Annotated in this window: 47 protein-coding genes (1 of these 47 running past the window's edge); 28 read left to right on the plus strand and 19 right to left on the minus strand. The window is 72.8% G+C overall.

From position 1 onward, the window contains the following. The first annotated feature begins 616 nt into the window (after positions 1-616). The 5 genes from ACZ6ZT_RS22160 (at position 617) to ACZ6ZT_RS22180 (ending at position 8,802) form a co-directional block, all read left to right on the plus strand. Positions 617-4,798 (plus strand): Pls/PosA family non-ribosomal peptide synthetase, encoded by a 4,182-nt coding sequence (locus tag ACZ6ZT_RS22160; RefSeq protein ID WP_469721450.1) that lies wholly within the window; start codon positions 617-619, stop codon positions 4,796-4,798. Positions 4,799-4,832: 34 nt separating this feature from the next. Beyond that, entirely contained in the window at positions 4,833-6,209 is a 1,377-nt protein-coding gene (locus ACZ6ZT_RS22165) for a M1 family metallopeptidase (protein ID WP_469721451.1), read from the plus strand. 227 nt (positions 6,210-6,436) lie between these two features. Beyond that, complete coding sequence (locus ACZ6ZT_RS22170) at positions 6,437-7,444, plus strand: alpha/beta hydrolase (protein WP_469721577.1); 1,008 nt, start codon at positions 6,437-6,439, stop codon at positions 7,442-7,444. A 64-nt stretch (positions 7,445-7,508) separates the two neighbouring features. After that, a complete protein-coding gene (locus tag ACZ6ZT_RS22175; protein ID WP_469721452.1) occupies positions 7,509-7,946 on the plus strand; it encodes a DUF7144 family membrane protein in 438 nt (145 codons plus the stop codon). A 64-nt stretch (positions 7,947-8,010) separates the two neighbouring features. Continuing rightward, entirely contained in the window at positions 8,011-8,802 is a 792-nt protein-coding gene (locus ACZ6ZT_RS22180; RefSeq protein ID WP_469721454.1) for an FAD-dependent monooxygenase, read from the plus strand. 173 nt (positions 8,803-8,975) lie between these two features. Here ACZ6ZT_RS22180 and ACZ6ZT_RS22185 read toward each other — a convergent pair whose 3' ends face one another. From ACZ6ZT_RS22185 to ACZ6ZT_RS22200, 4 genes are all read right to left on the minus strand, one after another. Then, entirely contained in the window at positions 8,976-9,761 is a 786-nt protein-coding gene (locus ACZ6ZT_RS22185; RefSeq protein WP_469721456.1) for a hypothetical protein, read from the minus strand. Positions 9,762-10,045: 284 nt separating this feature from the next. Further along, positions 10,046-10,657, minus strand: coding sequence for a hypothetical protein (locus ACZ6ZT_RS22190; protein WP_469721457.1), 612 nt, complete (start codon positions 10,655-10,657; stop codon positions 10,046-10,048). A gap of 127 nt (positions 10,658-10,784) precedes the next feature. Then, positions 10,785-11,312, minus strand: a complete 528-nt coding sequence (locus tag ACZ6ZT_RS22195; RefSeq protein ID WP_469721459.1) for an SMI1/KNR4 family protein — start codon at positions 11,310-11,312, stop codon at positions 10,785-10,787. Positions 11,313-11,489: 177 nt separating this feature from the next. Then, positions 11,490-12,647 (minus strand): magnesium and cobalt transport protein CorA, encoded by a 1,158-nt coding sequence (locus ACZ6ZT_RS22200; RefSeq protein ID WP_469721461.1) that lies wholly within the window; start codon positions 12,645-12,647, stop codon positions 11,490-11,492. Positions 12,648-12,792: 145 nt separating this feature from the next. Here ACZ6ZT_RS22200 and ACZ6ZT_RS22205 point away from each other — a divergent pair, with 145 nt between their 5' ends. Together ACZ6ZT_RS22205 and ACZ6ZT_RS22210 are read left to right on the plus strand one after the other, a co-directional pair. Continuing rightward, the gene (locus ACZ6ZT_RS22205; RefSeq protein ID WP_469721462.1) at positions 12,793-13,899 is read left to right on the plus strand and encodes a winged helix DNA-binding domain-containing protein; all 1,107 of its coding nucleotides are present in this window, start codon (positions 12,793-12,795) and stop codon (positions 13,897-13,899) included. 45 nt (positions 13,900-13,944) lie between these two features. Further along, a complete protein-coding gene (locus ACZ6ZT_RS22210) occupies positions 13,945-15,636 on the plus strand; it encodes an AMP-binding protein (RefSeq protein ID WP_469721464.1) in 1,692 nt (563 codons plus the stop codon). Positions 15,637-15,688: 52 nt separating this feature from the next. On the opposite strand, the gene ACZ6ZT_RS22215 is transcribed toward ACZ6ZT_RS22210, so the two are convergent. Then, entirely contained in the window at positions 15,689-16,177 is a 489-nt protein-coding gene (locus ACZ6ZT_RS22215; protein WP_469721466.1) for a glutathione peroxidase, read from the minus strand. 47 nt (positions 16,178-16,224) lie between these two features. Beyond that, entirely contained in the window at positions 16,225-17,049 is an 825-nt protein-coding gene (locus ACZ6ZT_RS22220) for a hypothetical protein (protein WP_469721468.1), read from the minus strand. Positions 17,050-17,297: 248 nt separating this feature from the next. On the opposite strand from ACZ6ZT_RS22220, the gene gcl reads away from it, so the two are divergent. Next, complete coding sequence (gene gcl / locus ACZ6ZT_RS22225; RefSeq protein ID WP_469721470.1) at positions 17,298-19,085, plus strand: glyoxylate carboligase; 1,788 nt, start codon at positions 17,298-17,300, stop codon at positions 19,083-19,085. An 889-nt stretch (positions 19,086-19,974) separates the two neighbouring features. Here the strand turns inward: gcl and ACZ6ZT_RS22230 are convergent. From ACZ6ZT_RS22230 to ACZ6ZT_RS22240, 3 genes are all read right to left on the minus strand, one after another. Then, positions 19,975-21,432, minus strand: a complete 1,458-nt coding sequence (locus tag ACZ6ZT_RS22230) for a catalase (protein WP_469721472.1) — start codon at positions 21,430-21,432, stop codon at positions 19,975-19,977. 250 nt (positions 21,433-21,682) lie between these two features. Further along, positions 21,683-22,573 carry a 2-hydroxy-3-oxopropionate reductase gene (locus tag ACZ6ZT_RS22235; protein ID WP_469721473.1) on the minus strand — a complete coding sequence of 297 codons (891 nt, stop codon included), beginning with the start codon at positions 22,571-22,573 and terminating at the stop codon, positions 21,683-21,685. Positions 22,574-22,648: 75 nt separating this feature from the next. Next, positions 22,649-23,482: a TIM barrel protein gene (locus tag ACZ6ZT_RS22240; RefSeq protein ID WP_469721475.1), complete on the minus strand. Its 834-nt coding sequence runs from the start codon at positions 23,480-23,482 to the stop codon at positions 22,649-22,651. Between the two features lie 126 nt (positions 23,483-23,608). On the opposite strand from ACZ6ZT_RS22240, the gene ACZ6ZT_RS22245 reads away from it, so the two are divergent. From ACZ6ZT_RS22245 to ACZ6ZT_RS22275, 7 genes are all read left to right on the plus strand, one after another. Beyond that, positions 23,609-23,860, plus strand: coding sequence for a thiamine-binding protein (locus ACZ6ZT_RS22245; RefSeq protein WP_469721477.1), 252 nt, complete (start codon positions 23,609-23,611; stop codon positions 23,858-23,860). Continuing rightward, positions 23,857-24,246: a helix-turn-helix domain-containing protein gene (locus ACZ6ZT_RS22250; RefSeq protein WP_469721479.1), complete on the plus strand. Its 390-nt coding sequence runs from the start codon at positions 23,857-23,859 to the stop codon at positions 24,244-24,246. The genes ACZ6ZT_RS22245 and ACZ6ZT_RS22250 overlap by 4 nt, the downstream gene beginning before the upstream one ends. Before the next feature lie 147 nt (positions 24,247-24,393). Continuing rightward, on the plus strand, positions 24,394-24,909 hold the full coding sequence (gene uraD / locus ACZ6ZT_RS22255) for a 2-oxo-4-hydroxy-4-carboxy-5-ureidoimidazoline decarboxylase (RefSeq protein WP_469721480.1): 516 nt from the start codon (positions 24,394-24,396) through the stop codon (positions 24,907-24,909). A 2-nt stretch (positions 24,910-24,911) separates the two neighbouring features. Further along, positions 24,912-25,301, plus strand: coding sequence for a hydroxyisourate hydrolase (gene uraH / locus ACZ6ZT_RS22260; RefSeq protein WP_469721482.1), 390 nt, complete (start codon positions 24,912-24,914; stop codon positions 25,299-25,301). Between the two features lie 2 nt (positions 25,302-25,303). Continuing rightward, positions 25,304-26,227: a factor-independent urate hydroxylase gene (gene pucL, locus ACZ6ZT_RS22265; RefSeq protein ID WP_469721484.1), complete on the plus strand. Its 924-nt coding sequence runs from the start codon at positions 25,304-25,306 to the stop codon at positions 26,225-26,227. Positions 26,228-26,418: 191 nt separating this feature from the next. Then, on the plus strand, positions 26,419-27,822 hold the full coding sequence (locus ACZ6ZT_RS22270; protein ID WP_469721485.1) for an 8-oxoguanine deaminase: 1,404 nt from the start codon (positions 26,419-26,421) through the stop codon (positions 27,820-27,822). Between the two features lie 359 nt (positions 27,823-28,181). Continuing rightward, positions 28,182-29,588 carry a nucleobase:cation symporter-2 family protein gene (locus ACZ6ZT_RS22275; protein ID WP_469721486.1) on the plus strand — a complete coding sequence of 469 codons (1,407 nt, stop codon included), beginning with the start codon at positions 28,182-28,184 and terminating at the stop codon, positions 29,586-29,588. 181 nt (positions 29,589-29,769) lie between these two features. On the opposite strand, the gene ACZ6ZT_RS22280 is transcribed toward ACZ6ZT_RS22275, so the two are convergent. Continuing rightward, positions 29,770-30,825, minus strand: coding sequence for an Lrp/AsnC family transcriptional regulator (locus ACZ6ZT_RS22280; protein WP_469721487.1), 1,056 nt, complete (start codon positions 30,823-30,825; stop codon positions 29,770-29,772). Positions 30,826-30,986: 161 nt separating this feature from the next. Here ACZ6ZT_RS22280 and ACZ6ZT_RS22285 point away from each other — a divergent pair, with 161 nt between their 5' ends. Both ACZ6ZT_RS22285 and ACZ6ZT_RS22290 read left to right on the plus strand, forming a co-directional pair. Further along, positions 30,987-32,948, plus strand: coding sequence for an ATP-binding protein (locus ACZ6ZT_RS22285; RefSeq protein ID WP_469721488.1), 1,962 nt, complete (start codon positions 30,987-30,989; stop codon positions 32,946-32,948). Between the two features lie 135 nt (positions 32,949-33,083). Continuing rightward, on the plus strand, positions 33,084-34,166 hold the full coding sequence (locus tag ACZ6ZT_RS22290) for a saccharopine dehydrogenase (protein ID WP_469721490.1): 1,083 nt from the start codon (positions 33,084-33,086) through the stop codon (positions 34,164-34,166). A gap of 21 nt (positions 34,167-34,187) precedes the next feature. On the opposite strand, the gene ACZ6ZT_RS22295 is transcribed toward ACZ6ZT_RS22290, so the two are convergent. From ACZ6ZT_RS22295 to ACZ6ZT_RS22310, 4 genes are all read right to left on the minus strand, one after another. Next, positions 34,188-35,384 carry a GDSL-type esterase/lipase family protein gene (locus tag ACZ6ZT_RS22295; RefSeq protein ID WP_469721491.1) on the minus strand — a complete coding sequence of 399 codons (1,197 nt, stop codon included), beginning with the start codon at positions 35,382-35,384 and terminating at the stop codon, positions 34,188-34,190. Positions 35,385-35,654: 270 nt separating this feature from the next. After that, entirely contained in the window at positions 35,655-37,274 is a 1,620-nt protein-coding gene (gene aceB, locus ACZ6ZT_RS22300) for a malate synthase A (protein WP_469721493.1), read from the minus strand. Positions 37,275-37,547: 273 nt separating this feature from the next. Continuing rightward, complete coding sequence (locus ACZ6ZT_RS22305; RefSeq protein ID WP_469721495.1) at positions 37,548-38,162, minus strand: nucleotidyltransferase family protein; 615 nt, start codon at positions 38,160-38,162, stop codon at positions 37,548-37,550. Beyond that, positions 38,159-38,398, minus strand: coding sequence for a hypothetical protein (locus ACZ6ZT_RS22310; protein WP_469721497.1), 240 nt, complete (start codon positions 38,396-38,398; stop codon positions 38,159-38,161). Before ACZ6ZT_RS22310 ends, ACZ6ZT_RS22305 begins: the two co-directional genes overlap by 4 nt. 86 nt (positions 38,399-38,484) lie before the next feature. Here ACZ6ZT_RS22310 and yczR point away from each other — a divergent pair, with 86 nt between their 5' ends. Then, a complete protein-coding gene (gene yczR, locus ACZ6ZT_RS22315; protein WP_469721498.1) occupies positions 38,485-39,972 on the plus strand; it encodes a MocR-like transcription factor YczR in 1,488 nt (495 codons plus the stop codon). Between the two features lie 18 nt (positions 39,973-39,990). On the opposite strand, the gene ACZ6ZT_RS22320 is transcribed toward yczR, so the two are convergent. Together ACZ6ZT_RS22320 and ACZ6ZT_RS22325 are read right to left on the minus strand one after the other, a co-directional pair. Then, positions 39,991-40,620, minus strand: coding sequence for a response regulator (locus tag ACZ6ZT_RS22320; protein ID WP_469721500.1), 630 nt, complete (start codon positions 40,618-40,620; stop codon positions 39,991-39,993). Continuing rightward, a complete protein-coding gene (locus ACZ6ZT_RS22325; protein ID WP_469721501.1) occupies positions 40,617-41,849 on the minus strand; it encodes a sensor histidine kinase in 1,233 nt (410 codons plus the stop codon). Before ACZ6ZT_RS22325 ends, ACZ6ZT_RS22320 begins: the two co-directional genes overlap by 4 nt. A gap of 134 nt (positions 41,850-41,983) precedes the next feature. Here ACZ6ZT_RS22325 and ACZ6ZT_RS22330 point away from each other — a divergent pair, with 134 nt between their 5' ends. Then, positions 41,984-43,078, plus strand: a complete 1,095-nt coding sequence (locus tag ACZ6ZT_RS22330) for an ABC transporter permease (RefSeq protein ID WP_469721502.1) — start codon at positions 41,984-41,986, stop codon at positions 43,076-43,078. Beyond that, entirely contained in the window at positions 43,075-43,767 is a 693-nt protein-coding gene (locus tag ACZ6ZT_RS22335; protein WP_469721504.1) for an ABC transporter ATP-binding protein, read from the plus strand. Before ACZ6ZT_RS22330 ends, ACZ6ZT_RS22335 begins: the two co-directional genes overlap by 4 nt. A gap of 306 nt (positions 43,768-44,073) precedes the next feature. On the opposite strand, the gene ACZ6ZT_RS22340 is transcribed toward ACZ6ZT_RS22335, so the two are convergent. Both ACZ6ZT_RS22340 and ACZ6ZT_RS22345 read right to left on the minus strand, forming a co-directional pair. Then, positions 44,074-45,762: a hypothetical protein gene (locus tag ACZ6ZT_RS22340; protein WP_469721505.1), complete on the minus strand. Its 1,689-nt coding sequence runs from the start codon at positions 45,760-45,762 to the stop codon at positions 44,074-44,076. A gap of 99 nt (positions 45,763-45,861) precedes the next feature. Continuing rightward, positions 45,862-46,665, minus strand: a complete 804-nt coding sequence (locus tag ACZ6ZT_RS22345; RefSeq protein WP_469721507.1) for an IclR family transcriptional regulator — start codon at positions 46,663-46,665, stop codon at positions 45,862-45,864. 326 nt (positions 46,666-46,991) lie between these two features. On the opposite strand from ACZ6ZT_RS22345, the gene allB reads away from it, so the two are divergent. The 4 genes from allB to ACZ6ZT_RS22365 all read left to right on the plus strand — a co-directional run bounded on the left by allB (position 46,992) and on the right by ACZ6ZT_RS22365 (position 51,451). Then, positions 46,992-48,335: an allantoinase AllB gene (allB, locus tag ACZ6ZT_RS22350; RefSeq protein ID WP_469721509.1), complete on the plus strand. Its 1,344-nt coding sequence runs from the start codon at positions 46,992-46,994 to the stop codon at positions 48,333-48,335. Between the two features lie 3 nt (positions 48,336-48,338). Further along, positions 48,339-49,451, plus strand: coding sequence for an allantoicase (alc, locus tag ACZ6ZT_RS22355; RefSeq protein WP_469721511.1), 1,113 nt, complete (start codon positions 48,339-48,341; stop codon positions 49,449-49,451). A 273-nt stretch (positions 49,452-49,724) separates the two neighbouring features. After that, entirely contained in the window at positions 49,725-50,342 is a 618-nt protein-coding gene (locus ACZ6ZT_RS22360) for a dihydrofolate reductase family protein (RefSeq protein ID WP_469721512.1), read from the plus strand. A 161-nt stretch (positions 50,343-50,503) separates the two neighbouring features. Continuing rightward, positions 50,504-51,451, plus strand: coding sequence for a DMT family transporter (locus ACZ6ZT_RS22365; RefSeq protein ID WP_469721514.1), 948 nt, complete (start codon positions 50,504-50,506; stop codon positions 51,449-51,451). On the opposite strand, the gene ACZ6ZT_RS22370 is transcribed toward ACZ6ZT_RS22365, so the two are convergent. Beyond that, the gene (locus ACZ6ZT_RS22370; RefSeq protein WP_469721515.1) at positions 51,439-52,491 is read right to left on the minus strand and encodes a Gfo/Idh/MocA family protein; all 1,053 of its coding nucleotides are present in this window, start codon (positions 52,489-52,491) and stop codon (positions 51,439-51,441) included. The two genes, ACZ6ZT_RS22365 and ACZ6ZT_RS22370, sit on opposite strands and share 13 nt — an antisense overlap. 184 nt (positions 52,492-52,675) lie before the next feature. On the opposite strand from ACZ6ZT_RS22370, the gene ACZ6ZT_RS22375 reads away from it, so the two are divergent. The 4 genes in view from ACZ6ZT_RS22375 to ACZ6ZT_RS22390 are tightly spaced (each overlapping or abutting the next) and all read left to right on the plus strand, a layout consistent with a single transcriptional unit that may run on beyond the window. Continuing rightward, on the plus strand, positions 52,676-53,686 hold the full coding sequence (locus ACZ6ZT_RS22375; protein WP_469721516.1) for a sugar ABC transporter substrate-binding protein: 1,011 nt from the start codon (positions 52,676-52,678) through the stop codon (positions 53,684-53,686). Next, positions 53,683-54,717, plus strand: a complete 1,035-nt coding sequence (locus tag ACZ6ZT_RS22380; protein ID WP_469721517.1) for an ABC transporter permease — start codon at positions 53,683-53,685, stop codon at positions 54,715-54,717. The genes ACZ6ZT_RS22375 and ACZ6ZT_RS22380 overlap by 4 nt, the downstream gene beginning before the upstream one ends. After that, entirely contained in the window at positions 54,684-55,619 is a 936-nt protein-coding gene (locus ACZ6ZT_RS22385; RefSeq protein WP_469721518.1) for an ATP-binding cassette domain-containing protein, read from the plus strand. Before ACZ6ZT_RS22380 ends, ACZ6ZT_RS22385 begins: the two co-directional genes overlap by 34 nt. After that, on the plus strand, positions 55,616-56,773 hold the 5' portion of the coding sequence (locus ACZ6ZT_RS22390) for an ROK family glucokinase (protein ID WP_469721519.1). The gene runs 30 nt beyond the window's last position; the window shows 1,158 of its 1,188 coding nt (coding positions 1-1,158); it begins with the start codon at positions 55,616-55,618; the stop codon falls past the right edge of the window. Before ACZ6ZT_RS22385 ends, ACZ6ZT_RS22390 begins: the two co-directional genes overlap by 4 nt.

Consider the following 56,773-nt stretch of genomic DNA (forward strand, 5'->3'; position numbering starts at 1 on the left):
CCGGGCGGTATCGCGCATGGTCCGCGTCTGGCCGGGGCCCGGATCGGGCGCGGTCCGTGCCTGGCCCGGACCCGGTCCCGGCCTTGGCCCCGGCCAGGCCTTGGGGGTCCCGGCTCCGGGCCGATGCCATCACCGAGGGGGGCGACGTCGCCCGCGCCACGGTCGAGGAGCCTGCCGGGCGGTATCGCGCATGGTCCGCGTCTGGCCGGGGCCCGGATCGGGCGCGGTCCGCGCCCGGCCCGGCCCGGCCCAGCCCAGCGCTGGTCCTTGCCCAGCCCTGGTGCCTGCCCGGCCCTGGTGCCTGCCCTGCCCTGCCCGGCTCTGCTCTGGCCCTGGTCCTGGCCCCGCCTAGCCTGACCCCGGTCTTGGGCCGCCTGGCCTGGCCCCGGCCCGGTCCCGGCGTTGCCCGGCCCGGGCCGGGGTCGGGCGTTGGGCTGCGTGGGCGGTGGGGCGTGGCGGTCGTGCCTTTCCCGGCCAGGCGGCGGCCTTCGACGGGAAAGTTCTCGACGTCGCACTAGACTGGCGGGTTGTCCGTAGCTGGACTGGAACAACCCGGGCACTCCCGGGCTCCGCCGGCGCGGCCCGGGACGCTTCCCGGAACGAGACGCGAGGGCCCATGGCAGCCACACCAGAGCGCGGCGAGACCACCCTGCCGGACGACGGGAGCCCGTACGAGGAGAGCGGCAAGTCCGCCCTGTTCCGTGCCGGACCCGCCGCCCCGGCACGCACCCTCGTCGACGTCCTGGAGGCCTCCGTACGGGACCACCCCGACGAACCCGCTCTCGACGACGGCACCGAGCAGCTGACCTACCGGGCCCTCGCCGTCGAGGTCGAGCGCAGGCGCCGTGCCCTCGCCGCCGCCGGAGTCGGACTCGGCGACCGGGTCGGCGTCCGCGTCCCCTCCGGCACCAACGAGCTGTACACCGGCATCCTGGCCGTCCTCGCCGCCGGAGCCGCGTACGTACCCGTCGACGCCGAGGACCCCGACGAACGCGCCGACCTCGTCTTCGCCGAGGCGGGCGTCCGGGCGATCCTGGGCGCCGCCGGCCGCATCGAGGCCATGCCCACCACCGGCCCCGGCCCCGGCATCGGCACCGACGCCACCGCCCCGGAGGCCCGCTCCGACGCCCACGTCCCCGACCCCACCGGCGCGGGCCGCGGTACGGGTGCCTCCGGCATTGGGCCCCGTACGGATGCCACGGGCTCCCGGACCGGCGTCCTCGCTGGCGTCCGTACCGCTGCCCCCGGCCAGGGGCCCCGCACCGACGCCCGCGCCCCCGACGCCTTCGGCTCGGCGTCCCGTACGCACGCCACCGGATCCCGGGTCGGCGTCCTCGCCCCCGCCGGCCAGGCGGCCCGGCCAGGGCCCGAGCACGACGCGTGGGTCATCTTCACCTCCGGCTCCACCGGCAAGCCGAAGGGCGTCGCCGTCAGCCACCGCAGCGCCGCCGCGTTCGTCGACGCCGAGGCCGCCCTCTTCCTCGCCGACGCAGACGAGCCCATCGGCCCCGGCGACCGCGTCATGGCCGGGCTCTCCGTCGCCTTCGACGCCTCCTGCGAGGAGATGTGGCTCGCCTGGCGGCACGGCGCCTGCCTGGTCCCCGTACCCCGCTCCCAGGTCCGCAGCGGCGCCGACCTCGGCCCCTGGCTGGCCGAGCAGGAGATCACCGTCGTCTCCACCGTGCCCACCCTCGCCGCCCTCTGGGAGCCCGAAGCGCTCAACGAGGTCCGGCTGCTGATCTTCGGCGGCGAGGCCTGCCCGCCCGAGCTGACCCAGCGCCTGGTCACCGAGGGCCGCGAGGTCTGGAACACGTACGGGCCCACCGAGGCCACCGTCGTCGCCTGCGCCTCGCTCCTGACCGGCGAGGAACCCATCCGCATCGGCCTGCCCCTCAACGGCTGGGAACTCGCCGTCGTCGACGAGTCCGGCGAACCGGTCCCGATGGGCGGCAGCGGCCAGCTCGTCATCGGCGGCGTCGGCCTCGCCCGCTACCTCGACCCCGCCAAGGACGCCGAGAAGTACGCCCCCCTGGAAACCCTCGGCTGGGACCGCGCCTACCGCAGCGGCGACCTCGTCCGCGCCGAACCCGAGGGACTGGTCTTCCTCGGCCGCGGCGACGAACAGATCAAGCTCGGCGGCCGCCGCATCGAGCTCGGCGAGGTCGACTCCGCCCTCCAGGCCCTGCCCGGCGTCGCCAGCGCCGCAGCCGCCGTCCGCACCGCGCGCGGCGGCAACCAGCTCCTCGTCGGCTACCTCGTCACCCAGGACGGCTGGGACCACGCCGCCGCCGTCGAGCGCCTGCGCGCCGAACTGCCCGCCGCCCTCGTCCCGCTCCTCGCCCCCGTCGACGAACTGCCCACCCGCACCTCCGGCAAGGTCGACCGCGACGCCCTGCCCTGGCCGCTGACCGGACTGGAGCCCACCGGCCCCACCGAACAGCTCTACGGCACCGAGGCCTGGCTCGCCGAGCAGTGGAGCGAGGTCCTCGGCGTCGCCGTCACCACCGCCGCCGACGACTTCTTCGCCATCGGCGGCAACAGCCTCGCCGCCGCCCAGCTCACCACCCGCCTGCGCACCCGCTACCCCCGCGCCGCCGTCCTCGACATCTACCAGCAGCCGACCCTGCGCAAGCTGGCCCGGCGACTGGAGAAGTCCGTCCAGGACGACGGCGCCGCCCGCACCGTCACCCCCGTCCGGCTCCGCTCCCAGCTGGCGCAGTGCCTGCTGCTGCTTCCGCTCTTCACCCTCGTCGGACTGCGCTGGACCGTGCCCCTGCTGGCCCTCGGCAACGTCCTGCACCTCCTCGGCCCCTACCCGTGGGCGCCCACCGCCCCCTGGTGGCTCGTCGTCGCCGCCGCAGCCCTGCTCTTCAGCCCGCCCGGCCGCCTCGCCATCGCCGCCGGCGGCGCCCGCCTGCTGCTGCGCGGGGTCACCGCGGGCCGCCACCCGCGCGGCGGCAGCGTCCACCTGCGGCTGTGGACCGCCGAACGCCTCGCCGAGTGCGCCGGCGCCACCTCCCTCACCGGCTCCTGGCTGGAGCGCTACGCCCGCGCCCTGGGGGCCAGGATCGGCCCCGAGGTCGACCTGCACTCCCTGCCCCCCGTCACCGGCATGCTCAAACTGGGCCGCGGCTGCGCCGTCGAGTCCGAGGTGGACCTCTCCGGGCACTGGCTGGACGGCGACCGGCTCGTGATCGGCCCCGTCAAGGTCGGCGCGGGCGCCGTCGTCGGCACCCGCAGCCTGCTCTTCCCCGGCGCCCGCGTCGGCAAGCGCGCCGAGGTCGCCCCCGGCTCCGCCGTCGCCGGACAGGTCCCCACCGGGCAGCGCTGGGCCGGGGCCCCCGCCGTCAAACTCGGCAAGGCCAAGCGCAACTGGCCCAAGGAGCGCCCGCCGCGCCCGCTGCGCTGGCGGGCCGTGTACGGGGCCGCCGGCTTCGGGCTGAACGTCCTGCCCGTCCTCGCCGCCGCGCCCGCCCTCCTCGTGGCCACCCGTTTCGTCCCCGCCGACGCCGGGCTCGGCGCCGCCCTGAGCGGGGCGCTGCTCGCCGTGGTCCCCGCCGCGCTCGCGTTCGGGTGTGCGTACGCCCTGCTCCTGCTGGTCTCCGTACGCCTGCTCAGCCTCGGGCTGCGCACCGGGCTCCACCCCACCCACAGCCGGATCGGCGTCCAGGCCTGGACCGTCACCCAGCTGATGGACCTGGCCCGCGAAACCCTCTTCCCGCTGTACGCCGGGCTGATCACCCCCGTATGGCTGCGGCTGCTCGGCATGAAGATCGGCCGCCGCGCCGAGGTGTCCACCGTCCTCGCCCTGCCCAGCCTCACCACCGTCGGCGAGGGTGCCTTCCTCGCCGACGACACCCTGACCGCCCCGTACGAACTGGGCGGCGGCTGGATGCGCATCGGCCACTCCGAGATCGGCCGCCGGGCCTTCCTCGGCAACTCCGGCATGACCGCGCCCGGCCGCTCCGTACCGGACGACGGGCTGGTCGGCGTCCTGTCCGCCACCCCGAAGAAGGCCAAGAAGGGCAGCTCGTACCTGGGCCTGCCGCCGGTGAAGCTGCCGCGCTCCACCGCCGACTCCGACCAGAGCCGCACCTACGACCCGCCCGCCCACCTGCTGTGGGCGCGCGGCCTGGTGGAACTGTGCCGCCTCGTGCCCGTGTTCTGCTCGGCGGCGCTCGCCGTCCTGACCGGCGCCGCGCTCTGCGCCCTGGCCACCGGAAGGGGCGTGGGGCTCGGGATCTGGGGCGCGGCCCTGCTGTCCGGGATCGTCCTGCTCGCCGCCGGAATCCTCGCCTGCGCCGTCTCCGCCGCCGCGAAATGGCTCCTGGTCGGCCGCCACCGCACGGGCGAGCACCCGCTGTGGAGCGGTTTCGTGTGGCGCAATGAACTGGCCGACACCTTCGTCGAGGTCCTCGCCGTACCGTGGCTGGCCGGATCCGTCCCCGGTACGCCCCTGATGTCGCTGTGGCTGCGCTCCCTCGGCGCCCGCATCGGGCGTGGCGTGTGGTGCGAGAGCTACTGGCTGCCCGAGACCGACCTGGTCACCCTGGGCAGCGGGGTCAGCATCAACCGGGGGTGCGTCCTGCAGACCCACCTCTTCCACGACCGGATCTTGAGGACGGATACTGTGGTCCTCCGCGAGGGCGCCACCCTGGGCCCGGGCGGCATCGTCCTGCCCGGGAGCACGGTCGGGGCCCGCAGCACACTGGGTCCCGCCTCCCTCGTGATGGCCGGGGAATCCGTCCCCGCCGACACCCGCTGGCTGGGCAATCCGATCGAGTCGTGGCGGTCCTGAGCGGCCGGGCACAGCGCAGGGAGCAGACACGGCCATGAACGGCAGCGGCCAGAAGACAACGGCATCGGACCCGTACTTTCCGGCCAACGGCGACCCCCGTTACCGTGTGCACCGGTACGAACTCGCCCTGGACTACCGTCCCGCCCCCAACCGGCTCGCCGGGACGGCCCGGCTCAGCGCCATCGCCGGCCGGGCCCCGCTCACCGAGTTCGCCCTCAACCTCGCCGAGTTCCGGGTCGGCCGGGTCCTGGTGAACGGCCGCGCCCCGCACTACGCCCACCGCGGCGGCAAGCTCCGCATCAAGCCCGCCAAGCCGCTTCCCGCGGGCGCCGCCTTCACCGTCGAGGTGCACTGGGCGGGCAACCCCAAGCCGGTGAACAGCCCGTGGGGCGGCATCGGCTGGGAGGAGCTCACCGACGGCGCGCTCGTCGCGAGCCAGCCCGTCGGCGCGCCGTCCTGGTACCCCTGCAACGACCGGCCCGCCGACAAGGCCTCGTACCAGATCTCCGTCAACACCCCCTCCGCGTACACCGTGGTGGCCGGCGGCCGCCTGCTGACCCGTACGACCAGGGCCTCCACCACCACCTGGGTCTACGAGCAGCCCGCACCGACCTCCAGCTACCTGGTCGGCCTCTCCATCGGCCTGTACCAGACGGTGCTGCTCGGCGACCCCGGCCTCGACGGCGTCCCGCAGAGCGCCCACGTCCCCGCGCACCTGCTGCCCCGCTTCTCCCGGGACTTCGCCCGCCAGCCCGCCATGATGCGGCTCTTTGAGGACCTCTTCGGGCCCTACCCCTTCGGCGAGTACGCGGTCGTCGTCGCCGACGAGGAACTCGACGTCCCGGTCGAGGCGCAGGGCCTCTCGCTGTTCGGCGCCAACCACGTGGACGGCGTACGGGGTTCCGAGCGGCTCATCGCGCACGAACTCGCCCACCAGTGGTTCGGCAACAGCGTCACCATCGCCGACTGGCGGCACATCTGGCTGAACGAGGGTTTCGCCAAGTACGCGGAATGGCTCTGGTCGGAGCGCTCCGGCGGCCGCACCGCCCACGACCTGGCCACCGCCGCCCACCGGCTGCTGGCCGGGCAGCCGCAGGACCTGCGGCTGGCCGACCCGGGGCGCAAGCTCATGTTCGACGACCGCCTCTACCAGCGCGGCGGGCTCACCGTGCACGCCCTGCGCTGCGCCCTCGGCGACGGCGCCTTCTTCCGCATGCTCCGCGACTGGGCCTCCGCCCACCGCCACGGGGTGGTCACCACCGCCGCCTTCGCCGCCCACGCGGGCCGCTACGCCATCGAGCCGCTGGACGACCTCCTCACCGCCTGGCTGCACACCCCGGCCCTGCCGCCCTTGCCCGCACCCCCGGCGCCGCCGGCCCGCCCGCCGTACCCCCCGGCGCCGGGGGCGTGAACGCGGACCGGCCCGCGCCGCGGGTGGGTCCCGGGGCGGTGGTGGAGCGGCCCGAGCCGCCGCCGGCCGCCGGCCCGGCCGCCGTACCCGCCGGAGCCGGGCGCGTGAGCACGGACCGGGTTGCGCCGTCCGTGGCCCCCGGGCCGGCTGCGGACCGGCCCGAGCCACCCGTGGACCCCGAGGCGACCGTGGAGCGGCCCCCGCCTTCCCTGACCCCCAGGCCGGCCGTGGAGCGGCCCGCGCCGCCCCTGGACCGCGAGCTGGCTCTCGTACTGGACGCGTCGCGGCGGCGGCCTAGGGAGCCGGTCACGCCGGAGAACCTGGCCGCCGTGCAAGAGCGGGACGCGGCGGCCCGGCCCAGGCCGACGGCTGCCGAACTGCGCGCGGGCGGGCTCTTCGAGGTGGCCGAGCACCGCGTGCCGGGACCGCCGGGCGCGCCGGACGTCACGCTGGTGAGCGCCCGGCCGGCCGGGCTCGCCGGTCCGCTGCCGCTGCTGTACTACCTGCACGGCGGCGCGATGATCCTGGGCAACGCGTGGTCGGTGCTGCCGCGGATCCTGCGCGAATGGGCCCTCCCGCTCGGACTCGCCGTCGTCTCGGCCGAGTACCGGCTGGCGCCGCGCACCCGTTACCCCGGCCCGCTGGAGGACTGCTACGCGGGCCTGGTCTGGACGGCCGCGCACGCCGCCGAGCTCGGCGCCGACGCGGAGCGCATCGTCCTCGGCGGCAAGAGCGCGGGCGGCGGCCTCGCGGCGGCCCTCGCCCTGCTGACCCGCGACCGGGGCGGTCCCGTACCGCTGGGGCAGCTCCTGCTGTCCCCGATGCTGGACGACCGCGGCGCCACCTTCTCCAGCCACCAGATGAGCGGCCTCGACCGCTGGGACCTCACCTCCCACACCACCGCCTGGGAGGCCCTGCTCGGCGACCGGCGGGGCGCCCCGGACCTCCCGCCGTACGCCGCCCCCGCCCGCGCCACGGACCTCTCGGGGCTCCCGCCGGCCTACATCGAGGCCGGCTCGGCCGAGATGTTCCGGGACGAGGCGGTGGCGTACGCGAACACCCTCTGGCGCTCCGGCGGCCAGGCGGAACTCCACGTCTGGCCCGGCGCCTGCCACGGCTTCGACAGCCTGGCCCCCGACTCCGCCCTCACCGCCTCCGCCCGCACCGCCCGCACGACCTGGCTCACCCGCCTCCTGGCCCCCGGATGCCGAGGGGAAGTCCCCGTGCCAGGCTGAAAACGGGGTACTCCGCCGACCCGGGCGTGCCGGGTTCCGGCTCCGTGAGGCAGGGAGAACCGACATGGCCCATGACGCCAGCAACCTCCACGACACCCCGCACCCCTGGCGCGCGCCCACCTCCGGCACCACCGACCTGGCAGCCGCCCTGATGATCTTCGGTGGCGCGATGGCCGTCTTCGAGGGGATCTCGGCCATCGCCACGGACAACGTGTTCCTCGCCACCCGCCACTACGTGTTCGAGTTCAGCCTGACGGGCTGGGGCTGGATCCACCTGGTCATCGGCGTCCTGCTCATCGGCGCCGCCATCGCCGTCCTGCGCGGCGCTCTCTGGGCCCGCCTCTTCGGCGTCACGATCGCCGGCCTGGGCGCGATCGCCAACTTCCTGTGGCTCCCGTACTACCCCCTGTGGGCCCTCATCCTGATCTTCCTCAACACCGTCGTCATCTGGGCCCTGTGCACAGGCATGCACCGCGAGGCCGCCGCACCCCGCCCGTCCTGACCGTTCCGTTCTGAACTCCCGCCTCCCTCCCTACACTTGGGGGCTTCCCCTCTCAGGGAGGCCGGTGCATGCCCACCACACCCGACTACGACGTCGTGATCAGCGGGGCGGCATACCCGCCCTGGAGCAGGCGGGAGCGGTGCGCAACGCCGCCCGCTGGTACACCCGCTGGGCCTGGATCGAGCCGAAGGCGGCACCGGGCGGCCCGCCGTTGCCGTACGCGTACAACGTCCGCCGCAGCACGCTCGACCCGCTGATCAGGTCCCACGCGGCGCGGACCCCGGGCGTCGACGTGCTCCTCGGCCACAAGGTGACGGGCCTGCCCCGGGAAGCGGGGCGGACGGTGGGGGTGCGTACGTCCACGCCCCACGGCGAGCGGGAACTCCGGGCCCGCCTGGTGGTCGGCGCCGACGGCAAGGACTCGACGGTGGCGAAGCTCGCCGGGGTCCCCGTCCGCCACTACGCCAACGCCCGCTTCGGCTACCTCGCCCACTTCCGCGACCTGCCGCTGCACGGCGGAATCGGCCAGACCTGGTTCCTGGAACCCGACATGGCGTACGCCTTCCCGAACGACGGTGGCGTCACGGTGCTCGCGGTGCTCCCCTCCAAGGAACGGCTGCCGGCCTTCCGGAAGGACCTGGAGGGCAGCTTCCACGCCTTCGTGCGCGCCCTGCCCGAAGCCCCGCCCATCGACTCCGCCGAACGCATCTCGAAGATCACCGGCGCCCTCGACTACCCCCTGCACACCCGCAAGCCGACCGCCCCGGGCCTCGCCCTCATCGGCGACGCCGCCCTCACCGGCGACCCCCTGTGGGGCGTCGGCTGCGGCTGGGCCCTGCAATTGGCTCGGGGATGACCTCTCGGAGCGCATCGATCGCGGCCTGCCGGTCGGGGGCTTGTTGGCAGATGGCGGTCAGGTCCTTGGCCACCCTCGCGATGACCAGTTCCCCGATCGGAGTGATCTGGCCGTTCCGTGTGGCGAGAGTGTCTGGAGGGAACGCGTCGAGATCGATGCTGGTGCCGGCCACTTCACTCCTCGGGCCCGTCGGGATTATCGCAGCACAAAGCGAAGGTTCGTGTGGCGCCGTTGACGCAACCGCAGGATGAGCTGGGCTCGGCTGGTGCCACAGAAGTTGCTGCGACTGCGCTGACCAGTTCCTTTGCGCTTGCGGCACGCTGAATATGTTTCAAGCTGTCGAAGGTCATTCCCTGCAGATTGCGGCCAATGCTCACGAACAATGCGCCGCAGTGGAGGGCTCTGTACCAGCGGGGGTAGTAATTGAGGTTGGCCAGGCGGAGGAGTTCCGAACCTTCCGAGGAGATGAGCATTTCGCCGGACTCGAAGTGGGCGGTCAGTCCTGGTGTGTGCTCGGTCTCGTCGATCGCCTGAGCGTCCTCGCTGTCCTCGCGATCGATCCACTCCGGGTAGGCGAACCCGAACCCGGCGAACCCGGCGAGTAGATTGTCGTGGACCTCCCCAGTGCGTGTGATCTTGTAGCCTCCGTAGGTATCCAAGATGAGGGCGGGAACAGCTCCTCTTTCGCCGACCATCAGGGCACACTCGACCTCGAAATACACCCGGTTCTCGTCCGGTGCGCGGTCCGTGGTGTAGATTCCCGAGCTTCCGCACTGTGGATGCACGAGTGCAGCCCACTTGATGCGACTCTCGCGGTGAATGATGGCGATCAGGTTGGCGGGACTATTTGAACCGATTGATTTTCCGCACGCCCGGCAGCACTCCTTCTTGGTTGCTAGGCGTTGCTTAATTCCGGGCAGGTCTACACCCTTGAATTGTTCGCGAACAAGGGTCGCCACCTGGATTCTTCGAGCCACTACGCCTCCCTCTTCAGGTTTACGACCGAAAATAGTGTCCCGCCCGGGTCGGCAATGACTCATGTCACCCATTCGGTCGGGAGCGCGTAAAGGTGCCGGAGTCGCAGAGTGTGCCAGGGGTCGCTTCGGGGAGCGCGGCGAGGGCGCGTATCGGACGGACGAGCCGAGCGTCCGGTGGTGCCGGCTTCTTGCGGCGCCAGGGGCGGGACTGGGTGGTTTACCGGGCGTTTCGGTGGCGGTTGACGCAAGCTGAGGTTGGCAAACGGTTACCCGGGGCGGATGGAGCGTCCACTTCGAGGCCGCTCCAGCGAATCCGTACCGAAGGAGGTCGCCTGCCCCCGGCAATGTTCCAGCCCCGCCGCCACCTCTGCCTGGTCCGAGCCGTCCTCGGTCGCCAGTAGTTCCCCGGCCGTAACCATGGCCGCCCAGAACTCGGGAGGTGAGCCCCGCTCGTCCCGGAACCGGGTCCGCGCGAAGAGCAGAAAGATGTTCGTCAGCTCGCCGGTACGGAACCAGGGGATCATGCCGCCAGGGAAGCCTCCGCGGGCACAGGCGGCAGTCCACAACAGGTCACGGATCCGCTCACCGCGACCGTCCAGCATCCGGTCCACGACGAACACGTGCCCACAGGCGAGAAGCATGGCGACGAGGTCTTCCTCTCCCACTTCGAACTCGTCGAAGAGGGGCCGAGCCTCGTGGATTCGGGCTTCGGCGTCCGTCCGGGGCACCCCGAGGGCTAGACACAGGGCCAACGCGCAGGCGCCCCAGTCACCGTTGTGCGCGGCCAGTTCTGCGAAGACCTCCTCTTCGCCCTGCCCGGTGGCCAGCATCTCGCGGGCCTCCAGGACCAGCGTGTTCTCGCCTTCCCGATGGTTCATGGGCAGAGGCTATAGCGATGCTCAGACGCGGCAGGGAGCCGTGGTGATTCGAGTAGCGGCCCCCATTCCCCTGCTGTGGGGACCGTGCCGAAGGGGCGAGCCGGTCGTGCTGGTGACGACGCGGGGTTCAGCGGCAGAGCCTCATGATGGTGTCGTCGAAGTTCGGGAACTCCTGGGCCGCCAGCTCGATCACGGCTGAGGCCGAGCGGCGGTGCGGTGCGAATCCTTCGGCGATGGCGGCCAGCTCCGGGTTCGGGCGGGCCCTCCAGTCGGGTTCGTACGAGGTGGCGGCTTCCCAGGGGCCGAAGCCGTCGGCCAGTAGCCACAAGAAGTCGCCCAGATCGCGGGCGACGACACCGGTTTCGCCCTCGGAGCCGAGGAAGACGACGGGTTGCTCGGTCAGTGGCCGGATCGGGCGGATGAGCCAGAACGCCGCGTACCCGCCCGTGCCGTCCTGTCCGAACACGCGGAAGTCGTTGCCGTCCAGTTCGCTGTTCCCGGTCCACGCCTGGAACCAGTCGGTGGTCTCGGCAGCGGACAGGAAGGCCGGGAAGGGCTCGAAGTCGACCCCGGTCTTCCCGTCGGCGTAGTCGAATCGAACGGCCATCGCAGTGGCGAGCGCGGCGGGGAACTGTCGGTCATCGGTGGGCTTCACGGAGACAGGCTAGACAGGGGGTCGGACATCGACGCCCTACGGGCAAGGTTGTTGGACGACTGCCGGCTTGTAGTCGTTGGGGGAGACCGGACAGACCTGGTCGCGACAACGGGTGGCACAGCATCTGCTGCGCCATCCGTTGTCGTTACGAGACGATCAACGGTGCTGATGTGCGGTCTACAGCCAGTCGCGCTTCTTGAAGATGACGTAGAGGCTCACGCAGACCACTGCCATCAGCAGGATCGCGAACGGGTAGCCGAAGTGCCAGCTCAGCTCGGGCATGGTTTCGAAGTTCATGCCGTAGATCGTGCCTACCAGGGTGGGGGCGAAGAGGATGGCGGCCCAGCTGGAGATTTTTTTGATCTCCTCGTTCTGTTCGAAGCCGGCTTCGGCCAGGGCGCGCATTTCGGCGTTCTGTTGTTGGGAGACCAGGGTGGCGTTGACCGTGAGGATTTCGGTGAGGGCCTGGCGGAAGCCGTCTACGCGTTCGCTGGTGTGGGTGACGTGGTCGGCGACGTCGCGGAGGTAGCGCTGGAGTTCCTCGTCCGTGCCGTACTTGGCGAAGCCGGCCATCAGGCCGTGGAGCATGCCGACCAGGGGGCGGGTGGCGCGTTGGAACTCGACCATTTCGCGGGAGAGTTCGTAGATGCGGCGGGAGACCTCCGGGTCGCCGCGGAAGACCTCCGTCTCGATCTCGTCCATGTCGTTCTGGACGCCCGCGACAACCGGGGCGTAGCCGTCCACCACCGCGTCGAGGATCGCGTACAGGGCGGCTTCCGGGCCGAGGGAGAGGAGCTCCGGGGTCGCCTCCATGCGGCGGCGGACGGCGGAGAGGTCGGGGGCGGCCCCGTGGCGGACGGTGATCAGGAAGTCCGGGCCGACGAAGACGTGGAGTTCGCCGAAGTCGACCTCCTCCGGGGCGTCCAGGTAGCGGGCCGCGCGCAGGACCACGAAGAGGGTGTCGCCGTAGCGCTCCAGTTTCGGGCGCTGGTGGGCCTCCAGGGCGTCTTCGATGGAGAGCGGGTGGAGGTTGAACTCGGCTGCCAGGGAGTGGAGTTCGTCCTGGGTGGGGCGGTGCAGGCCGATCCAGGCCATGCCGCCGTGCTGTTCGCGCAGCTGCCGGAAGGTGTCCGCGAGGGTGGGCGGGGAGGAGACCCGGCGGCCGTCGCGGTAGACGGCGGAGTCGATCACGCTCCGGTGGTCCGGGGGGAGCGGGGCGGGGGCCGGGCTCGGCGGGGCGGTGGGCGGCGGGGTGGACGCGCGGAGCCGGCCCGAGCGCTTCCCGGGCGGGGACGGGGGCGGGGACGAGGGGCGGCGGTCTGGGCGCTCCGGCATCGCAGGTCAGCTCCCGGGGAGGGGGACAGGCGTTCACGTCATACGTACGTTTACGGGTGAAGAGCAGCATATAGGGAGAAAGGGGGAGGTTCCGGGTGGCGAGCCCGGAGTGGGGGAGGGGAGGGCGGGCGGTTAGCGTGCCCGTATGGCGTCCAGGAACGGCCCCGTCCTCGGCCCCCGCGCGCTGAACCGGGCCACGCTCGCCCGGCAGCTGCTGCTGAGCCGCGCCGAGATGTCCGCCGGGGACGCGGTCGGCCATCTGCTCGGGCTCCAGGCGCAGAACGTCAAGCCGCCCTACTTCCAGCTGCACGCCCGCCTCGCCGGGTTCCGCCCCGAGGAGCTCGCGCGGCTGATGGAGTCCCGGGAGGTGGTCCGCATGGTCACCCTGCGCTCCACCCTCCACACCCACACCGCCCAGGACGCCCTCACCCTCAGGCCCCTCGTCCAGCCCGCCCGCGACCGCGAGCTCGGCGCCTTCCGCACCGGCCTGACCGGCGTCGACCTGGACCGGCTGAAGGAGCGGGCCCGGGACTTCGTCGAGGCCGGGCCGCGCACCATGGGGGAGATCCGCGACGAGCTGCGGGGCGAGTGGCCCGCCGCCGACCCCCGGGCCCTGGCCGTCGCCGCGCGCTGCCTGCTCCCGCTCGTGCAGGTCACCCCCCGGGGCGTCTGGGGCCGCGGCGGCCAGGTGCGGCTCACCACCGTCGAGCGGTGGCTCGGAAAGTCCGCCGCGCCGGCCCCGCCCGTCGAGGAGGTGGTGCTGCGCTACCTCGGCGCCTTCGGACCCGCCTCCGTCAAGGACATGCAGACCTGGGCCGGGCTCACCCGGCTGCGCGCGGCCTTCGAACGGCTGCGTCCCCGCCTGCTGACCTTCCGTGACGAGAACGGCGTCGAGCTGTTCGACCTGCCCGACGCGCCCCGGCCCGCCCCCGACACGCCCGCACCGCCCCGCTTCCTCCCCGAGTTCGACAACCTGCTCCTCTCGCACGCCGACCGCTCCCGCGTCATCGCCCCCGAGCTCAAGGGCCGCGCCTGGACCGGCAACCAGGCCCACCGCACCCTCCTCGTCGACGGCTTCCTCGCCGGACTCTGGCGCATGGACGGGGAGGAGCAAGAGCCCCGCCTCACCGTCGAACTCTTCGGTACGCACACCCCCGGGCGCAGACGCGCGATCGAAGCCGAGGGCCACGAGCTGCTCTCCGGCCTGGCCGGCGGCACCGGCAGCGTCCGCTTCGGGTCAATCCACGGCTGACGCCGCCCTGGTGGAGCCCCCGTCCGGCGCGGCACGATGCCTGTCATGACCGAGAACAGCGCCACCGCCGACTCCTTCCTGGCCGCGCGGGACTTCCTGCTCGCCCACCGCGGCGACTACGAAGCCGCCTACGCCGGATTCACCTGGCCCCGCCCCGAGCGCTTCAACTGGGCCCTCGACTGGTTCGACCGCATCGCGGCCGAAAACGGAGCCGACGCCCTGCGCATCGTGGAGGAGGACGGCACCAGCCACGGGATCACCTTCGAGCAGCTGAGCGGAACCTCGGCCTGCGCCGCGAACTGGCTCCGGGCCCAGGGCGTCGCCGCCGGCGACCGGATCCTGGTCATGCTCGGCAACCAGCGCGAGCTGTGGGAGGTGATGCTCGGCGCGATGAAACTGCGCGCCGTCGTCATCCCGGCCACCCCGCTGCTCGGTCCGGCCGACCTGCGCGACCGCGTCGACCGTGGCGGCGTACGCCATGTGATCGCACGGGCCGAGGACACGGCCAAGTTCGACCAGGTCCCCGGCACCTACACCCGTATCGCCGCCGGCGCCGACATCCCCACCGGCTGGCGGCGCCTGGAGGACATGTACGGGGCCGGCCGGCACTTCGAGCGGGACGGGGAGACCCTCGCCACCGATCCGCTGATGCTGTACTTCACCTCGGGCACGACCGACCGCCCCAAGCTGGTCGAGCACACCCACGCCTCGTACCCGATCGGGCACCTGTCCACCATGTACTGGCTCGGCCTGCGCCCCGGCGACGTCCACCTCAACATCGCCTCGCCCGGCTGGGCCAAGCACGCCTGGTCCAACCTCTTCGCCCCCTGGAACGCGGGCGCGACCGTCTTCGTCCACAACTACACCCGCTTCGACGCCGAGCGGCTGATGGCGGAGATGGACCGCGGGGCGGTCACCACCTTCTGCGCACCGCCCACCGTCTGGCGGATGCTGATCCAGTCCGACCTCACGAAGCTCAAGAACCCGCCGCGTGAGGCCGTCGCCGCGGGCGAACCCCTGAACCCCGAGGTCATCGACAGGGTCCGGCAGGCCTGGGGGATCACCATCCGCGACGGCTTCGGCCAGACCGAGACCACCCTCCAGGTCGGCAACTTCCCCGGCGCCCCGGTCAAACCGGGCTCCATGGGCCGCCCCGCCCCCGGCTACCGCATCGTCCTGCTGGACGCCGTCACCGGCGAGGAGTCGCCGGACGAGGGCGAGGTCTGCGTGGACCTGCGCCCCGTCCCCGCCGGGTCGCCGGCCGGAGTGATGACCGGCTACCGCGACGACCCGGAACGCACCGCCGAGGCCATGGCGGGCGGGCTCTACCGCACCGGCGACATCGCCTCCCGCGACGCGGACGGCTACCTGACCTACGTCGGCCGCGCCGACGACGTCTTCAAGGCGTCCGACTACAAGATCAGCCCGTTCGAGCTGGAGAGCGCTCTGCTGGAGCACGAGGCCGTCGCCGAGGCAGCCGTCGTCCCGGCCCCCGACGCGCTGCGGCTCGCGGTGCCGAAGGCGTACGTCACCCTCGCCGCGGGCTGGGAGCCCGGCGAGGAGACCGCCCGGATGCTCTTCGCCCACTCCCGGGCGGTCCTCTCCCCGTACAAGCGGATCCGCCGCATCGAGTTCGCCGAACTTCCCAAGACGGTGTCCGGCAAGATCCGCCGGGTGGAGCTGCGGGAGCTCACCGCGTCCGGCTCGGCCGGGGAGTACGACGAAGCCGACTTCTAGGCAGGCCTCCGTACGCGTACATAGGCCTACATACGCGTACGTACGCGCCGCGCTACGCCGGCAGCTGCGCCTCGATCGCCGCGATGACCTCGGGGGCCTCGGGCTCGGTGCGCGGGCGGAAGCGCGCCACGACCTCGCCGGCGGGGGAGATCAGGAACTTCTCGAAGTTCCACTGGATGTCCCCCGCCTCGCCCTCGGCGTCCGCGGTCTTCACCAGCTCGCGGTGCAGGGGGTGCCGGTTCTCGCCGTTCACCTCGGTCTTCTCCAGCATCGGGAAGGTCACCCCGAAGCCCGCCGCGCAGAAGGTCTGGATGTCCTCGGCGCTGCCCGGCTCCTGGCCGCCGAACTGGTTGCAGGGCACGCCGATGACGGTGAAGCCCTTCTCCGCGTACGCGAACTGCAGCCGGGCCAGCCCCGAGTACTGGGGGGTGAGACCGCACTGCGAAGCGGTGTTCACCAGCAGGATCGCCTTGCCCTTGTGGGCCGCGAGGCTGGTGGGCTCGTCGTCCAGGGTGGTCAGCGGGATGTCGTACAGGCTCATCGGTCTCTCCTCGGCGGGCTGTCGAACAGGCGGGCAGGCCTCCGAGCCTAGGCCCCCTTCGCCACCAGCTCGTCCGCCGGGTCGTTGACCGGCTGCGGGACCCCCGTGAGGTCCATGACGAACAGCGGCACGGCCAGCTCGTCCGCCCGCTCCCGGGCCTCCCGGGTATAGCCGGCGAGGGAGAAGCAGACGCCGGCCGCCGCGGCCGTCAGGGCGTTCAGCCAGACGCACTCCACCGCCCGCAGCCCGGTCGGGGCCGTCGTCGGGTCCACCTGCGCCACCACCCCCGGGGCCCGCAGGTCCACCGCCGCCGACGGCAGCGGCGGCCCGGCGGGCTGCCGGACGTCCCGGAAGCCGAGCCAGCGCAGGTACAGCGCGGCCGTCGCGACCGCGTCCCGTCCCGTACGGATGGTCACCGGCCGGAACGGCGTCCGTGCCCCCGGCGGCACCCCCTCCGTGTCCGATGCGGGCTCCCGGGCGCCCCGCGCGCCGGAGCCGGAGCCGGAACCGGAGCCGGAGCCGGAATCGGAGCCGGAGCCGTAACCCGAACCGGAACCGGCCGCGCGGCCCGCGGGCGCCACCGGTGCGGCGCCCCCGCCCGGCCCGTCCGCCGTCAGCACCGCCGGCCGGGCCACCGTCCCGCACGACGCGCACCCCACCTCCGGGTGCGGCCACTCGCTCTCCCGCCCACAGGCCCCGCACCGTACGGTCACCCAGCTCTCGGCCCAGGTCCGGTGCGCCAGCCTGCGCGCCGGCGCCGACGGGTCCAGCACCGGCGCGACCGGGCTCCCGCAGGCGCAGGGGAAGACCGGGACCGCGTACGCGTTCTCGCGCCGGCACTCCGGGCAGCGCACCGGTACCGCTTCCGCCATGAGATCCGGACCCCCTCGATCGCCGTTCGCGTCCCGCGTGGACCCATGCTCCCCCACCGGCCGCCGCCGAATCGGGCGGATGGACCGGCCTTTTGTGCAACTCACCGAACGAGATGCGCCTTTTGGTGGGTTCCGGGGTCCCGAAGCGCCTTGACGTGCGTCAGGTGGCCGCTTAGCTTGTTCCGTATAGCAGAACAATACTTCCGGATTACGGAAAAGTCTGACCGTCGGACCCGCAGGAGAACTCGATGCCTCGTATGACAGCCGCCGCCGCTGCAGTGGAGATCCTCAAGCTCGAAGGTGTCGAACAAGCGTTCGGCGTCCCCGGTGCCGCGATCAACCCGTTCTACCGCGAGCTCAAGAACGTGGGCGGAATCAGCCACACGCTGGCCCGCCACGTCGAAGGCGCTTCGCACATGGCGGAGGGCTACACCCGCGCCAAGGCGGGCAACATCGGCGTCTGCATCGGTACGTCGGGTCCGGCCGGCACCGACATGATCACCGGCCTGTACTCGGCCATCGCGGACTCGATCCCGATCCTGTGCATCACCGGTCAGGCTCCGGTCTCGAAGCTCCACAAGGAGGACTTCCAGGCCGTCGACATCGCCTCGATCGCCAAGCCCGTCACCAAGAAGGCCACGACCGTCCTGGAGGCCGCGCAGGTCCCGGGCGTGTTCCAGGAGGCCTTCCACCTGATGCGCTCCGGCCGTCCGGGCCCGGTCCTGATCGACCTGCCCATCGACGTCCAGCTCACCGAGATCGAGTTCGACCCCGAGACCTACCAGCCGCTGCCGGTCTACAAGCCGCAGGCGTCCCGCGCCCAGGCCGTCAAGGCCCTCCAGTTCCTGCTGGAGTCCGAGCGTCCGCTGATCGTCGCCGGCGGCGGCATCATCAACGCCGACGCCACCGACCTGCTGGTCGAGTTCGCCGAGCTGGTGGGCGTCCCCGTCATCTCCACCCTGATGGGCTGGGGCACCATCCCGGACGACCACGAGCTGGCGGCCGGCATGGTCGGCGTCCAGACCGCGCACCGCTACGGCAACGCGACCTTCCTGGAGTCGGACTTCGTCTTCGGCATCGGCAACCGCTGGGCCAACCGTCACACCGGCTACAACATGGACGCGTACACCAAGGGCCGCAAGTTCGTCCACGTCGACATCGAGCCCACCCAGCTCGGCAAGATCTTCGCCCCGGACTTCGGCATCGCCTCCGACGCCAAGGCCGCGCTGGAGCTCTTCATCGAGGTCGCCAAGGAGCTCAAGGCCGAGGGCAAGCTGCCGGACTTCTCCGCCTGGGCCGCCTCCGCGCAGGAGCGCAAGGCCACCCTGCAGCGCCGGACGCACTTCGACAACATCCCCCTGAAGCCGCAGCGCGTCTACGAGGAGATGAACCGGGCCTTCGGCCCCGAGACCCGCTACGTCACCACCATCGGCCTCTCCCAGATCGCCGCGGCGCAGTTCCTGCACGTCTACCGCCCGCGCCACTGGATCAACTGTGGCCAGGCCGGCCCGCTCGGCTGGACCATCCCGGCCGCGATCGGCGCCGCCACCGCGGACCCGGAGACCCCGATCGTCGCGCTCTCGGGCGACTACGACTTCCAGTTCATGATCGAGGAGCTGGCGGTCGCCGCCCAGCACAAGGTCCCGTACGTCCACGTCCTGGTGAACAACGCCTACCTGGGCCTGATCCGTCAGGCGCAGGGCGGCCTGGGCATCAACTTCGAGGTCAACCTCGAATTCGAGAACATCAACACCCCGGAGCTCGGCGTCTACGGCGTCGACCACGTCAAGGTCGCCGAGGGCCTGGGCGTCAAGGCCATCCGCGTCACCGACCCGGACAAGCTGGGCGAGGCCTTCGAGGAGGCCAAGAAGCTCGCCCAGGAGTTCCAGGTCCCGGTCGTCGTCGAGGCCATCCTGGAGCGCGTCACCAACATCGCGATGAGCAAGACGGTCGACATGAGCGACGTCACGGAGTTCGAGGAGCTGGCCACCGAGCCGGGTCACGCCCCGACCGCGATCCGCCCGCTGTCCGTCTGACGGACACCACGGCGGCCGACGGCCCCCGTTCCTCCCGCCCAGGGAGGAACGGGGGCCGTTCCGCGTCGTGCCCCTTGGCGTCGGTCCTGGCGTCGTCTTGTACGTGGCCCGGTCCCGGAGCCGCCGCCGTCAGCCGGAGTGCGGCCCCGGCTCCGCGTCCACGGCGCCCTCCAGCAGGGCGCGGGCCCGCTCCAGCTCCAGCGAGCCGCTCAGCCGGCGCCCGCTCAGCCCCTTCACCAGGGCGCGGTCAGCCGTTCCGCCCCGTCCATCGGGACCACCGAGAGACCGGCGAGGCCGCTGACCCTGACGCCCTTGCGCGGACGCGTACAGCTGCCTCGCAGATCAACCCATGACGCCGCCCCCGGCCGCGCCGTGGGCGGCATCCACCGCATCACCCCGGCCCCCGAAGGAGGCCCGCGCGCGGCCGGCCCCGCGCGCGGCCGGCCCCGCGCGCGGCCGGCCCCGCGCCGCCCGCCCCCCCGCCCCACCGCCCCCCGGGGAACGGCAAAGCGCCGAGTCACGGGACCGTCCGTGACTCGGCGCTCTGGCTGGTTACCGCCCGACGGGGCGAGGCTGGCGCGACAGGACGTTCGCGCCGCCGGGCGGAGTGGAAGGGCTCCTCCAACGGGTGCCGGGGGCTCTGTGCGCAGCCCCCGCGCACCGGTCGGGAGAAGGTGGCTGGGACCGCGACGGGCGGTGACGAGAACTCCGGCGCCGTCTCCCTCAGGTCAAGAGACGGGCCTCGGAACCCATTACCACCGCACTGGCTCACTCGCCCGTCGCGGTCCTCGTCCTGCCCCCACCGCGTACCACCCCTCATCCGGGTCCGCGGTGCGGGCTCAGCACCAGGGGCTTGACCTCCCGTCAGGCCCCCGGTACAGCGTGCGGCTCAGGCGTCGCGCAGGGCGCGGACGGCCTCCTCGACGCGCTTGCCGTAGTCGGCGTCGGCGGCGTGGAAGTGAGCCAGGTTCTTTTCGATGACGTCTTCCAGGGTGACCTGGGAGAGACCGCCGGCGATGTTCGCCACCAGACGCTCCTTCTCGGCCTCCGACATCAGCCGGTAGAGCTCACCGGCCTGGAAGAAGTGGTCGTCCTTGGTGTGGGCCGGGGCCTCGTGGGTGCCCGTGTAGCCGGAGACGGCCTTCGGGGCGCCGAGCGCGAGACCGGTCTCGACCGGACCCTGGTACGAGTTGGGCTCGTAGTTCTTGTCGTGGCGCGAGCCGTTGCGCAGCGCCATGACGCCGTCGCGGCCGTAGTTGTCGGCCTTCGTCGCCTTCGGGGCGTTGACCGGCAGCAGGGTGTGGTTCACACCGAGGCGGTAGCGCTGGGCGTCGGCGTACGCGAACAGGCGGCCCTGGAGCATCTTGTCCGGCGAGGCGGTGATGCCCGGGACGAAGTTGTTCGGGGAGAAGGCGGCCTGCTCGACCTCGGCGAAGACGTTGTCCGGGTTGCGGTCGAGCACCAGGCGGCCCACGCGCTGCAGCGGGTAGTCGGCGTGCGGCCACACCTTGGTGAGGTCGAACGGGTTGAAGCGGTAGTCCACGGCCTCGGCGGCGGGCATGATCTGGACGTAGAGGGTCCAGCTCGGGTTCACACCTCGCTCGATCGCCTGGAGCAGGTCGGTCTGGTGCGAGTTGGCGTCCTGGCCGACGAGCTCGGCGGCCTGCTCGGCCGACAGGCAGCGGATGCCCTGGTTCGTCTTGAAGTGGTACTTGACGAAGAAGGCCTCGCCGCGGGCGTTGGTCCACTGGTAGGTGTGGGAGCCGTAGCCGTTCATGTGGCGGTAGGACGCCGGTATGCCGCGGTCACCCATCAGCCAGGTGATCTGGTGCGTCGCCTCGGGGGCGTGCGCCCAGAAGTCCCAGACGTTGTCCGGCTCCTGCTTGCCCGTGAAGGGGTCGCGCTTCTGGGAGTGGATGAAGTCGGGGAACTTGATGGGGTCCTTGATGAAGAACACCGGGGTGTTGTTGCCGACGAGGTCGTAGTTGCCCTCTTCGGTGTAGAACTTCAGGGCGAAGCCGCGCGGGTCGCGGACCGCGTCCGCGCCGCCGAGCGAGTCGGCGACGGTGGAGAACCGCAGGAAGGTCTCGGTCTTCTTGCCGACCGTGTTGAGGAACGCCGCGCTGGTGAACGCGGTGACGTCGTCGGTCACCTCGAAGTAGCCGTACGCCGCCGAACCGCGGGCGTGGACCACGCGCTCCGGGATGCGCTCGCGGTTGAATCGGGCGAGCTTCTCAAGGAGCTGCTGGTCCTGGACCAGGAGCGGGCCACCGACGCCGGCGGTGGCGGAGTTCTGGTTGTCGGCGACCGGGGCGCCGGACTCGGTCGTCAGCGTGCGCTTCGACATGGTGACCTTCCGTACGGGAAAACTGCTGGACGGAAAGCGTCTTCCGTCATGCGGAACAGCCTAATTTCGGCGTGAACTCGACGTCAACAGTTTGTTGAAAAGAAGCAAGAAGAAGAGGAGAGGTGAATCCGGACGGTGCCGGCGCTTGGGCGCGACAGGACAGGTGTCAGCACCGGCACCATCCGGAAACTCAGGGCCCCCGTCAGGGGGGAGGGGCGGCCGGGGACGACGGGCCGCCGGTGAGGGTGGGTCAGATCTGGGCGCCGGAGAGGCGCTCGACCGCGCGCAGCAGCGCGGAGTGGTCCAGGCCGCCGTCACCCTGGGCGCGCAGCGAGGCGACCAGCTGGGCGACGACCGCGCCGACCGGGAGGGCCGCGCCGACGTTGCGGGCGGCGTCGGTGACGATGCCCATGTCCTTGTGGTGCAGGTCGATCCGGAAGCCGGGCTTGAAGTCGCGGTTCAGGAAGTTGTCCTTCTTGCGGGTCAGCACCGTGGAGCCGGCCAGACCGCCATTGAGGACGTCCAGGGCGGCGTTCAGGTCCACGCCGGACTTCTCCAGGAAGACCACGGCCTCGGCGCACGCCTGGATGTTCACCGCGACGATGAGCTGGTTGGCGGCCTTCACCGTCTGGCCCGAGCCGTGCGGACCGCACAGGACGATGACCTTGCCGAGCGCCTCCAGGATGGGGAGGGCCTCGTCGAAGTCGGCCTGCTCGCCACCCACCATGATCGACAGGACGGCCTCGATGGCGCCGGCCTCGCCGCCGGACACCGGGGCGTCGATGACGCGGATGCCCTTCGCGGCGGCGTTCTTCGCGAGGTCGACCGAGGTCTGGGGGGTGATCGACGACATGTCGATGATCAGCGCGCCGGACTTCGCGTTCTCCAGGATGCCGTTCTCGCCGTAGGCGATGGCCTCGACCTGCGGGGAGGCGGGCACCATCGTGATGACGACGTCGGCGTCCTTGACGGCCTCGGCGATCGAGCCGGCCGCGGTGCCGCCGGCGCCGGCCAGGCGGTCCAGCTTGTCCTGCTCCAGCGTGAAGCCGGTGACCGGGTAGCCGGCCTTCAGGAGGTTCTCGGCCATGGGGGAGCCCATGATTCCGAGACCGATCCAGGCAATCTTGGGGAGGGTGCTCATGATGAGGGTCCTTCTCTTAATGCTTCGTACGAAAAGTGCGGGGGTTGCCTGGCTGATCGCCCGGACTTCGTCCGCCTAGCGGACGGCGCGGGCCTCGGCGGGGAGCCACGCGAAGGACGCGGCGGCGTCGTCGGCCTTGTACTCCAGGCCTACGTAGCCCTCGTATCCGGCCTTCTTCAGCTGGTCCAGGAGCTCTTCGAGGGGGAGCTCGCCGGTGCCGGGGGCACCGCGTCCGGGCTTGTCCGCGATCTGGACGTGCCCGGTCTTGGCGGCGTACTTTTCGATGACCTCGCAGAGGTCCTCATCGTTCATCGCCAGGTGGTACAGGTCGAGCAGGAACTTGGCGTTCCCGAGGCCGGTGGCCTCGTTGACCTTGTCCACGATCTCGATGCCGGCCGGGGCGCTCACCAGCGGGTAGAGCGGCGACTCGGGCTTGTTGAGGGTCTCGATCAGGAGGATCGCCCCCACCCGGTCCGCGGCCCGGGCCGCGACGGCCAGGTTCTCCAGGGCCAGCTCGTCCTGCACGGCCGGGTCGACGCCGTCGACGCGGTTGCCGTACAGGGCGTTGAGGGCCTTGCAGCCGACCGAGGCGGCGAAGTCGGCCGCCACGTCGATGTTGGCCTGGAAGCGGTCCGACTCCTCGCCGGGTACCGATACCGCGCCGCGGTCCGGGCCCGGCAGCCGGCCGGCGTAGAAGTTCAGGCCCACCAGCTGGGTGCCGGCGTCCTCAAGAGCCTTCTTGAGGGCGTCGAGCTCCGCCTGGGCGGGAGTGGGGGAGTCGATCCAGGGCCACCACAGCTCGACCGCTGTGAAGCCCGCCGCGGCGGCGGCCGCGGGACGCTCCAGGAGCGGGAGTTCCGTGAAGAGGATCGAAAGGTTCACATCGAAGCGCTGGTCCGTGTATCCCATGAGGGGTGTGCGCTCCTTCCGTATTGCGGAAGTTAGTTTCTGCTTGATGGAAGACTGCATCGGCCTCGTCGCGGATGTCAAGTGCGGACTGCCGAAAAAAGCTGACCGGGAGGTAGCTTGACCAGCGTGCGATTGAGAGTGGAGTTCACGACCGAGCCCTTCGATCTCGAAGAGGCCCCCGCCCATGCCGTGGCCGCGCGCGAGGTCATCCAGGAGGCGCGGCTGGACGCGGTGGACGTCGGCCCGTTCGGCAACACCGCCGAGGGCGAGTCCGACCGGGTGCTGGGCGCGGTGGCCGCGCTGCTGCGCGACGCCCTGGAGGCCGGGGCGACCCGCGTCTCGCTCCAGGTCAACGTGATCGGGGAGGACACCCCATGACCGAGCCCCGCGACCACCCGTTCGTCGCCGCGGTCAAGCCGCTGGTGGACGCCATGGGCGGCGAGCTGATGGATCCGGCCCTGGCGGAGCCCGACGACGTCGTGCTCACCTGGGAGGGGCGGGAACTGCTCGCGGTGCGCCTGCCCCAGCTCTCCGACTCGCTGGACCACATCCTGGCCGCCCTGGAACGTCGGCACGGCATGCCGCTGGCGGAGCTGGACCGCAAGTCCAAGCAGGACGTCGTGCGGATACTGGAGGCGCGCGGTGCCTTTTCCGTACGCCATGGCGTGGAAACGGTCGCGGGAGCGCTCGGCGTAAGCCGCTTCACCGTCTACAACTACCTGAACAGGGAAAACGCGAACAAGACAGCCAAGAGTGAAGGCTGATTGACTTAAGGTGACGAGCCGCCGCCCCATTCATCCGGGCGGCGGCTTTTGTGTACGGGAAGTTTCAACAAAGTGTTGACGCCGTGTTGTCGAGGGCGTTAGCTATGCGCAGCCCGTCAAAGCAACAACAGGCCACGGAGGCCTACCGTGACTTCGAGTCCGACCCCGGGTCTCACCCGGTTCAACGCCTTGGACGACAGCGAGGCCACGGCCGAGCTGCACGAGGTCTGCGCCAGTTCGGCATGGGGCCGCAAGCTGCTCGCGCAGCGCCCCTTCGCCGACGCCGAAGCCCTGTTTTCGGCCAACGAGGCCGCCATGGCGGAGCTCACCGCCGAGGACCTGGCCGAGGCGATGGGAGGCCACGCGCCGATCGGCCGGCCGAAGCCCGGAGACCCGACCTCCGCCCGCGAGCAGCGCGGTATGGCCGGAGCCTCGGAGGAGCTGAAGAACGAGCTCCTCGAACTGAACCTGGCGTACCAGGAGAAGTTCGGCCATGTCTTCCTCATCTGTGCCACCGGTGCGACCGGTGAGTTCATGCGGGACGCGGTCAAGGTCCGGATCGACAACTCGCCGGAGCGGGAGCGGGAGATCGCCCGCGGCGAGCTCGTCAAGATCAACAAGATCCGTCTGACCCGCCTCGTCGGACTCGCAGAAGGAGCGTGAGCATGAGCACCGAGACCACCGCGTCGGTGTCCACACACATTCTGGACACCAGCATCGGCAAGCCCGCCGGAGGCGTCGCCATCTCCCTTTCGGCCCGTACGGGCCTGGACGGCGAGTGGGCGGCCCTGGGCGGCAGCGCCACCGATGCCGACGGGCGCTGCAAGGACCTGCCGGCGCTGCCGGAGGGCACCACCCACGTACGTCTCGACTTCGAGACCGGGACGTACTTCGACAAGAAGCAAGCCGAGGCGCAGCAGGACGCCCCCCGCGTAAGGGACAGCGGTGCGTTCTTCCCCGAGGTAACGATCACCTTCGCGGTGAACCCGGGCGAGCACTACCACGTACCGCTGCTGCTCAACCCGTTCGGCTACTCCGTTTACCGAGGGAGCTAGTCATGGCCACGATTCTGGGCCAGAACCAGTACGGCAAAGCAGAGAACCGCGTCGTCAAGATCACGCGGGACGGCGACACCCACCACATCAAGGACCTGAACGTCTCCGTCGCCCTCTCCGGCGACATGGACGACGTCCACTACTCCGGCTCGAACGCCAACTGCCTGCCGACCGACACCACCAAGAACACGGTGTACGCGTTCGCCAAGGAGTACGGCATCGAGTCCGCCGAGCAGTTCGGCATCCACCTGGCGCGCTGGTTCGTGGGCAGCCAGGAGCCGATCCACCGCGCGCGCATCCGGATCGAGGAGTACTCCTGGGACCGGATCGCCACCTCGGACGCCAACTCCAAGTTCATCGGCTCCGACGAGGTCAACCACTCCTTCGTCCGCCAGGGCATGGAGACCCGCGTCACCCAGATCACGTACGACGGTACGAACTGGGAGGTCATCTCCGGCCTCAAGGACCTCGTCGTCATGAACTCCACGAACTCCGAGTTCTGGGGTTACGTGAAGGACCAGTACACGACGCTGAAGGAGGCCTACGACCGCATCCTGGCCACCCAGGTGTCCGCTCGCTGGCGCTTCAACTGGTCGGACGACGAGCAGCGGATGCCCAACTGGGACAAGTCCTACGCCGAGACCAAGAAGCACATGCTCCAGGCCTTCGCGGAGACCTACTCCCTCTCGCTCCAGCAGACCCTGTACCAGATGGGTTCGCGCATCATCAACCACCGTTCGGAGATCGACGAGGTCCGCTTCTCGCTCCCGAACAAGCACCACTTCCTCGTCGACCTGGAGCCCTTCGGCCTCAAGAACGACAACGAGGTGTACTTCGCCGCCGACCGTCCCTACGGTCTGATCGAGGCGACGGTCCTGCGTGACGGCGTCGACGCCCGGATCCCCGTGGACATGACCAACCTCTGAGCATGCCGCGCGCCCGTCCCGGAGCTCCGCAGTGGCCCCGGGACGGGTGACACCCCCTCACTTCCCACATCGGCACCCGGACGCAACACATGGGGCGGCAGTACTGTCAGCTGCCAAGGCCCCCGGCTCCGGCACTCAAATCCCCTGGGTTTTGCCGTGCCCGTACCGCCACTGAAAGCACGAGGAAGTCCATGGCAGCATCGGCAGCCCCTCGCAGCGCCGTCGAGCGCGTCGTCATCGAGAACTGTGCGATCGCGACCGTCGATGCGAACGACACCGAGTACGCCTCGGGACACGTCGTCATCGCCGGCAACCGGATCGAGTCCCTCGGCGCGGGCAAGGCCCCCGAGAACCTCGACGGCGTCGTCCGCCGCATCGACGGCACGGGACACCTCGTGACTCCCGGTCTGGTCAACACGCACCACCACTTCTACCAGTGGATCACGCGTGGCATGGCCACCGACCACAACCTCTTCGACTGGCTCGTCGCGCTCTACCCGACCTGGGCGCACATCGACGAGCGGATGACGTACACGGCCGCGCAGGGCTCCCTCGCCGCGATGGCCAGGGGTGGCGTCACCACCGCGATGGACCACCACTACGTCTTCCCCAAGGGCTCCGGCGACCTCTCCGGCTCGATCATCCGCGCCGCCTCCGAGATGGGCGTACGGTTCACCCTCGCCCGCGGCTCGATGGACCGCAGCGTCAAGGACGGCGGCCTGCCGCCGGACCACGCCGTCGAGACCCTGGAAGGCGCCCTCGCCGACACCGAGGCGACCGTGAGGAAGTACCACGACGCCTCCTTCGACGCGATGACCCAGGTCGCCGTCGCCCCCTGCTCCCCCTTCTCGGTCTCCACCGAACTACTCACGCAGGGCGCCGAGCTGGCCCGCCGCCTCGGCGTTCGCCTGCACACCCACGGCTCGGAGACCGTCGAGGAGGAGCGGTTCTGCCGGGAACTGTTCGGCATGGGCCCGACCGACTACTTCGAATCGACCGGCTGGCTCGGCGAAGACGTGTGGATGGCGCACAGCGTCCACATGAACGACTCCGACATCGCCGCGTTCGCCCGGACCAGGACCGGTGTCGCGCACTGCCCGTCCTCCAACGCCCGGCTGGCCGCGGGCATCGCCCGCGTCCCGGACATGCTGGCCGCCGGGGTGCCGGTCGGCCTCGGCGTGGACGGCACCGCCTCCAACGAGTCCGGCGAACTCCACACCGAGCTGCGCAACGCGCTCCTCATCAACCGGCTCAGCCCCGTCCACCGCGAGCGCGCCCTCACCGCGCGCCAGGCCCTGCGCCTGGGTACGTACGGGGGCGCGCAGGTCCTCGGCCGCGCCGACGCCATCGGCTCGCTGGAGGCCGGCAAGCTCGCCGACCTGGTCCTGTGGAACATGAGCACCTTCCTGCACTCCTCCATCGCCGACCCCGTCGCCGCCCTGGTCTTCGGCGCGGCCGCCCCGGTGACGGCCTCGTTCGTCAACGGCCGGCAGATCGTCGAGGACAACCGACTCCTCTTCGCCGACGAGGACGCCATCGCCGTGTCCACGCGGGAAGAGGCCCAGCGCCTGGCGCGGATCTCCGCCCAGGCCTGATCCCACGGAGTCCGGTCGGGGGGGACGGCCCCCGCCCGGCGGCGGCGGACCCGAGCGGGGTCCGCGGCAGCCGTTCCCGGGAAGCGCCCGAGGAGAGATCCGACGGCGCCCCCGGGGGCGGTGATTCACGAGCACCACCGCACCGCACCGCGCGACGCGGCCCGTCCCGCGCCGCCGCTACGGCACCTCCAGCTCGAACACGCAGGGAACCGGTTTGGGCGAATCGTTTCCGCCACCGCTCCTTGGGACACGTCGTCGCAAGGTCCCACAACTTCACACAGGTTCCACCAGCAACGCCTTCGCACCACCTCCAAGACACACATGTCCCTGCCGACATGTTCAACTGACCGGAGGAAGCCGTGGCCGAAACGCCCAGGTTTCGCAAAGACGCAGTCGCAGTCGCAGTACCGGGGGAGAAGCACCCGGTCGACGAGACCCTGCCGCCGCTGAAGATGTTCACCAGCGGCCTCCAGCACGTGGCCGCCATGTACGCCGGTGTCGTGGCCCCGCCCATGATCGTCGGCCCCGCCGTCGGGCTCTCCGCCACGGAGACCGCCTTCCTGATGGGCGCCTCCCTCTTCACCGCGGGCCTCGCGACCCTCCTCCAGACCCTCGGGTTCTGGAAGATCGGCGCCAAACTCCCCTTCGTCAACGGCGTTTCCTTCGCCGGCGTGACTCCGATGATCGCCATCGGCAAGGACCAGGGCGCCGACGCCATCCCCGTGATCTTCGGCGCGATCATCGTCGCCGGGGTGATCGGCTTCATCGCCGCCCCCTACTTCGGCAAGCTGGTCCGCTTCTTCCCGCCCGTCGTCACCGGCACGGTCATCACGCTGATCGGCGTGTCCCTGCTCCCGGTGGCCTTCAACTGGTCGCAGGGCGGCAACAGCCACGCCACCGACTACGGTTCGATGAAGAACATAGGGATGGCCGCCCTCACCCTGGTGATCGTCCTGGTGATGCGGAAGTTCCTGCGCGGATTCCTCCAGCAGATCTCCATCCTGCTCGGCCTGGTCGTGGGCACGCTCATCGCGATACCCCTCGGCATGGCCAGCTTCGACGCCGTCAAGAACGCGGACGTCATCGGCTTCCCCACCCCGTTCCACTTCGGCGCCCCGCAGTTCCACGTCGCCGCGATCATCTCCATGTGCATCGTCATGCTGGTCTGCATGACGGAGTCCACCGCCGACATCCTCGCCCTCGGCCGGATCGTGGGCCGGCCGGCGGACGCGAAGACCATCGAGGGCGGCCTGCGCGCCGACACCCTCGGCAGCGCGCTCAGCCCGCTGTTCAACGGCTTCATGTGCAGCGCCTTCGCCCAGAACATCGGGCTCGTCGCGATGACCAAGGTGCGCAGCCGGTTCGTGGTCGCCGCGGGTGGCGGCATCCTGATCCTGCTGGGCCTGTGTCCGATGGCCGCCTCCGTCATCGGGGTCGTCCCGCTGCCGGTCCTCGGCGGCGCCGGCATCGTCCTGTTCGGCTCGGTAGCGGCCAGCGGCATCCAGACCCTGGCCAGTGCGGCCATGGAGAAGGGTGAGAACGCGCTGATCGTCGCCGCCTCGGTGGGCATCGGCCTGATCCCGATCGCCGCCCCCGGCTTCTACCACGCCTTCCCCAAGGACCTCCTCGTCGTCCTCGACTCCGGCATCAGCACCGGCTGCGTCACGGCGATCGTCCTCAACCTGGCCTTCAACCACCTCGGAGTCAGGAAGGACGCCGAGGCGGAAGCGGAGGCGGCCGCGGCCGAACCGGCCTTCGTGCACTGACCCTTCGTGCCCGAAGGCGCGCCCGGCGGCGCGTACGCCACCCACTGCGGGTGTGGCGTACGCGCCGCCGGGCGTGTGTCGTCCGGGCGGGCGGCCGCCCCGGCCGGTCAGGCGTCCGGCGCCGGGGCTCGCGTCACCGTCGCCGCCCCGGCCGCGTCCGGGCGGGCGGCCACCCGCCCGGTCAGGCGTCCGGCGCCGGGTCCCGCCAGATGTCCGGCCGTACGGTCCGCAGCCGCCGGCCCAGCCGGTCCAGTTCCTGCGCCTCCGACTTGCGTACGTGCAGCGCCACCGCCGTGTCGGTGATGCGCAGCCCCGGCAGCCGTCGGCACAGGTCTGCGGTGTAGCGCGACAGTTCCTCGATGGAGCGCAGCCGGGCGTTGATCATGAAGTTCCACGGCCCGCTGACGGACATGCAGGTCCGCGTCTCGCGCAGCCCCGAGGCGACCGCCGCGCAGCCGGCGACCTCGTACTCCGGCACCTCCGCCCACAGCGTCGCCGACACCGGCCAGCCGGACAGCCCCGAGGCCATCGCGCAGCCGAAGCGCAGGCTCTGCCCCGCCTCCAGCCGCGCCAGCCGGCGCCGTACGGTCGACTCGCTCATCCCCGACTCCCGGGCCAGGGAGGCCACCGAGCGGCGCGCGTCGGCGGCCAGCGCCAGCACCAGGGGCCGGTCCTCCGGCGGCATCGCCGCCACCACCCCGGCCGCCGGGACGACGGGGCCCGCCGCCCGCCGGGTGCGCCCGGACAGCAGGGCGGTCTGCGCCGGGGTCAGCTGGTCCAGGCGCCAGCGGTCGGGGGAGGTGTGCACCGCCGTCACCATGGAGGAGCGGGTTCCCGTCACGCCGGGGATCCGCTGCACCCGGAAGTACAGGTAGCGGTACAGCGTGTGCAGGTCCGGCACCGCGACGAAGACCAGCAGCTCCCGGCCCCCGGTGGTGTGCTCCAGTCCCATGGTGTGCGCGTCCTCGACCAGGGCGGTGCCGACCGCGGGGGAGGCGCCCGGCTCGCACATCACCTCCACCCACGCCATGCACGGCGCACGCGTTCCGGTCCGCAGGCCCAGGCCCGAGATCCAGGCCTCCCCGGCCGAGGTCATCCGCTCCCAGCGCCGCGCGAGGGTGTCCGGCCGGGTGCCGAGCACCGGTGCCAGCCGCTCCCAGCTGGCCCTGGGCGCGAGCTGCAGTGCGTGGACCAGCGCCCGGTCGGTGTCGTCGATGGCGGAAATGGCCGAGTTCATACCCTCCCCTGGCGGTTCTCCCGGCGGCTGTCCGGGCAACCGCGCTTTTGACTGATCATCTCTCTTTGGGTGTTCAACTGTGGAATCGGACGGTTGTGCACACCTTCGCGAAAGCAGCGGGAGGACGCGTGGGGGACCCCGGCACGCACGTGCGCCAAGCGGTGCCAGCCGAACTGTCCAGCTTCATCGGCCGGGAGCACGAGCTGACCCGCACCGCCGCCCTGCTCACCACGGAACGCCTGGTCACGCTCACCGGACCGGCCGGAATCGGCAAGACCCGGCTGGCCGTGCGCACCGCCTCGGCCCTGGTCCGCAAGGGGACCGACCTCGTCTGGGCCGATCTGGCCGCGCTGCCCGGCGGCGCGGAGGGGCCGCTGGAGGCGGAGTTGCTCCGGCGACTCGAAGGCCGCGAAGCCCTGGTGGTGCTCGACGGCTGCGAGTCGCTCGGCGAACGGGCCGGCCCACTCGCGGCCCGGCTGCTGGAGCGCGGGCCCCGGGTACGGATTCTGGCCACCTCGCAGCGCCTGCTCGGGGCCGCGGGGGAGGCACGGGTCTCCGTACCGCCCCTGTCGCTGCCGGCCGCGCCGCCCGATCCCGCCCGGCGCTGCCCCGTGCCCGAGGTCACCGGGTCCGAGGCCGTACGCCTCTACGCGGAACGGGCGCGCGGGGCCGACCCCTCCTTCGTGCTCACCGACCGCAACGCGGGAGCCGTCGCCGCCCTGTGCCGGGCCCTCGACGGGATCCCCGGCGCGCTGGAACTGGCCGCCGGGCAGGTCCGCCGCCACGCCCCCGCCGAGGCGCTGCGCCGGCTGACCGCCGACCCGCTGGGCTTCGTCGAAGGCGGCCCGGGCCGGGCAGGAGGGTCCGACGCCGTGCGGACCCTCCGGCTGTCCTCGCCCGGGGAACGCCTGCTGTGGGAGCGGCTGTCCGTCTTCGCGGGCTCCTTCGACCGGGCCGCCGTCGCCGAGGTGTGCGGTTTCGGCGCGCTGAGCCCGGGGGCCGCCGGGGAGGCGCTGCACCGCCTCGCCCCCGCCCTGCTCACGGAGGCGGGGACCACCCCGGTCCGCTACCGGCTGCCGTTGGCCGTACGGGCCCACGCGGCCCGCCGGCTCGCCCGCGACCCCCTCGGCGACGCGGCGACCGCGGCCCGCCGCCACCACGCCCGGTGCCGGGTGACCGCCGAACGGGCCGCGGCGCTGTGGCGCGCGGGGGCGCAGCGGGAGGCGCGCGCCCTGGCGTTGCGCGAACTGCCGGAGCTGCGGCGGGCGATGGACCCGTCGGCGGCGGCCGGTCCGCGGGGCGTGCTGGAGATCGCCGTGCCGCTGTGGTTCCTCTGGGCGCCGTGCGGCCTGGTGGCGGAGGGGCGCCGGCACCTGGAACGGGCCCTCGCCCTCCACCCGGCGCCCCGGCCGGCCCGGGCGCTGTGGCTGGCGGCCTGGCTGGCGGCGAGCTCCGGTGAGGCGCAGGCCGCCGATCCGCTGCTGGCGGAGGCGTGGAGCGCGGCCGTCCAGGAGGGCGAGGACGCCTGTCTGGCCTACCTCGCGCACACCCGGGGCCTGGTCGCCCTGTGGCAGGACCGGCCCTGGCAGGCGGCGGCCGAGTTCCGCGACGCGCTCGAACAGCTCCCCGCCGAGCCGGTGTTCGGCCCCGGCCCGGAGGCCGTGCGGGCGGCGCTGACCATGGCGCTCGCGCACACCGACCCGGCGTCCGTGACCGTCGGGGAGGACCCGCGGGGCGGGGACGCGGGCGGGCCGGCGGGCGGCGCCGCGGACCTGTGGGCCCGTTCCCGTACCGGCTACGCCCACGCCGCCGTCCAGCGCCGCGAGGGCCGGCCGGCCCTGGCCCGTACCGAGCTGACGCGCGCCCTCGACATCCAGCTCGCGCTGGGCGACCGGATCGGGACCGCCCTCTCGGTGGAACTGCTGGCCGAACTGGAGGCCGACACGGGCCGTTACGAGGAGTCCGCGCGGCTGCTCGGCGCGGTCTCCGGCAGCCGCCCGGGCGGGGCCGCCGTCCCGCGCGCGGAGCGGGTCCTGCGGCTGCGCATGGACCCCGAGGCCTTCCGGGCCGCCCACGCGGAGGGCGCCCGTACCCCGCTGCGGGACCTGCTGGCGCAGTCCTGAGCCGGGGGACGACGGGCGGGGTCCGCGGGACGGCAGGGCCGGGAGTTGCCGGGCCCATCCGGCGTACCCCGTATACGGCGCGGAAAGACATCGCATGAGCGAACCCACCCCGCCGAACGGACAGGTGGTACAGCCATGCCGCAGCACCCCCAGCTCTGGATGCGCAGCGAGACCCGCCCCACCGAACGCCGTGCGCCGCTCACGCCGCAGGACGCCGCCCGGCTCGTGAGGCGGGGCGTACGGATCACCGTGGAGGAGTCCGGCCACCGGGTCTTCCCGCTCGACGCCTACGCCGCCGCCGGCTGCGAACTCGCTCCCGCCGGAGCCTGGGCGGGGGAGGCGCCCGGCTCGGCGTACGTCCTCGGACTGAAGGAACTCCCGCCGCGGCCCGCGCGTTTACACCACCGGCACGTGTACTTCGGGCACGCCTACAAGGGCCAGGCGCAGGCCCCCGAGCTGCTGCGGAGGTTCGCCGAGGGCGGCGGGACCCTGCTCGACCTGGAGTACCTCGCCGACGCCCAGGGCCGGCGGCTGGCCGCCTTCGGCTACTGGGCGGGGTACGTGGGCGCCGCCCTGGCCGCCCTGCGGGCGCGCGGCCGGCTCACGGCGCCGCTGACCGCCCTGCCCCGCGCGGAACTCGACGCCCGGCTGCGCCCCGCGCCGGCGGACCGGCCGTTGCGCGCCCTGGTGATCGGCATCGCCGGCCGCAGCGGGCGCGGCGCCCGTGACGCCCTGACCACCGCCGGGATCGAGGTCACCGGCTGGGACCGCAGCGCCACCCGCCGACTGGACCGGGCCGCCCTGCTCGGCCACGACATCCTGGTCAACGCGGTGCTCACCACCCGCCCGGTGCCGCCCTTCCTCACCCCGGCCGACCTGGACGACCGCACCGGCACCCGGCGGCGGCTCTCGGTGATCGCCGACATCACCTGTGACACCGGCTCGGCGCTGCACCTGCTCCCCGTCTACGACCGCCTCACCGACTGGACGGTCCCGGCCCGGCGGCTGCGCGAGGGCAGCCCGCCGCTGGACGTGATCGCCATCGACAACCTGCCCTCGCTGCTTCCGGCCGAGGCGGCCCGCGCCTTCTCGGCGGACCTCCTGCCCAAGCTCCTCGCCCTGCACGCCCCCGCCCCGGACCCGGACTGGCTGCGCTGTCGCGCCGCCTTCACCACGGCACTGGCGACGCTCCCGGGGGACCCGTACCGGGCGGCCTAGCCGGGGTGGGGGCGTACGGACCTATGGGGCCGGCGTCAGGTACATGCCGGTGTGGTCGCCGCCCGGGGTGTTCTTGCAGCTCGCCCCGGAGTTCGCGGGCTGGGCCACCGCCAGGGCCAGGCAGCGGCCGACGGCCAGCTGGCCGTAGTAGTTGGGGTGCATCGACTCCTGGACCGGCCCCTGCGTCCCGTTGTTGTCGATCCAGCGCGCCCACTCGCTCGTCTTCGCCGAGGCCGGCACGGAGGAGCTCACCTGCTTGCTGGACTTCGCGCACACCTCACGCCCCTGGAGCATGTCCCGCAGGTCCAGGAACTGCACGCCCTTGGCTGCCGCGACCCCCTTGATGCGGTCCGCGAGCTGCGGCACGAGCGAGTCCCGGGCCCAGTCGGAGTCCCGGTTCCAGAACGGGCAGCCGCCGGAGTTCAGGCGGCTCCAGTCGCTCTGCGTGTACCGGTTCTCCGCGCCCCGGGGGATCGGCGAGGGGTACGACTGGAGTACGACGCGGTACGAGGTGTCGGCGTACCCGGCGCCGCGCATGACGGCCCGGATCTCGTCGACGGACTTGCCGATGCCCGCCACGACGGAATCGATTTTGCCGTCGACGACCGCCTGCTGGTCGTCGTAGCAGTACGAGCCCCACAGTACGAAGTCGTAGGCGCACTCCTTGATGATGTCGGCGAAGCCGAGGTCGTTGCCGCCGATGGACAGGGCGATGACCTTCACGTCCTTGGCCGCGGCGACGGCCGCGAGCTGGTCGGCCTGCGGGGCCTCGCCCTTGAAGCCGACGCCGCCGTTGGCGGCGCGGAAGACGTTCTGCGAAACGGCGCCGGAACAGGCGAGGTTGACGGCCACGTCGGCGACGGCGCCCGCGCTCAGCACCTCGGCCGAGTCCGAGCGGTCACACCCCGAGGCCGCCGTCGTCCCGTACACCTTGGCGGGGTCGTAGGAACTGCCGCTGGTCCAGGCCCGGTCGGTGCCGTTCCTGCTGCCGCTGTTGGTCAGGCTGTTGCCCTTCCAGCGCCCGGCCTCGCCGGAGATGTAACTGTCGCCCATGGACACCACGGCGGTGGGCCCGGCCCCCGGGCTCGCCGCCGACGTCCCGGCGCCCGCGGCGAGCAGCGCGCCGGTGGCGAGCGGCAGCACCATCGCGGCGCCCGCCAGCCGTCGCACACGACTGCGGGTGACTCTGTCCTTGCCGGCCTTGCGGAATCCGATCACTGCGGAACTCCTGCGGTCGGCCACGCCGCGCGGCAACCGCGGTGCGTGGCTGGGTAAGTGGGGGTACCGCCGGCGCCGGTGGCATCGGAAAGGTGCCACGCCCCCACTTGTTACCGCTAGGTACAGAAGGGTCACGATGAAATAACGCCCGACCATTCGGTCGGCCCGCCCACCCGGTGGACCGCACACTTCCGCCCCCGGCGCCTTGGGGGCGGCGGGGGCGGACGTGGGGTTCGGCTGCTGTGCGTGTCAGCCGATGGTGGGGAGGGGTCAGCCGGTGAGCTGGTCGTATGCCGGGAGGGTGAGGAAGTCCGCGTAGTCGGCGTCCAGGGAGACCTGGAGGAGGAGGTCGTGGGCCTGCTGCCACTTGCCGGCCGCGAAGGCATCCTCGCCGATCTCGGCGCGGATCGCGGCCAGTTCCTCGGCGGCGATCTTCCGGGTCAGTTCGGCGGTGGCCCGCTGCCCGTTCTCGAACACGACTCCGGCGTTGATCCACTGCCAGATCTGCGAGCGCGAGATCTCGGCGGTGGCCGCGTCCTCCATGAGGCCGAAGATGCCGACCGCGCCGAGGCCGCGCAGCCACGCCTCGATGTAGCGGGTGCCGACCTGGACGGCGTTGCGCAGGCCCTCGTACGTCGGCTTCGCGTCCAGGGAGTCGATCGCGATCAGCTCGCCGGGGGCGACCGAGACGTCCTCGCGCAGCCGGTCCTTCTGGTGGGGCTTCTCGCCCAGCACCGCGTCGAAGGAGGCCATCGCGATCGGTACCAGGTCGGGGTGGGCGACCCAGGAGCCGTCGAAGCCGTCGTGCGCCTCGCGGTCCTTGTCGGCCTTGACCTTCTCGAAGGCGACCTTGTTGGCCTCGGCGTCCTTGCGGGACGGGATGAAGGCCGCCATGCCGCCGATGGCGTGCGCGCCGCGCTTGTGGCAGGTGCGGACGAGCAGTTCGGTGTAGGCGCGCATGAAGGGGGCCGTCATCGTGACCGCGTTGCGGTCCGGCAGGACGAACTTCTCGCCGCCGTCGCGGAAGTTCTTCACGATCGAGAAGAGGTAGTCCCAGCGGCCCGCGTTGAGGCCCGCCGCGTGGTCCTTGAGCTCGAAGAGGATCTCTTCCATCTCGTAGGCCGCGGTGATCGTCTCGATGAGGACGGTCGCGCGCACGGTGCCCTGCGGGATGCCGACGTAGTCCTGCGCGAAGACGAAGATGTCGTTCCAGAGGCGGGCCTCCAGGTGCGACTCCGTCTTCGGCAGGTAGAAGTACGGACCCCGGCCGAGGTCGATCAGGCGCTGCGCGTTGTGGAAGAAGTACAGGCCGAAGTCCACGAGCGAGCCGGAGGCGGGGCCGCCCTCGAAGCTGAGGTGGCGCTCCTGGAGGTGCCAGCCGCGCGGCCGCATGACGACGGTGGCCAGCTGCTCGGCGGGCTTCAGGGCGTACGCCTTGCCCGTGCGCGGGTCGGTGAAGTCGATGCGGCGCTCGTAGGCGTCGATCAGGTTGAGCTGGCCGAGGACGACGTTCTCCCACGTGGGGGCCGAGGCGTCTTCGAAGTCGGCGAGCCAGACCTTGGCGCCCGAGTTCAGGGCGTTGATGGTCATCTTGCGGTCCGTCGGACCCGTGATCTCCACGCGGCGGTCGTTCAGCGCGGCCGGGGCCGGCGCGACCTTCCAGTCCCCCTCGCGGACCTGTGCGGTGTCCGGGAGGAAGTCGAGCGTGGACGTACGGGCGATCTCGGCGCGCCGCTCACCGCGTCGGGCCAGAAGCTCGGCGCGGCGGGGGGCGAACCGCCGGTGGAGCTCGGCCACGAAGGCGAGGGCCGCTTCGGTGAGGACTTCGTCCTGCCGGGGCAGGGGCTCGGCGTCGACGATGGCCAGCGGGGACGGCGCTGGTGCGGACATATCTGTCACTCCTTCAGCGGCGGTGCCTGGCGGCCGCGGGGAATGCTCGCGCGAGACGGCACCGAGTGCCGTCGGGTGTGGAGAGTTCCGGGTAACGGTCGCGGGCGCCGTCTGGGGTTTCAGGGCGCTTCTGACCAGTGGATAGTAATTTCCTCATGGTGGAAGTTCAATGGTTTGTTGATGTCGAGATTCTCCGAGTCGACAGATTCCGGTGCTCCGTGGCCCTGAGTGCCATGCCGGTCACGCCCCGCACCAGCGGAGCCGGAGCGGGCCTCAGGTGAGGCGTGCCAAGTCGGCGGGGGTGTCGATGTCGAAGCCGGCCGCGACGTCCCCGCACTCCACCAGCATGACCTCCGCCGCGTGGTTCCCGAGGTGGACGCGCGCGCCGCGGTCCCCGGTCGCCGTGGCGATGATGTCCGGCCAGCGGTCCGCCCCGAACAGCACGGGATGCCCGCGCTCCCCGTCGTACGAGGCCGCCACCAGGCTCGCCGGAGAGCGGTACGCCGCCCGTACCCGGGCCACCGCCGCCGCGCCGATGCCCGGCTGGTCCACCAGGCAGACCAGGGCCGCGGCCGCCCCCGCCCCGGCCAGCGAGGCCAGGCCGGCCCGGAGCGAGGAGCCCATGCCCTCGGCCCAGTCCGGGTTGTCCACGACCACGCACCCCGTCAGGTCGGCGCGCTCGCGGACCTCCGCGGCGGCGGCCCCCAGCACCACGTGCACCGGCGCGCAGCCGGCCTCCCGCAGCGCCCGGACGGCGTTCTCCACCAGCGGGCGGCCCCGGTACGCCAGCAGCGCCTTGGGCCGGCCCCCGAGCCGGCGGCCGCCGCCCGCCGCGAGGAGCAGACCGGCGATCACCGGCCCCGCACCGCCCGGCGGGGGGCCGGTCACCGGGGGAGCGGACGGCCGGGGGGTGTCTTGGTACGCGTACTCCGCTGCTGACGGCATGACAACGATTCTCGCCCCCCGCTCGCGCCCGCGCCCCCGCCCACGCCGCGCCACCGCCGCGCCAGCAGCGCGCCCACGGCGGCCAGCGCGGCCCCGACCGGCAGTGGCCGGGAGATCCGGTCCTCGGCGCGGCGCAGCAGCCGCCGCTCGTCACGGTCGGTGAGGAAGGTGTCCGGCATGAGGATTCTCCTTGCCAATCGGGGCCAATGCAGCGAGTCTGGGCCCGGATTGGCCTGGCTGGCAGAGCCAATCGGGGGAGGTTGGCATGGCAAACGGACGAGTGGTCCACACGGCGGACAGGACGATCGGCAGCCGCCCGCTGACCGCGATGCTCCCCGCCGAGGTACGGGCCCGCCCCGGCTACCGCTCCCTCGCCGACGCCGTCCGCACCCTGATCCTCGACGGCCGGATCGCCCTGCACGTCCGCCTGCCCGCCGAACGCGAACTCGCCGAGGCCGTCGGCGCCAGCCGCGCCACCGTCACCGCCGCCTACGACCTGCTCCGCGAGAGCGGATACGTCCGCAGCCGCCGCGGCTCCGGCACCTGGACCGAGCTCCCCGACGGCCACCGCCCCGTCGGCGCCCACAGCATCGTCGGCGCGGGCGGCTTCGAGACCGGCGGCGACCCCGGCATCGACCTCGGCGTCGCCGCCATGGGCGCCCCCGACGGCAGCCTCGCCGAAGCCTTCGCCCGGGCCGCGCCCCGGCTGACCGCCCTCACCCGCGGCCCCGGCTACCACCCCTTCGGCCTGCCCGACCTGCGCGCCGCCGTCGCGGACCGCTTCACCCGGCGCGGCCTGCCCACCCGCCCCGAGCAGATCCTGGTCACGGCCGGGGCCCAGCAGGCCTTCGCCCTCGTCGTCAGCCTGCTGTGCCGCCCCGGGGACCGGGTGGTCTGCGAGAGCCCCACCTACGCCAATGCCCTCGACGCCCTGCGCCACGCCCGGCTGCGCACCGCGTCCGTGCCCGTCTCCGACGCGGGCTGGGAGATGGAGATCGCCGAGTCCACGCTGCACCAGACGGTGCCCCGGCTGGCCTACGTGATCCCCGACTTCCACAACCCCACCGGCGCCCTCATGCCCGAAGAGCACCGGCTGCGGCTGCTCGCCGCGACCCGGGCCTGCGGCACCTGGCTGGTGGTCGACGAGACCATCGCCGACATCGCCCTCGACGTGCCCCCGCCGGCGCCGCTGGCCTCCCTCGCCGCCCGCGCCGGCGCCGACCACGTGATCACCATCGGCTCGCTGAGCAAGACGTGCTGGGGCGGCCTGCGCGTGGGCTGGATCCGGGCCACGGCCAAGCTGGTGAACGAGCTGGCCGCCGTACGGGTCTCGGCCGACATGACCGGCTCCGCGCTCGACCAGCTGTGCGCCCTGTCCCTCATCGAGGACCTGGAGCGGAGCCTGCCGCCCCGGCTCGCCCGGCTGCGCGCCCAGCGCGCCGCCCTGGTCGGGTCCCTCCAGCGGCACGCCCCCGCATGGTCCTGGCGGCTGCCGCCCGGCGGCCTGTCGCTCTGGGTGGACCTCGGCGAGCCCGTCAGCTCCGCCCTCGCGGACCGGGCCCACGCCGCCGGGGTGCACATCGGCCGCGGCGCCCGCTTCGGCGCGGACCCGGGCACCTTCGAACACCGGCTGCGCATCCCGTACACGCTGCCGCCGGACCGCCTGGACGAAGGCGTACGCCGCCTCGCCCGGGCCTTCCACGAAGGGGTGCCGCTGGCGCCGGGGGTGGAGCGCCCGTACTGGGTGGCCTAGTCGGGCACGGCCCCTGGCCTACCGCGTACGGATGAGGCGGCGGGTGGCCGCCGCGGCGACGGCGGAGGTGCGGGAGTCCACGCCGAGCTTGGCGTAGACGTGCACCAGGTGGGACTTGACGGTGGCCTGGCTGAGGAACAGCTCCTTGGCGATCTGCTGGTTCGACAGCCCGTCCGCCACCAGCTGGAGCACCTCCAGCTCCCGCCTGGTCAGCGCCTCCGCCGGGGTGCGCATCCGGTCCATCAGCCGCAGCGCCACCGCCGGCGCCAGCGCCGACTGGCCGGCCGCCGCCGTACGGACCGCCGCCGCGAGTTCCTCCGGCGGGGCGTCCTTGAGCAGGTAGCCGGAGGCGCCCGCCTCCACGGCGGCCAGGATGTCCGCGTCCGTGTCGTACGTGGTCAGCACCAGCACCCGGGGGCCGCCCGGGCGGGCGGTGATCGCCGCCGTGGCAGCCGAACCGTGCATCGCGGCCCCGAACCGGAGGTCCATCAGCACCACGTCCACCGCCCCGGACGAGGCCAGCTCCACCGCCCGCTCCGCCGTGGCCGCCTCCGCCACCACCGTGAAGTCCGGTTCGTGGTCCAGTACGGCGCGCAGCCCGGCCCGCACCACCGGGTGGTCGTCGGCGAGCAGGAGACGGATGGTCACGGTGCCTCCACGGGCAACGGCAGGGTGACGGCCACGGCGGTGCCCTGGCCGGGGTCGGACTCCACGGTGAACAGCCCGCCCAGCGTCTCGGCCCGCGCCCGCATCGCGGGCAGGCCGAAGCCGCCCCCACCCGGAGCGGCCGAGGCGCCCGGGGCGGCGGAGGCGGGGTCGAAGCCGCGTCCGTCGTCGACGACGTCCAGGGTGACCGAGGTGTCCATGAAGGTCAGGGTGATCTCGGCCCGCCCGGCCCGGGCGTGGCGCACCACGTTGGCCAGCGCCGACTGCGCGATCCGCAGCAGCGCCACCTCGTACGGGGTGGGCAGCCGGCGGGGCGTGCCGCTCACCGAGAACCGCACGCGCGGCCCCGGCACCCCCGAGCACAACCGCTCCAGCGCCCCGGCCAGCGAGCCGTGCTCCAGGTCCGCGGGCGTCAGGGCCCGTACGAAGCGACGTGCCTCGGCGAGGTTCTCCTGCGCGGCCTCCCGGGCCCGGCCGATGTGCTCCGCGGCGGGCGCGTCCGGCGGCAGGGCGCGCTCCGCGGCCCGCAGCAGCAGCTGGATCGAGGACAGGCCCTGGGCCAGGGTGTCGTGGATCTCCCGGGCCAGGCGCTCGCGCTCGGCCAGGATCCCGGCGCCCCGCTCGGCGGCGGCCAGCTCGGCCCGGGTGGCGATGAGCTCCTCGATCAGCTCGCGGCGGCGCTCGCTCTCCCGGTACAGCGCCTGGTAGCCCAGGACCGTGGCGACGGCCACCGCCCCGCCCAGCAGCGGCCCGAGGAAGGCCCCCGGCGTCACCGAGCCGCTGTGCGCGAGGAAGCCCCCGATCGCCGCGCACGCGGTCGCCACGACGGCGGCCAGGCCCCAGCGCAGCCGCAGCAGGTGCAGTTCCAGGAAGTACAGCGGGAAGGCGATCCACAGCCCCTCGGGCGACAGGACCAGCAGCGCGGCCCACACCAGCCCCACCGAGGCCAGCCACACCGCCGCGGCGCGCCCCGAGCGGCCCACCGCCGGGGTCAGCACCCCGGCCGCGTACACGCAGGCCAGCAGCGCGCAGACGGCGATCACCCACCCGGAGCGGGGCGCGGAACCGGTGACGGCCCGCCCGGCGGCCAGCGCGAGCAGCCCGAACAGCAGTGCGTGCAGGCACAGCCGCAGGACGAGGGTGACGGGCGCCGGCGGGCGTGAGGGGGCGACGGAGGGGGAGGGGGCGCGGGAACGGGGAGCGGCAGACATGGCCCGACCAGCGTAAGGCGGCGCCCGAGCGCCCCGGTCAACCAAAAGTTCGATGAAGGGATGCCACCTTCGATAGGAGGATCCCTCCCGCGGCGCGATGCCGCGGACCCGCGGGGACGGCCAAGGTGGGGAACATGTTCGTCGCATGGAGAGATCTACGGTTCGCCAAGGGCCGCTTCGCCCTCATGGGCTCGGTCGTGCTGCTGATCACGCTGCTGGTCGGCCTGCTGTCCGGGCTCACCTCCGGCCTGGCCCGGGAGAACGTCTCGGCCGTCACCGGTCTGCCGGCCGCACGGCTCGCGTTCGCCACGCCCGGCGGGGACCAGAAGGTCTCCTTCACCAACTCCCAGCTCACCGACAAGGCCTGGTCGGCCTGGCGGGACCGGCCCGGGATCAGCGCCGCCGAACCCCTCGGCATCCGCACCACCAACGCCCACTCCGGTGAGCGCACCGCCGCCGTCTCCGTCTTCGGCGTCGAACCGGCCGGCCGGCTCGCGCCCGCCGGGACCCGGCTCGCCCCCGGCCAGGTGGTCCTCACCGAGAAGGCCGCCAAGGAGCTGGGCGGGCTGGGCGCGGGCGGCCGGCTGAAGGTCGGCCCGCTGGAGCTCACCGTGGCGGCCGTCTCCGGCACCGCCGCCTTCAGCCACACCCCGGTCGTCTGGATGGACCTCGACGACTGGCAGCGCGTCGGCAACCCCGGCACGTCCGGTACCGCCGACACCGCCGCGACCGTCATCGCCCTCGACGGGTCCGGCGACGTGGACTGGGCCGCCGGTGACCGGGCCGCCGGAACCACGTCGATGACCGTCGACGCGGCGCTGGGCGCGATCGGCTCGTACCAGGCCGAGAACGGTTCCCTCCAGCTGATGCGCGGGTTCCTCTTCGCCATCTCCGCGCTGGTCATAGGGGCCTTCTTCACGGTGTGGACGATCCAGCGCAGCGGCGACATCGCCGTCCTGAAGGCGCTCGGCGCCTCCACCCCGTACCTGCTGAAGGACGCCCTGGGCCAGGCGGTGGTGATGCTGGCCCTCGGCACCGGGGCCGGCACCGCGCTGGCCGTCGGCGCCGGCGCGCTGATCAGCGGCGGCGACGTTCCCTTCGTCCTCGACGCCGCCACCGTGCTGGTACCGGCCGTGATCATGATCGCGCTCGGGGTGCTGGGCGCGGCCCTGTCCATCCGGCGGATCACCGCCGTCGACCCGCTGACCGCCCTCGGGAGCGCCCGATGACCCTCCTCGTCCACGACGTCACGCTCACCTACCCCGACGGCGACGGCCGCCTCACCGCCCTCGACGCGGTCTTCCTGGAGGTGCCCGCCGGAACCCTGACCGCGATCGTGGGCCCGTCCGGCTCCGGCAAGTCCAGCCTCCTGGCCGTCGCCGCCACGCTGGTCACCCCCGACTCCGGACGGGTGGTCCTGGCCGGCCGGGACACCACCCGGCTGAGCGCCGCCGAGAAATCGGCGCTGCGCCGGGCGGAGATCGGCATCGTCTTCCAGCAGCCGAACCTGCTGGCCTCCCTCACCGCCGCCGAGCAGCTCCAGGTCATGGCGCACCTCTCCGGCCGGCCCTCCCGGCAGGTGCGCCGCCGCGCGCTGGAGCTGCTGGACGCGGTGGGGCTGGCCGACAAGGCGGACAAGCGGCCGCACCAGCTGTCCGGGGGCCAGCGCCAGCGCGTCAACATCGCCCGCGCGCTGATGAACGATCCCTCCGTGCTGCTGGTCGACGAGCCGACCAGCGCGCTGGACCACGAGCGGGGCGCGGCGGTGCTCGACCTGCTCGTCACCCTGACGCGGGAGCGGTCCACCGCCACGGTGCTGGTCACGCACGACCACGCGCACCTGGACCGGATGGACCACACCGCCACCATGGCCGACGGCCGCCTCACGCAGAGCCCGGCACCGGTGCCCGCGACGTAGGCCCGTGCCGGGGGCACCCGGCCGCGACGAGGGCCCTGGCAGGGGGCATCCGACCGCGACGGGCCCGGCCGCCGGGCATTCGGCTGCGGGGCGCTCGGCTGTGGGGCGCCCGGCCGTGGGGCATTCGGCTGCGGGACACCCGGCCGCGATGTAGGCCCGGGCCGGGGCATCCGGCCGCGACGAGGGCCTGATCGGGGGCATCCGGCCGTGGCGGGCCCGGCCGCCGGGTGTCCGGCCGTGGGACACCCGGCCGTGGGGTACCCGGCCGCTCGGCGTCCGGCCGTGGGGCTGGGCCCGCCGCAGGCGCTAACGCCCGATCGGGGTGTGGCCCAGGAGGGCGAGGCGCTGGCGGGTCAGTTCCAGGTGGCGGGGGTCGAGCGAGGGCAGCGCGCGCAGCAGGCTGACCAGCTCGGGGCCGGTCTCGGCCACCGCCGCGCGGTCCTTGAGCTGGGTCCAGCAGTAGAGGGCACCCGCCGCCGCGCCCTTGACCTCGGGGGCGTCCGGCGACTGGCGGGCCAGCCGGGTCCGGCCGACGCCGGTCCACAGCCGGGTGGCCAGCCGGTAGTCGCCGGCCATCCGGGCCAGGTCGGCGCGGATCTCCGACCAGTGGACCGCCTCCGGCGAGCCGGGGCCGTGGCTGCGCAGCGCGTGCTCCTCCCACTCCCGGGCGAGCGCGGCGGCCTCGGCGTGCCGCTGCGAGGTGGCCAGGGCGTGCAGGTGCGGCCGCGGATCCCCGCCACCGGCCGGCGCCTCGTCGGGCTCGGCGGGCCGCTCCCGCGCGAGCTCGTCCGTCCCGCCCCGCGCGTGCTCCACCGCACTCCCCGGCGCCCCGTACGTGCTGCCGCGCCCGGAACCTCCGGCCGCACCGCCGCCGCGGCCGGCCCCGCGCCGGACTCCGTACGCCGACACCTCCGCCGGGGCGGAGGCGCCCGTGCCCGGCACGGACCCCGCGGGGTCCCCGTACGCCGCCCCGGCCCGGACCGCGTGCGCGGACCCGCCGACCGGGGCGGGCGCGCTGGCGCCCGGTGCGGGCCCGGCGGGGATTCCGTACGCCGCTCCGGCCTGGACCCCGTACGCGGGCCCGTCCGCCGGGGCGGAGGCGCTCCTGCCCGGTGCGGGCCCGGCGGGGTCTCCGTACGCCGCCCCGAGCCGGGCCCCGTGCGCGGACCCGTCCGCCGGGGCGGACGCGCTCGCACCCGGCGCGGGTCCGGCGGGGTCCCCGTACGCCTCGGCGGGTTCGGCGGACGGGGGCCGTCCGGCGCCGTACGCCGGGGCGGCTGCGCGGGGCGGGGCGAACGCCGGTTCCGCCGACGGGCGGGCGGCCAGTTCGTGGGCCGTGGGTACGACGAGGGTGCCCGGCGGGAGGGCGGCGGCGCCGACGGCGAGGGCGTGCAGCCGGAGGTTGTCCGGCCGGGCGGGGCTGCTGCGGAGCTGTTCGATCCAGTGCCGGGTGTAACCGCTGACCCCGTGGCCGCCGCCCGCGAAGGCCGGCGGCACGATCACCCCGTACACCTCGGCGGACGGCGAGGCGGGCAGGGTGCCGTACTCCTGGAGCAGCGGCCAGGCGGCCTTGTCCGCCGCGAGGTCGAGCAGCACCGTGGTCAGCCCGGCCGGCCGGTCGCGCAGCTCGGCGCCCAGCCACTCCCACGGCAGCCCGGTGTAGCGGACGGAGGCCGCCGTCGTCCCGGCGAGGCACAGGTGCAGCCGGCGCGTCCGGCGGTCGACGCTCAGCCGGCCCGAGAGGTAGACCAACAGCGGCCCGGGCGTCGCGGCCGCCGTCCGCAGCCGCATCAGCACGGTGTTCGGATCGCGCGCCCCGTCGAGGTACGTGGTGTCGCTGGGGAGGCCGCTGTTCAGCAGCGCCGGTACGGGCACCACCCCCAGCGCGGCCAGATTGGCGCTCGGCGCGACCTGGACGGCGCGGCGGCGCACGGCCGCGTCGCCCGCTATGAGGAGGACGTGCCCCCGCTGCTGCTCCACCGCGATGCTGTGCATGAGCAGACCGTACTCACTTCGCGAAGGCCCCGGTGCCCCCTCACCGAGGAGGGTGCACCGGGGCCTTCGCGGGTCCGCCCGCCGGCGGGTGCGTACCGGTCAGGCCGGGCTCTGGCTCTGCAGGGCCACCGACAGCTCGGCGGCCACCCCCTGGAGGATCGGTACGAAGGACTCGGCCACGGCCTCGGTGACGCGGCCCGCCGGTCCCGAGATGGAGATCGCGGCGGCGGTCGGCGAGTTCGGCACCGACACGGCGAGGCAGCGGACTCCTATTTCCTGCTCGTTGTCGTCGACCGCGTAGCCGGACTTGCGGACCTTCTCCAGGGCGTCGAGGAAGCCCTCGGGCGTGGTGATGGTCTTCTCGGTCGCGGCCGGCATCCCGGTGCGGGCCAGCAGGGCGCGCACCTCGTCGGCGGGGGTGTGGGCGAGCAGCGCCTTGCCCACGCCCGTCGAGTGCGGCAGCACGCGGCGGCCGACCTCGGTGAACATGCGCATGGAGTGCTTGGACGGCACCTGGGCGACGTAGACGATCTCGTCGCCGTCGAGCAGGGCCATGTTCGCCGTCTCGCCGGTCTCCTCGACCAGGCGCGCCAGGTAGGGGCGGGCCCAGGTGCCCAGCAGCCGCGCGGCGGACTCGCCGAGGCGGATCAGCCGGGGGCCGAGGGAGTACCGTCGGTTGGGCTGCTGGCGTACGTAGCCGCAGGCGACGAGGGTCCGCATCAGGCGATGGATGGTCGGCAGCGGCAGCCCGCTGGCGGCGGAGAGCTCGCTGAGACCTACCTCGCCACCGGCATCGGCCATGCGTTCGAGCAGATCGAAGGCGCGCTCAAGGGACTGGACGCCCCCGCCCGCGGCGGTGGGCTTGGCGGAAGCGTCGGTGGTGCTGGCGCTGGACGTCGGCACGGCGCGGTCCTTTCGGTGCTGGCAGGCAAGGGAGCAGCCTACCCGTCGCTCGGCCTCGGCCCTAGAGCCGGGGCTTCGCCGTCCCCGCCGGTCAGAGGGGGTTTGTCCGGGTGGCGGAGGTCATCGTGAAGTTACCGCCCAGCTCCCGGTGGGGCTAGCTACATTCTGGATGGTGAAATCTTAATTCCATTCTGTGGAAACCTCCAATTGCGGCACGGATGCCCGGTCGGTCCGTCCGGCGGCTCTTGACTGGCCCCCGATCGCGGGGAAGACTCCGTCAACAGAACGTTGAATTTCACTCTGTGGAAGTAGATGGGGAGGTTCCGGTGGCCGACGCGGCTGTGGAACTGGTAGTGCGCTCGACGCGCGTCATCACCCCCGAGGGGACGCGCGCCGCCTCGGTGGCCGTCGCCGGCGGGAAGATCACGGCCGTGCTGGCCCACGACGCCGAGGTACCGGCCGGAGCCCGGCTGGAGGACTTCGGCGACGACGTCCTGCTCCCCGGCCTGGTGGACACCCACGTGCACGTCAACGACCCCGGCCGCACCGAGTGGGAGGGCTTCTGGACGGCCACCCGCGCCGCCGCGGCCGGCGGCATCACCACCCTCCTCGACATGCCGCTCAACTCCCTCCCGCCGACCACCACCGTCGAGAACCTCCGCGTCAAGCAGGAGGTCGCCCGCACCAAGGCGCACGTGGACGTCGGCTTCTGGGGCGGCGCGCTGCCCGACAACGTCAAGGACCTGCGGCCCCTGCACGACGCCGGCGTCTACGGCTTCAAGTGCTTCCTGTCGCCCTCCGGCGTCGAGGAGTTCCCCGAGCTCGACCAGGACCAGCTGGCCGCGTCCCTCGCCGAGATCACCGGCTTCGGCGGCCTGATGATCGTGCACGCCGAGGACCCGCACCACCTGGACGCGGCGCCCCACAAGCCCGGGCCCAAGTACGCGGACTTCCTGGCCTCCCGTCCGCGCGACGCCGAGAACACCGCGATCGGCAACCTGATCGCCCAGGCGAAGCGGCTGAACGCCCGCGTCCACGTCCTGCACCTGTCCTCCTCCGACGCGCTGCCGATGATCGCGGCCGCCCGGGCCGAGGGCGTCCGGATCACCGTCGAGTCGTGTCCGCACTACCTCACCCTCACCGCCGAGGAAGTCCCGGACGGCGCCAGCGAGTTCAAGTGCTGCCCGCCCATCCGCGAGGCCGCCAACCAGGACCTCCTGTGGGACGCGCTCGCCGACGGCACCATCGACTGCGTCGTCTCCGACCACTCGCCCTCCACCGCGGACCTGAAGACCGGCGACTTCGCCACCGCCTGGGGCGGCATCTCCTCCCTCCAGCTGGGCCTGCCGGCCATCTGGACCGAGGCCAGGAAGCGCGGCCGCACCCTCGAAGACGTCGCGCGCTGGATGTCCACCGCCCCGGCCGCCCTCGCCGGACTCACCGCCAAGGGCGCCATCGAGGCCGGCCGCGACGCCGACTTCGCCGTCCTGGCCCCCGATGAGACCTTCACCGTGGACCCGGCGCACCTCCACCACCGCAACCAGGTCACGGCGTACGCGGGCAAGACCCTGCACGGCGTCGTGAAGTCCACCTGGCTGCGCGGTACGCGGATCGCCGACCACGGCACCCCGACCGAGCCCACGGGCCGACTCCTCGAAAGGCAGAACTGACAAGTGGCGATTCCCACCTTCACCGGCAACGCGAACCCGTACGGAGGCGGCGACCCGTACGCGGACTACCGCACCGCGGAGTTCCCCTTCACCCAGTACGCGAACCTCGCGGCCCGCGAGCTGGGCGCCGGCGTCATCGCCGCCAACGACGAGTTCTTCGCCGAGCGCGAGAACCTGCTCATCGCCGAGGCCCCGCACTTCGACCCCGAGCACTTCGGCCACAAGGGCAAGGTCATGGACGGCTGGGAGACCCGCCGCCGCCGCGGCGTCTCCGCCGAGCAGCCCTGGCCGACCCCCGAGGACCACGACTACGCGCTGATCCGCCTCGGCGCCCCCGGCGTCATCCGCGGCATCGTCGTCGACACGGCCCACTTCCGCGGCAACATGCCGCAGGCCGTCTCCGTACAGGCCGCCTCGGTTGCCGGCTCCCCGACCGCCGGGGAACTGCTGTCCGACGACGTCAAGTGGACGACCCTCGTCGAGCGCACCCAGGTCGGTGGCCACGCCGCCAACGGCTTCGAGGTCTCCGTCGAGCAGCGCTTCACGCACCTGCGCCTGAACCAGCACCCGGACGGCGGCGTCGCCCGCCTGCGCGTCTACGGCGAGGTCCGCCCCGACCCGAAGTGGCTCGCCGCGCTCGGCACCTTCGACGTCGTCGCCCTGGAGAACGGCGGCTCCGTCGAGGACGCCTCGAACCGCTTCTACTCCCCGCCGACCAACACCATCAACCCGGGCCGTTCCCGCAAGATGGACGACGGCTGGGAGACCGCCCGCCGCCGCGACAACGGCAACGACTGGATCCGCTACCAGCTGGTCGCCGAGTCCGAGATCCGCGCCGTCGAGATCGACACCGCCTACCTCAAGGGCAACTCGGCCGGCTGGGCCTCGCTGTCGGTCAAGACGGGCGAGGAGGGGGAGTGGACGGAGTTCCTGCCGCGCACCCGCCTCCAGCCCGACACCAACCACCGCTTCGTGCTGGACGCCCCGGTGGTGGGCACCCACGTACGCATCGACATCTTCCCGGACGGCGGCTTCTCCCGGCTGCGCCTGTTCGGCTCGCTGACGGAGGGCGGCGCCGCCGCGCACGCCGCCCGTCACCAGGAGCTGGGCGGCTGACGCCACCCCGCCCCACCGACCGCCCCGGGGGCCGACACCCCCGGGGCGCGAGCTCCCTCCCGTGGGGCGCGCCGCACCCGCGGTGCGCCCCACGGGCGCGTCCGGGCCCGGACCCGCCCGCGCCGCAGCCGGTCCGCGCGCGCCGCGTCCGGGCCGGGTTCGCCCGCCGCCGCGTCCGGCTTCGCGCGCGCCGCACCGATGAGTTCCGCGCCGGGCGGGAGTCTGAGGGGTGCAAGGCAGAGCGAGCGAGCCGACCTCAAGGAGCGCAGTGCCATGGGCAAGCTGACCCTCACCACCTTCCTCACCCTCGACGGCGTCATGCAGGGCCCCGGCGGCCCGGAGGAGGACACCCGCGACGGGTTCGCGTACGGCGGCTGGGTGGTGCCCTTCGACGACGAGGCCATGGGGGCCTTCGTGACGGAGAACTTCACCCGCGCCGGGGCCTTCCTGCTCGGGCGCCGGACCTACGACATCTTCGCCGCGTACTGGCCCCGGCACGACGATCCGATGGACCCGGTGTCGGGCGGCCTGAACCGGCTGCCCAAGTACGTGGCCTCGACCACCCTCAAGGACCCCGAGTGGGGGCCCGCCACGGTGCTGGACGGCGAACACCTCCAGGCGGAGGTGGTCCGGGTCAAGGACGCCCTCGACGGGGAGCTCCAGGTTCACGGCAGCGGACAGCTGGCGCAGTGGCTGCTGGCCCGCGACCTCGTGGACGAGCTGCACCTGATGGTCCTCCCCGTCTTCCTCGGCGCGGGACGCAAGCTGTTCTCCACCGGCGGGCTGCCCACGGCCTTCGCGCTGGCGGACGCGCGCACCACGTCCACCGGCGTCGCCCTGCACACCTACCGGCCGACGGGCCGCGCCACCTTCGGCAGCTTCGTGGACTGAACGCCGGGGCGCCGGCGGCGCGGCTCGCGGGCCGCCCCGGAAGCCGCCGCGCGGCCACCCCGCGAACCGGTCGACCGGGAAGATCCACTCCGCTACGGTGAGCCCGCATCCGTGCGAGCCGCCGTCGTCTCCACGCCCTTCCCGCCGACGGAGCCGCCCCGGTGCCCACCCTCGCCGCCCCCGCCCCCGCGCTCGCCCCCCGCCGCGCGCGGCTCGCTGACCTGCCCGTCCTGCTGGTCGCCGTCGTCTGGGGCGGCAGCTACCTCGCGGCCAAGGGCGTCACCACCGCGCACACCGTGCTCGCCGTGCTCGTGCTGCGCTTCGCGCTCGTCCTGCCCGTGCTCGTCCTCGCCGGCCGGCGGCGGCTGCGCGCCCTCGGTCCCGCCCAGCTGCGCGGCGCCGGTGTGCTGGGCCTCGTACTCGGCGGGATCTTCCTGCTGGAGACCTACGGGGTGGTGCGCACCTCCGCCACCAACGCCGGGCTGATCATCAGCCTGACCATGATCTTCACCCCGCTCGCGGAATCCGCCGTACGCCGCACCGCCCCCTCGGCGTCCTTCCTCGGCGCCGCCGCCGTCTCGGTGGCCGGAGTGGTGCTGCTGACCCAGGGCGCCGGCCTCACCGCCCCCGGCCCCGGTGACCTGCTGATCCTCGGCGCCGCCCTCGCCCGCACCCTGCACGTGCTCCTGATGGCCCGGATCAAGGCCGTCCAGGACGCCGACCCGCTCTCCCTGACCACCGTGCAGCTCGGCGGCGCCGTCCTGCTCTTCGCCGCCCTCTGCGCGCTGCCCGGCACCGGCGCCGCGCCCTGGGCGGCCGCCGCGGACTTCGGGCCCGCCCAGTGGGCCGGGCTGGCCTTCCTGTCCGTCTTCTGCACCCTCTTCGCCTTCTTCGTCCAGATGTGGGCCGTACGCAGGACCTCCCCCTCCCGGGTCAGCCTGCTGCTCGGCACCGAACCGCTGTGGGCGGCCGGGGCCGGCATCGCCCTCGGCGGCGAGCACCTCGGCCCCCTCGGCCTCGCGGGCGTCGTCCTGGTCCTCGCCGGCACCGCCTGGGGGCGGAGCTCCGCCGGCTGCACGATGGCCGTAAAACGCCTCTACGGGGCTTGATCAGCGGCCTTACTGTGGCCCGCATGCCCGCCGCCCCGGAGATCCGGCAGCTCGTCCATGCGCACGGGGCGGCGCTCACGCCGGGAGCGTTCGCACGCCTCCGCGACCCGGAACGCGGCCAGGGCCTCCCGCCCGTCGCACGGATTGGGCCCCTCGCCGCGCACCAGCGAGACGAAGGCGCCCAGCTCGGCCTCGTAGGCCGGCCCGAACCGTTCCAGGAACCCGGTCCACGGCTTGCTCGCCGGGGGCGGCCCGTCCGGTTCCGTCGAGGCGATCGGCGTACGGTCGTCCAGCCCGGAGGAGACCTGGTCCAGCTCCCCGGCGAACTCCATCCGCACGTCGTACCCGGCGCCGTTGCACCGGGTGGCGGTACTGCTGACCAGCGTCCCGTCGTCGAGGGTCAGCAGCGCCGCCGCCGTGTCGACGTCCCCGGCCTCCCGGAACCGCGCGGGTCCCGCGTCCGAACCGGTCGCGTACACCTCGACGGGCTCGTGCCCGGTCACCCAGCGGACCATGTCGAAGTCGTGCACCAGGCAGTCCCGGAACAGCCCGCCGGAGCCCGCGAGGTACGCGGCGGGCGGCGGTGCGGCATCGGCCGTCATCGTCCGTACGGTGTGCAGCCGTCCGAGCGCGCCCGAACGGACCAGCTCCCGCGCGGTGCGGCAGCCCGCGTCGAAGCGGCGCATGAACCCCAGCTGGAGGGTCCCGCCGACGGACTCCACCTCGCGCAGCACCGCCAGGGTCCGCGCCAGGTCGGGGGCCAGGGGCTTCTCGCAGAACACCGGCAGGCCGGCCCGCACCGCCCGTACGACCAGCTCGGCGTGTGCTTCGGTCGCGCAGGCCACCACCACGGCGTCCACGCCCCAGGTGAAGACCTGCTCGACGGTGGGCGCGGCGGTGGCCCCGAGCCGGTCCGCGAGCCGCGCGGCCCGCCCGGCGTCGGCGTCGGCGAGGAGCAGCGAACCGGCGTCCGGCCGGCGGGCCAGGGCGGCCGCGTGGAAGGAGCCGATCCGGCCCGTCCCGATGAGCCCGATGCGCATGCACTCAACGTGGCCCCGTCCGGGGGAGCTGTCAATCTGCCCGGCTCTGTCCGGGGAAGGCCACGATGGTGGCGACGGCCCCCGATGGGCCGCCAAGGTCCACTGTGGCGGATACTGGGCGGCTGGAACCGGAATGACCACTTTGAGTTCAGTGGCAGGCACAACGAGGGAAGGGCACGGCGACGTGGCTAGGGTTCGGACAGGGGTACGCGTCGTGGGCGCCGTGCTCGCGGTGGTACTGGGGGCCTCCCTCGCGGGCTGCAGCAGCACGGGCGGCAAGCGTGCCGAGGAGCGGGCGAAGGCCGCTCAGGCGGGCCGGCCCGCCGTGTCCACGCCGCGCTGGACCTTCGCGATGGTGACCCACGCGGGCGACGGCGACACCTTCTGGGACATCGTCCAGAAGGGCGCCAAGGAAGCCGCCGCCAAGGACAACATCAACTTCGTGTACTCGCACGACGACCAGGCACAGCAGCAGGCCCAGTTCGTGCAGAACGCGATCGACCAGAAGGTCGACGGGATCATCGTCAGCCTCGCCAAGCCCGACGCGCTCAAGGACGTCATCGGCAAGGCCGTCAAGGCGGGCATCCCGGTGATCACGGTCAACTCCGGATCCGCCCAGTCGGCCGCGTACGGGGCCCTCGCCCACATCGGTCAGGACGAGGAGATCGCGGGCGAGGCGGTCGGCACCGAGCTGACCAAGCGGGGCCGCAAGAAGGCCGTCTGCGTCCTGCACGAACAGGGCAACGTCGGCCACGAGCAGCGCTGCGCCGGGGCGAAGAAGACCTTCGGCGGCAGCATGGAGAACCTCTACGTCGAGGGCACGAACATGCCCTCCGTGCAGGCGGCCGTCCAGGCGAAGCTCCAGGCCGACCCCTCCGTCGACGCGATCGTCACCCTCGGCGCGCCCTTCGCCCCCACCGCCATCAAGGCCAAGGACGCGGCGGGCAGCAAGGCCGAGGTGGACACCTTCGACCTCAACGAGTCCGTCGCCCGCGACCTGAAGTCCGGCGCCCTCGGCTTCGCCGTCGACCAGCAGCCCTACCTCCAGGGCTACCAGGCCATCGACCTGCTCTGGCTCTACCGCTACAACGCGGACGTCCTCGGCGGCGGCCGCCCGGTGCTGACCGGCCCGCAGATCGTCACCGGGGCCGAGGCCGCAAAGCTGGAGGAGTTCATCAAGCGGGGCAGCCGATGAGCACCGCCGCCACCGCCGACGAACGGCTCGCGCCGACCTCGTACGTCCGCCGGCTCCTGGGCCGCCCCGAGCTGGGCGCGGTCGTCGGGGCCGTCGCCGTCTTCGTCTTCTTCTCCTTCGCCGCCGACAGCTTCCTGCGGACCTCCAGCCTGAGCACGATCATGTACTCGGCCTCCACCATCGGGATCATGGCGGTCCCGGTCGCCCTGCTGATGATCGGCGGAGAGTTCGACCTCTCCGCCGGGGTCATGGTCACCACGTCGGCGCTGTTCAGCTCGATGTTCAGCTACCAGATGACGGCCAACGTATGGGTCGGCGTCCTGGTGTCGCTGCTGGTCACCCTGGCCATCGGCTTCTTCAACGGGTTCATGCTGACCCGCACCAAACTGCCGAGCTTCATCATCACCCTCGGCACGTTCCTCATGCTGACCGGCCTGAACCTCGGCTTCACCAAACTGATCAGCGGCTCCGTCTCCACCAAGACGATCGCCGACATGGAGGGCTTCTCCTCCGCCCGGGCCCTGTTCGCCTCGCAGTGGAACATCGGCTCGGTGACCCTCAAGGTCACCATCCTGTGGTGGTTCGCCCTGGTCGCCATCGCCACCTGGATCCTGCTGCGCACCCGCGCCGGCAACTGGATCTTCGCGGTGGGCGGCGGCGCCGACGCGGCCCGCGCCACCGGCGTCCCCGTCGTCAAGACGCGGATCGGCCTCTACATGGGCGTCGCGCTGTGCGCCTGGATCTCCGGCCAGCACATCCTGTTCTCCTTCGACGTGGTCCAGTCGGGGGAAGGCGTCGGCAACGAGTTCCTCTACATCATCGCGGCGGTCATCGGCGGCTGTCTGATGACGGGCGGTTACGGCTCCGCCATCGGCTCGGCCGTCGGCGCGTTCATCTTCGGCATGACCAGCAACGGCATCGTCTACGCCCAGTGGAACCCGGACTGGTTCAAGTTCTTCCTCGGCGCCATGCTCCTGCTGGCGACGCTGCTCAACGCATGGGTCCGCAAGCGGGCGGAGGCGAGCAAGTGACCACGAAGACCACGCCCGGCGCGGACCCCGCGACCACCGGGACCGCCCTGGTGAAGCTGACCGACGTCAGCAAGTACTACGGCAACATCCGCGCGCTCCAGGGCGTCTCCCTGGAGGTCTCGGCCGGCGAGATCACCTGTGTGCTCGGCGACAACGGAGCCGGCAAGTCCACCCTCATCAAGATCATCGCGGGGCTGCACCGGCACGACGCCGGCAGCTTCGAGATCGAGGGCGCCCAGACTGTGCTCGCCAACCCGCGCGCCGCCCTCGACCACGGCATCGCGACCGTCTACCAGGACCTCGCCGTCGTCCCCCTCATGCCGGTCTGGCGGAACTTCTTCCTCGGCTCCGAGCCGACGAAGGGCCGCGGCCCCTTCCGCCGCCTCGACGTCGCGCGGATGCGCGAGACCACCCGCGCCGAGCTGCTGCGCATGGGCATCGACCTGCGGGACGTGGACCAGCCCATCGGCACCCTCTCCGGCGGCGAGCGCCAGTGCGTGGCCATCGCCCGCGCCGTGTACTTCGGGGCGAAGGTCCTCGTCCTCGACGAGCCCACCGCCGCCCTCGGCGTGAAGCAGTCCGGCGTGGTCCTCAAGTACGTCGCCGCGGCCCGCGACGCCGGTCTCGGCGTGGTCCTCATCACCCACAACCCGCACCACGCCCACCTCGTCGGAGACCGGTTCGTGCTGCTCAAGCGCGGGGCCATGGCGGGCAGCCACACCCGGGACTCGATCACCCTGGACGAGCTCACCCGGCAGATGGCGGGCGGTTCCGAGCTGGACGAGCTGAGCCACGAGCTGGAGCGGGTGGCAGAATCAGCACCGGGCACCCCCGCCGGAACCGCTTCCGGCAGCCCCTCCGACTCCGCCGCAGCCTCCGACAGGGACGACACGACGCGATGAGCACGTACCGGGACTTCGCGCTCTCCCACCGGGGCGCGGCGCGCGGCACCGTCCTGCGGACCGTCGGAACGCGCGAGCGCCGGTCGCTGCTGACCGCCCCGCGCGTCCCGACCGTCGGCATCGACATCGGCGGCACCAAGGTGATGGCCGGCGTGGTCGACGCCGACGGGGTCATCCTGGAGAAGATCCGGACCGAGACCCCGGACAAGTCCAAGAGCCCCAAGGTCGTCGAGGACACCATCGTCGAACTGGTGCTGGACCTCTCCGACCGGCACGACGTGCACGCGGTCGGCATCGGCGCCGCCGGCTGGGTGGACGCCGACCGCTCGCGCGTGCTGTTCGCCCCGCACCTGGCCTGGCGCGACGAGCCGCTGCGCGACGCGCTCCAGTCCCGGCTCGCGGTCCCGGTCATGGTGGACAACGACGCCAACACCGCCGCCTGGGCCGAGTGGCGCTTCGGCGCGGGCCGCGGCGAGGACCACCTCGTCATGATCACCCTGGGCACCGGCATCGGCGGGGCCATCCTGGAGGGCGGCCAGGTCAAGCGCGGCCGCTACGGAGTGGCCGGCGAGTTCGGCCACATGCAGGTCGTGCCGGGCGGCCACCGCTGCCCCTGCGGCAACCGCGGCTGCTGGGAGCAGTACAGCTCCGGCAACGCCCTGGTCCGCGAGGCGCGCGAGCTGGCCGCCGCCGACTCCCCGGTCGCGCACAACATCATCGCCAAGGTCGGCGGCAACGTCGCCGAGATCACCGGGCCGCTCATCACCGAGCTGGCCCGCGAGGGCGACGCCATGTGCGTCGAGCTCCTCCAGGACATCGGCCAGTGGCTCGGCGTCGGCATCGCCAACCTCGCCGCCGCCCTCGACCCGTCCTGCTTCGTCATCGGCGGCGGCGTCAGCGCCGCCGACGACCTGCTGATCGGGCCCGCCCGCGACGCCTTCCGGCGCCACCTCACCGGCCGCGGCTACCGCCCCGAGGCGCGGATCGCCAAGGCCCAGCTCGGCCCCGAGGCGGGCATGGTCGGCGCCGCCGACCTCTCCCGGCTCGTCGCCCGCCGGTTCCGCCGCGCCACGCGGCGGCGCGTCGAGCGCTACGAGCGCTACGCGCAGCTCGGCCTGCGCCCGGCCGCCGGTCCGGCGCGGCCGAAGGACACC

It is taken from the genome of Streptomyces sp. NPDC102258 (genome assembly GCF_055584685.1).

Excerpts from the sequence above, each read along its gene's own strand:
- ACZ6ZT_RS22160 (WP_469721450.1), top strand. The coding sequence starts at position 617 with ATGGCAGCCACACCAGAGCGCGGCGAGACCACCCTGCCGGACGACGGG.
- ACZ6ZT_RS22165 (WP_469721451.1), top strand. The coding sequence starts at position 4,833 with ATGAACGGCAGCGGCCAGAAGACAACGGCATCGGACCCGTACTTTCCG.
- ACZ6ZT_RS22175 (WP_469721452.1), top strand. The coding sequence starts at position 7,509 with ATGGCCCATGACGCCAGCAACCTCCACGACACCCCGCACCCCTGGCGC.
- ACZ6ZT_RS22190 (WP_469721457.1), bottom strand. The coding sequence starts at position 10,657 with ATGAACCATCGGGAAGGCGAGAACACGCTGGTCCTGGAGGCCCGCGAG.
- ACZ6ZT_RS22200 (WP_469721461.1), bottom strand. The coding sequence starts at position 12,647 with ATGCCGGAGCGCCCAGACCGCCGCCCCTCGTCCCCGCCCCCGTCCCCG.
- ACZ6ZT_RS22205 (WP_469721462.1), top strand. The coding sequence starts at position 12,793 with ATGGCGTCCAGGAACGGCCCCGTCCTCGGCCCCCGCGCGCTGAACCGG.
- ACZ6ZT_RS22210 (WP_469721464.1), top strand. The coding sequence starts at position 13,945 with ATGACCGAGAACAGCGCCACCGCCGACTCCTTCCTGGCCGCGCGGGAC.
- ACZ6ZT_RS22215 (WP_469721466.1), bottom strand. The coding sequence starts at position 16,177 with ATGAGCCTGTACGACATCCCGCTGACCACCCTGGACGACGAGCCCACC.
- ACZ6ZT_RS22220 (WP_469721468.1), bottom strand. The coding sequence starts at position 17,049 with ATGGCGGAAGCGGTACCGGTGCGCTGCCCGGAGTGCCGGCGCGAGAAC.
- gcl (WP_469721470.1), top strand. The coding sequence starts at position 17,298 with ATGCCTCGTATGACAGCCGCCGCCGCTGCAGTGGAGATCCTCAAGCTC.
- ACZ6ZT_RS22230 (WP_469721472.1), bottom strand. The coding sequence starts at position 21,432 with ATGTCGAAGCGCACGCTGACGACCGAGTCCGGCGCCCCGGTCGCCGAC.
- ACZ6ZT_RS22235 (WP_469721473.1), bottom strand. The coding sequence starts at position 22,573 with ATGAGCACCCTCCCCAAGATTGCCTGGATCGGTCTCGGAATCATGGGC.
- ACZ6ZT_RS22240 (WP_469721475.1), bottom strand. The coding sequence starts at position 23,482 with ATGGGATACACGGACCAGCGCTTCGATGTGAACCTTTCGATCCTCTTC.
- ACZ6ZT_RS22250 (WP_469721479.1), top strand. The coding sequence starts at position 23,857 with ATGACCGAGCCCCGCGACCACCCGTTCGTCGCCGCGGTCAAGCCGCTG.
- uraH (WP_469721482.1), top strand. The coding sequence starts at position 24,912 with ATGAGCACCGAGACCACCGCGTCGGTGTCCACACACATTCTGGACACC.
- pucL (WP_469721484.1), top strand. The coding sequence starts at position 25,304 with ATGGCCACGATTCTGGGCCAGAACCAGTACGGCAAAGCAGAGAACCGC.
- ACZ6ZT_RS22270 (WP_469721485.1), top strand. The coding sequence starts at position 26,419 with ATGGCAGCATCGGCAGCCCCTCGCAGCGCCGTCGAGCGCGTCGTCATC.
- ACZ6ZT_RS22280 (WP_469721487.1), bottom strand. The coding sequence starts at position 30,825 with ATGAACTCGGCCATTTCCGCCATCGACGACACCGACCGGGCGCTGGTC.
- ACZ6ZT_RS22290 (WP_469721490.1), top strand. The coding sequence starts at position 33,084 with ATGCCGCAGCACCCCCAGCTCTGGATGCGCAGCGAGACCCGCCCCACC.
- aceB (WP_469721493.1), bottom strand. The coding sequence starts at position 37,274 with ATGTCCGCACCAGCGCCGTCCCCGCTGGCCATCGTCGACGCCGAGCCC.
- ACZ6ZT_RS22310 (WP_469721497.1), bottom strand. The coding sequence starts at position 38,398 with ATGCCGGACACCTTCCTCACCGACCGTGACGAGCGGCGGCTGCTGCGC.
- yczR (WP_469721498.1), top strand. The coding sequence starts at position 38,485 with ATGGCAAACGGACGAGTGGTCCACACGGCGGACAGGACGATCGGCAGC.
- ACZ6ZT_RS22325 (WP_469721501.1), bottom strand. The coding sequence starts at position 41,849 with ATGTCTGCCGCTCCCCGTTCCCGCGCCCCCTCCCCCTCCGTCGCCCCC.
- ACZ6ZT_RS22330 (WP_469721502.1), top strand. The coding sequence starts at position 41,984 with ATGTTCGTCGCATGGAGAGATCTACGGTTCGCCAAGGGCCGCTTCGCC.
- ACZ6ZT_RS22335 (WP_469721504.1), top strand. The coding sequence starts at position 43,075 with ATGACCCTCCTCGTCCACGACGTCACGCTCACCTACCCCGACGGCGAC.
- ACZ6ZT_RS22340 (WP_469721505.1), bottom strand. The coding sequence starts at position 45,762 with ATGCACAGCATCGCGGTGGAGCAGCAGCGGGGGCACGTCCTCCTCATA.
- ACZ6ZT_RS22360 (WP_469721512.1), top strand. The coding sequence starts at position 49,725 with ATGGGCAAGCTGACCCTCACCACCTTCCTCACCCTCGACGGCGTCATG.
- ACZ6ZT_RS22370 (WP_469721515.1), bottom strand. The coding sequence starts at position 52,491 with ATGCGCATCGGGCTCATCGGGACGGGCCGGATCGGCTCCTTCCACGCG.
- ACZ6ZT_RS22380 (WP_469721517.1), top strand. The coding sequence starts at position 53,683 with ATGAGCACCGCCGCCACCGCCGACGAACGGCTCGCGCCGACCTCGTAC.
- ACZ6ZT_RS22385 (WP_469721518.1), top strand. The coding sequence starts at position 54,684 with ATGGGTCCGCAAGCGGGCGGAGGCGAGCAAGTGACCACGAAGACCACG.